General features: G+C 44.5%; 43 protein-coding genes, 2 pseudogenes and 1 CRISPR repeat array (1 of these 46 running past the window's edge). Of the genes and pseudogenes, 19 read left to right on the plus strand and 26 right to left on the minus strand.

All coding sequences use genetic code 11. The features are described 5' to 3' along the window. The 8 genes and pseudogenes from PN466_RS08860 to PN466_RS08895 form a co-directional block, all read right to left on the minus strand. The coding region (locus PN466_RS08860) for an nSTAND1 domain-containing NTPase (RefSeq protein WP_278003036.1) at nucleotides 1–3486 on the minus strand (3486 nt) is incomplete at its 3' end. Nucleotides 3487–3522: 36 nt separating this feature from the next. Beyond that, nucleotides 3523–3765 (minus strand): annotated as a pseudogene (locus PN466_RS26275) (four helix bundle protein); the annotation flags it as partial. A 173-nt stretch (nucleotides 3766–3938) separates the two neighbouring features. Beyond that, nucleotides 3939–4157, minus strand: coding sequence for a toxin-antitoxin system HicB family antitoxin (locus PN466_RS08870; RefSeq protein WP_271938816.1), 219 nt, complete (start codon nucleotides 4155–4157; stop codon nucleotides 3939–3941). Between the two features lie 7 nt (nucleotides 4158–4164). Next, nucleotides 4165–4587 (minus strand): putative toxin-antitoxin system toxin component, PIN family, encoded by a 423-nt coding sequence (locus PN466_RS08875; RefSeq protein WP_271938819.1) that lies wholly within the window; start codon nucleotides 4585–4587, stop codon nucleotides 4165–4167. Nucleotides 4588–4639: 52 nt separating this feature from the next. Then, complete coding sequence (locus tag PN466_RS08880; protein WP_271938822.1) at nucleotides 4640–6016, minus strand: ATP-binding protein; 1377 nt, start codon at nucleotides 6014–6016, stop codon at nucleotides 4640–4642. Between the two features lie 228 nt (nucleotides 6017–6244). After that, nucleotides 6245–6967 carry a hypothetical protein gene (locus PN466_RS08885; protein ID WP_271938826.1) on the minus strand — a complete coding sequence of 241 codons (723 nt, stop codon included), beginning with the start codon at nucleotides 6965–6967 and terminating at the stop codon, nucleotides 6245–6247. Between the two features lie 298 nt (nucleotides 6968–7265). Then, the gene (locus PN466_RS08890; RefSeq protein WP_271938828.1) at nucleotides 7266–8405 is read right to left on the minus strand and encodes a hypothetical protein; all 1140 of its coding nucleotides are present in this window, start codon (nucleotides 8403–8405) and stop codon (nucleotides 7266–7268) included. Between the two features lie 140 nt (nucleotides 8406–8545). Continuing rightward, the gene (locus PN466_RS08895) at nucleotides 8546–8962 is read right to left on the minus strand and encodes a hypothetical protein (RefSeq protein WP_271938831.1); all 417 of its coding nucleotides are present in this window, start codon (nucleotides 8960–8962) and stop codon (nucleotides 8546–8548) included. A 62-nt stretch (nucleotides 8963–9024) separates the two neighbouring features. Between PN466_RS08895 and PN466_RS08900 the strand changes: the two genes are divergently transcribed. Next, nucleotides 9025–10293, plus strand: coding sequence for a hypothetical protein (locus PN466_RS08900; protein ID WP_271938833.1), 1269 nt, complete (start codon nucleotides 9025–9027; stop codon nucleotides 10291–10293). 606 nt (nucleotides 10294–10899) lie between these two features. On the opposite strand, the gene PN466_RS08905 is transcribed toward PN466_RS08900, so the two are convergent. Next, complete coding sequence (locus tag PN466_RS08905) at nucleotides 10900–12144, minus strand: IS701 family transposase (RefSeq protein ID WP_271938836.1); 1245 nt, start codon at nucleotides 12142–12144, stop codon at nucleotides 10900–10902. A gap of 185 nt (nucleotides 12145–12329) precedes the next feature. On the opposite strand from PN466_RS08905, the gene PN466_RS08910 reads away from it, so the two are divergent. The 8 genes from PN466_RS08910 to PN466_RS08945 all read left to right on the plus strand — a co-directional run bounded on the left by PN466_RS08910 (nucleotide 12330) and on the right by PN466_RS08945 (nucleotide 24721). Continuing rightward, nucleotides 12330–13991 carry a DUF2079 domain-containing protein gene (locus PN466_RS08910; RefSeq protein ID WP_271938838.1) on the plus strand — a complete coding sequence of 554 codons (1662 nt, stop codon included), beginning with the start codon at nucleotides 12330–12332 and terminating at the stop codon, nucleotides 13989–13991. 22 nt (nucleotides 13992–14013) lie between these two features. Then, nucleotides 14014–15309 carry a methylglyoxal synthase gene (mgsA, locus tag PN466_RS08915; protein WP_271938840.1) on the plus strand — a complete coding sequence of 432 codons (1296 nt, stop codon included), beginning with the start codon at nucleotides 14014–14016 and terminating at the stop codon, nucleotides 15307–15309. A gap of 105 nt (nucleotides 15310–15414) precedes the next feature. Beyond that, entirely contained in the window at nucleotides 15415–17262 is a 1848-nt protein-coding gene (locus PN466_RS08920) for a response regulator (protein WP_271938842.1), read from the plus strand. Between the two features lie 64 nt (nucleotides 17263–17326). Beyond that, entirely contained in the window at nucleotides 17327–22705 is a 5379-nt protein-coding gene (locus PN466_RS08925) for a PAS domain S-box protein (protein ID WP_271938843.1), read from the plus strand. A 3-nt stretch (nucleotides 22706–22708) separates the two neighbouring features. Then, nucleotides 22709–23095 carry a response regulator gene (locus PN466_RS08930; RefSeq protein ID WP_271938845.1) on the plus strand — a complete coding sequence of 129 codons (387 nt, stop codon included), beginning with the start codon at nucleotides 22709–22711 and terminating at the stop codon, nucleotides 23093–23095. A 212-nt stretch (nucleotides 23096–23307) separates the two neighbouring features. Next, the gene (locus tag PN466_RS08935; protein ID WP_271938848.1) at nucleotides 23308–23706 is read left to right on the plus strand and encodes a hypothetical protein; all 399 of its coding nucleotides are present in this window, start codon (nucleotides 23308–23310) and stop codon (nucleotides 23704–23706) included. A 29-nt stretch (nucleotides 23707–23735) separates the two neighbouring features. Then, nucleotides 23736–24125: a response regulator gene (locus tag PN466_RS08940; RefSeq protein WP_271938850.1), complete on the plus strand. Its 390-nt coding sequence runs from the start codon at nucleotides 23736–23738 to the stop codon at nucleotides 24123–24125. Nucleotides 24126–24409: 284 nt separating this feature from the next. Then, on the plus strand, nucleotides 24410–24721 hold the full coding sequence (locus PN466_RS08945; RefSeq protein ID WP_271938851.1) for a DUF1830 domain-containing protein: 312 nt from the start codon (nucleotides 24410–24412) through the stop codon (nucleotides 24719–24721). Nucleotides 24722–24726: 5 nt separating this feature from the next. Here PN466_RS08945 and hpxO read toward each other — a convergent pair whose 3' ends face one another. From hpxO to PN466_RS08970, 5 genes are all read right to left on the minus strand, one after another. Continuing rightward, entirely contained in the window at nucleotides 24727–25890 is a 1164-nt protein-coding gene (gene hpxO, locus PN466_RS08950) for an FAD-dependent urate hydroxylase HpxO (protein WP_271938852.1), read from the minus strand. A 338-nt stretch (nucleotides 25891–26228) separates the two neighbouring features. Then, on the minus strand, nucleotides 26229–27446 hold the full coding sequence (locus PN466_RS08955) for a hypothetical protein (RefSeq protein ID WP_271938854.1): 1218 nt from the start codon (nucleotides 27444–27446) through the stop codon (nucleotides 26229–26231). Nucleotides 27447–27486: 40 nt separating this feature from the next. Continuing rightward, nucleotides 27487–28512: a hypothetical protein gene (locus PN466_RS08960; protein WP_271938855.1), complete on the minus strand. Its 1026-nt coding sequence runs from the start codon at nucleotides 28510–28512 to the stop codon at nucleotides 27487–27489. A 15-nt stretch (nucleotides 28513–28527) separates the two neighbouring features. Beyond that, nucleotides 28528–29175, minus strand: a complete 648-nt coding sequence (locus tag PN466_RS08965) for a hypothetical protein (protein WP_271938857.1) — start codon at nucleotides 29173–29175, stop codon at nucleotides 28528–28530. A gap of 44 nt (nucleotides 29176–29219) precedes the next feature. Further along, a complete protein-coding gene (locus tag PN466_RS08970; protein WP_271938859.1) occupies nucleotides 29220–30152 on the minus strand; it encodes a hypothetical protein in 933 nt (310 codons plus the stop codon). A gap of 135 nt (nucleotides 30153–30287) precedes the next feature. On the opposite strand from PN466_RS08970, the gene PN466_RS08975 reads away from it, so the two are divergent. Next, entirely contained in the window at nucleotides 30288–30479 is a 192-nt protein-coding gene (locus PN466_RS08975; protein ID WP_271938861.1) for a hypothetical protein, read from the plus strand. A gap of 29 nt (nucleotides 30480–30508) precedes the next feature. Here the strand turns inward: PN466_RS08975 and shc are convergent, their stop codons facing one another. After that, a complete protein-coding gene (shc, locus tag PN466_RS08980; RefSeq protein WP_271938863.1) occupies nucleotides 30509–32497 on the minus strand; it encodes a squalene--hopene cyclase in 1989 nt (662 codons plus the stop codon). Between the two features lie 187 nt (nucleotides 32498–32684). Between shc and PN466_RS08985 the strand changes: the two genes are divergently transcribed. Continuing rightward, entirely contained in the window at nucleotides 32685–33404 is a 720-nt protein-coding gene (locus PN466_RS08985; RefSeq protein WP_271938866.1) for an LmeA family phospholipid-binding protein, read from the plus strand. Nucleotides 33405–33506: 102 nt separating this feature from the next. On the opposite strand, the gene PN466_RS08990 is transcribed toward PN466_RS08985, so the two are convergent. Continuing rightward, nucleotides 33507–34421: a phosphatidate cytidylyltransferase gene (locus PN466_RS08990; RefSeq protein WP_271938867.1), complete on the minus strand. Its 915-nt coding sequence runs from the start codon at nucleotides 34419–34421 to the stop codon at nucleotides 33507–33509. 226 nt (nucleotides 34422–34647) lie between these two features. Between PN466_RS08990 and PN466_RS26280 the strand changes: the two are divergent. Continuing rightward, nucleotides 34648–34752: pseudogene (locus PN466_RS26280) on the plus strand (sensor histidine kinase); the annotation flags it as partial. Between the two features lie 172 nt (nucleotides 34753–34924). On the opposite strand, the gene PN466_RS08995 reads toward PN466_RS26280, so the two are convergent. After that, on the minus strand, nucleotides 34925–36901 hold the full coding sequence (locus PN466_RS08995) for a CHASE domain-containing protein (protein WP_271938869.1): 1977 nt from the start codon (nucleotides 36899–36901) through the stop codon (nucleotides 34925–34927). A gap of 377 nt (nucleotides 36902–37278) precedes the next feature. On the opposite strand from PN466_RS08995, the gene PN466_RS09000 reads away from it, so the two are divergent. Genes PN466_RS09000 through PN466_RS09010 form a run of 3 tightly spaced genes read left to right on the plus strand, consistent with a single transcriptional unit; the run spans nucleotide 37279 to nucleotide 44054 of the window. Next, nucleotides 37279–37500 carry a hypothetical protein gene (locus PN466_RS09000; RefSeq protein ID WP_271938871.1) on the plus strand — a complete coding sequence of 74 codons (222 nt, stop codon included), beginning with the start codon at nucleotides 37279–37281 and terminating at the stop codon, nucleotides 37498–37500. Nucleotides 37501–37548: 48 nt separating this feature from the next. After that, the gene (locus PN466_RS09005) at nucleotides 37549–38952 is read left to right on the plus strand and encodes a P-loop NTPase fold protein (protein ID WP_271938872.1); all 1404 of its coding nucleotides are present in this window, start codon (nucleotides 37549–37551) and stop codon (nucleotides 38950–38952) included. Continuing rightward, the gene (locus PN466_RS09010; RefSeq protein WP_271938873.1) at nucleotides 38910–44054 is read left to right on the plus strand and encodes an nSTAND1 domain-containing NTPase; all 5145 of its coding nucleotides are present in this window, start codon (nucleotides 38910–38912) and stop codon (nucleotides 44052–44054) included. Before PN466_RS09005 ends, PN466_RS09010 begins: the two co-directional genes overlap by 43 nt. Nucleotides 44055–44077: 23 nt before the next feature. Here the strand turns inward: PN466_RS09010 and PN466_RS09015 are convergent, their stop codons facing one another. Next, on the minus strand, nucleotides 44078–46681 hold the full coding sequence (locus PN466_RS09015) for a S8 family peptidase (RefSeq protein WP_271938874.1): 2604 nt from the start codon (nucleotides 46679–46681) through the stop codon (nucleotides 44078–44080). After that, entirely contained in the window at nucleotides 46674–47717 is a 1044-nt protein-coding gene (locus PN466_RS09020; RefSeq protein WP_278003038.1) for an ATP-binding protein, read from the minus strand. Before PN466_RS09020 ends, PN466_RS09015 begins: the two co-directional genes overlap by 8 nt. Nucleotides 47718–47965: 248 nt before the next feature. Between PN466_RS09020 and PN466_RS09025 the strand changes: the two genes are divergently transcribed. Continuing rightward, nucleotides 47966–48724 carry a Uma2 family endonuclease gene (locus PN466_RS09025; protein WP_271938877.1) on the plus strand — a complete coding sequence of 253 codons (759 nt, stop codon included), beginning with the start codon at nucleotides 47966–47968 and terminating at the stop codon, nucleotides 48722–48724. Nucleotides 48725–48736: 12 nt separating this feature from the next. On the opposite strand, the gene PN466_RS09030 is transcribed toward PN466_RS09025, so the two are convergent. Next, entirely contained in the window at nucleotides 48737–49681 is a 945-nt protein-coding gene (locus PN466_RS09030; RefSeq protein WP_271938879.1) for a nucleotidyl transferase AbiEii/AbiGii toxin family protein, read from the minus strand. Between the two features lie 25 nt (nucleotides 49682–49706). Continuing rightward, nucleotides 49707–50330: a hypothetical protein gene (locus PN466_RS09035; protein ID WP_271938880.1), complete on the minus strand. Its 624-nt coding sequence runs from the start codon at nucleotides 50328–50330 to the stop codon at nucleotides 49707–49709. A 220-nt stretch (nucleotides 50331–50550) separates the two neighbouring features. On the opposite strand from PN466_RS09035, the gene PN466_RS09040 reads away from it, so the two are divergent. Together PN466_RS09040 and PN466_RS09045 are read left to right on the plus strand one after the other, a co-directional pair. Next, the gene (locus tag PN466_RS09040; protein WP_271938882.1) at nucleotides 50551–50790 is read left to right on the plus strand and encodes a heavy-metal-associated domain-containing protein; all 240 of its coding nucleotides are present in this window, start codon (nucleotides 50551–50553) and stop codon (nucleotides 50788–50790) included. A gap of 145 nt (nucleotides 50791–50935) precedes the next feature. After that, on the plus strand, nucleotides 50936–51121 hold the full coding sequence (locus PN466_RS09045) for a hypothetical protein (RefSeq protein WP_271938884.1): 186 nt from the start codon (nucleotides 50936–50938) through the stop codon (nucleotides 51119–51121). A 26-nt stretch (nucleotides 51122–51147) separates the two neighbouring features. On the opposite strand, the gene PN466_RS09050 is transcribed toward PN466_RS09045, so the two are convergent. Both PN466_RS09050 and guaD read right to left on the minus strand, forming a co-directional pair. Then, on the minus strand, nucleotides 51148–51855 hold the full coding sequence (locus PN466_RS09050; protein WP_271938886.1) for a Uma2 family endonuclease: 708 nt from the start codon (nucleotides 51853–51855) through the stop codon (nucleotides 51148–51150). Between the two features lie 49 nt (nucleotides 51856–51904). Then, entirely contained in the window at nucleotides 51905–53245 is a 1341-nt protein-coding gene (gene guaD, locus PN466_RS09055) for a guanine deaminase (RefSeq protein WP_271938887.1), read from the minus strand. A 93-nt stretch (nucleotides 53246–53338) separates the two neighbouring features. Here guaD and PN466_RS09060 point away from each other — a divergent pair, with 93 nt between their 5' ends. Beyond that, nucleotides 53339–54280 (plus strand): aldo/keto reductase, encoded by a 942-nt coding sequence (locus tag PN466_RS09060; protein ID WP_271938898.1) that lies wholly within the window; start codon nucleotides 53339–53341, stop codon nucleotides 54278–54280. Between the two features lie 80 nt (nucleotides 54281–54360). On the opposite strand, the gene PN466_RS09065 is transcribed toward PN466_RS09060, so the two are convergent. From PN466_RS09065 to PN466_RS09075, 3 genes are all read right to left on the minus strand, one after another. After that, nucleotides 54361–55044, minus strand: a complete 684-nt coding sequence (locus PN466_RS09065; protein WP_271938888.1) for a phytanoyl-CoA dioxygenase family protein — start codon at nucleotides 55042–55044, stop codon at nucleotides 54361–54363. A 1-nt stretch (nucleotide 55045) separates the two neighbouring features. Then, complete coding sequence (locus PN466_RS09070) at nucleotides 55046–55549, minus strand: GNAT family N-acetyltransferase (RefSeq protein ID WP_271938889.1); 504 nt, start codon at nucleotides 55547–55549, stop codon at nucleotides 55046–55048. A gap of 47 nt (nucleotides 55550–55596) precedes the next feature. Then, a CRISPR array of direct repeats spans nucleotides 55597–56290; the repeat unit is 37 nt; unit sequence GTTTCAATCCCTAATAGGGATTTATGTTCATTTCAAC. A 268-nt stretch (nucleotides 56291–56558) separates the two neighbouring features. Then, nucleotides 56559–57671, minus strand: partial view of a glutamate-5-semialdehyde dehydrogenase gene (locus PN466_RS09075; protein WP_271938891.1) — the 3' portion only. It continues 132 nt past the right edge of the window; the window shows 1113 of its 1245 coding nt (coding positions 133–1245); the start codon falls outside the window, past its right edge; it ends in the stop codon at nucleotides 56559–56561.

The raw sequence follows: 57671 nt of genomic DNA on the forward strand, positions 1-57671 counted from the left end.
CTGGTGAATAATGGTGTGTAAAGTTCTTCCACTCTCGACTTCTGTGATTTTGGCTGTTTTGTCATCGCTGCCAGTAGCCAGGTAACGTCCGTCAAGGGAAAAGGCTGCTGCCCTGACCTTACTCTGGTGAATAATGGTGTGTAAAGTTCTTCCACTCTCGACTTCTGTGATTTTGGCTGTTTTGTCATCGCTGCTAGTAACCAGGTAACGTCCGTCAAGGGAAAAGGCTACTGCCCTGACCCTACTCTGGTGAATAATGGTGTGTAAAGTTCTTCCATTCTCGACTTCTGTGATTTTGGTTGTTTTGTCATCGCTGCTAGTAGCCAGGTAACGTCCGTCAGGGGAAAAGGCTACTGCCCTGACCTTACTCTGGTGAGGAATTTGATTCTGCGCCCTGATCGTTTGGGTAATTTGTTGCAATGCTGAAATTGGACTATAGGCGACATACTCAGTCACAGATTGATTAATCACTTGAGAGTACAACTCTTGAGTGATTTGTAGGGCAAAAACAAGAGTCTCTAACTGCTGACTGGGTACATTCTCAAATTGCCGTAGGACTTTAATACCCAACCGTTCCCATCGAATACTGTCTAGGGCGAGTTTGCGTTCTACCCTAGCTCGATACACCAACCCACCTGTACCAGCAATAATCAGCACTGAGGCCAGAGATGTGAACCTTAATTGCCAACGGCTCTGCCGTACCCTCTTCTCAATCTCAGCTAAACTGCGTTCCGCTTCTTCCCGTTTGGTTTGCTCCTGTTCCAGTTTCTCCTGCAACTGTCGTAGTTCCGGTGCTTGCTCGCGCACATAGCGCACCAAATAATCATGCACCAACTGATAGCACTGTTCCCCTCGCTCGTCTATCGACAGCACCAACCCCGAACCCACCAATATCTTCAGCACCAGGGGTAAGTCTGCCTCCTCTATCTTTTCCCGTAACTCCCGTTCCAGTTCCGGCTCTGTCTTCACCGGACGGCGCAAGTCTTCATCCGTCAACAAAAACAACAGCCAATAGGCCGATCGCTCATGTTCTGTGCCACAATCTTCAACAACCGTCTTGATATAACGCCGCACCAGCTCCGTTTTCGGCTCCAACACCCCCTCATACAGCCGCTCGTACTCCTCCAACCGCGTAATATAACTGTCTTCCAATTGACTGCCTACAATCTGTAACTCAATCGGAATCACCTCTTCCGTCTCTCCCGCCAAATCCTGCACCAGACGCTCCAAGAGTTCCTCTTCCGGATGAAAGCTCGTCTTCTCCGTCAACCGCCGAATAATCTGCACCGCCTCCTCCGGCTGAAAATAGGACAACGGATAAGCATTCTCCTGACGCAGCACATCCCCCACCCGTTGCAGTTCCCGTTCCTCAAACAAATAATGAATATAATCCTGGCGAATCGAAATCACCACTTGCAGCTTAGGACAGCGCTCCAACCCCTCCGAGAGCAACCCAAACAGCGCCCTCCGCTCCGGCTTTGTCCGAAACCGAAAGAAAAACTCCTCAAACTGGTCAAAAATCAACACAATGCGCTCATGGGAACGCTCTGCCTCTCGCCACACCCGCAACAAATCCCCCTCAGTCCACCCATTCCCGTGCCCTGAGCGGAGTCGAAGGGCTGTTCCCTGAGCAAACTCAAAGGACGTGCCCTGAGCGGAGTCGAAGGGCTGTTCCCTAAGCGGAGCCTGTTCCCTGAGCGAAGTCGAAGGGAGCGAAGTCTGTTCCCTGAGCGGAGTCGAAGGGAACAACCCAAAGCGCTCCAACTGCTCCCCAATCTGCCCTTGCCAATCCTCATATCGCCGCAACACAATAGGAACAATCCGGTCTTGATGCACCTTCTCCTCCAAAGCCGGAACCAACCCCGCTTGCAACAGCGAACTCTTCCCCACCCCCGAATACCCATAAATCACCGTCACCACATGAGACGTATCCAATATCCGCTCCACCAACTCCTGAACCGCTTCCTCTCTCCCAGCCGCCCGAATTTCCGTCGCCACCCCCCGTTGATGGGGTCTGGGTTTCAAGCGACTCGCCCCCACAAACCCGCGAAAATTATACTCAAACTCCGCCGTCCGTAACTCCCGCTTCACCTCATAGGCTTCCCAATAGTCCTGACGCTCAAACAACAACGCTCTCAACAACTCCAACGCTTCCACATGCAGCCTCGGCGCACGTTCTACCCCCAACTCCCGTACCTTCTGTACCCTCTGCAATTGCTCAATAGCTGCATCCCTCTCTCCCCGACGGCGATAAACTTTTGCCAAAATCAACCGCGACAGCACCATATAATATTGAGTCGAGTCTTCTGGAGCTTCCTGTAATACCTTCTCGCTCCACTGCTCTGCCTCCTCCCAATGCTCCTGCTCAAACGCCACCTCTGCTAACACCGAATAATCCCGCAATAGATAATACTTCGGCCATTTCTCCTCATCTTCATGGAACGGAATCACCTGACGCGCCAACTGTGCCAACAACTCCCAATGCTGCAAATAGCGCAAGATTCCCAACCAGCGATGAAACGTCCTCGCCACATTCTCCAACCTTCCCCCCTCTTCCCACAGTGCCAACGTTCGCTGCACATACCCATACGCCACCTGCCACTCAGAACCCTCTCGCCGTTGCTCCTCTACCAGTTCATTAAATAACTTCGGCGGCACAAACTGTACATTCTCCCTCGTCGGAAACGCTTTCCGAAAATAGGCATACGCCAACTGACTGCACACATAGCCTTGTTGCTCCAGATTTCCCTGCTCTTCCCACATCTCCAGCGCCCTTTGATAATGTCCAATAGCTTCCTCAATCTGGCGATTATCTCCATAAGGCACTCCAGCCAACCCCAACAACAGTTCTAGATGCGCTCTCCCTTCAGAACTCAGAGTTCCGGCTCCCTCCTCTTCGATATCCCGTTGGAGCGCTTCTAGTGCCATTGCTAGTTCTTTGGCTTCTTCCGGAGTACACATCACCCCATTCCTTTGAAAACGCTCCACCCGCTCGGCTAACCAGTCATTCAGTGCGGCTGAAGGAAGCCGAAATTGATAGTGACTTGCCCAACTTGCCAAATCCGGAGCCGATTTGAGCAACGTTTTCAAGACTCCCTGATTCACCCAAAACACCATTGGTACAGGAAACTCCCCCTTCAGAGACTCCCGCACCTGGTTCACGGATGCCAACAGTTTCTCCAGTTGCTCGACTCGCTCCCAACCCGTAAGAATTAGGGAATAGGGAATAGGATTTTCATTTCCCCCCGATGTTTCTTGATAAGATCCTTCTCGGTGCAGCGCATTTAATAAAGAAGTCTCCCCTTCCTGCAATTTCACTACCTTGATGTGTAAGGCTGACATCTTCACTAACTCATCGATTAACGCCTGCTGCAAATCACCATAATTACAACAAGCAATCATCAGCGCAAACTCACCGCGAGACACTTCAAGCATCCAGTTGAGGTTGTCTAGAATATCCAGATTTTCAGGACTGAGAGCAATCATGAGGTTAGGGAATAGGGAATGGGGAATAGGAGTTTTTTATGGATAACTTGATTTTAGTTTTTTGATGATAGTGGTTAGAATCTTGATGATGGTGGTTAACTCGTCTTGCATTGCAGTAAACTTTTTTTGAGAAACAAGTTGAGCATTAATCATAATTTTAATCCAGTATTGAGTTTCTGATGCTTCTTTAATGGCTATAGAATATTTAGAAATCAGATCGTTTCGAGATTGAGCATAAGTAGCTTCGGCACAGTTAGCTCCAATCGATGTATCACTTCTTAAAAACTGTTTAGCTCATACTTTTCCGGCATCATCATAATTCCTTTTACTCAATTCTACATAAGCGCTAATCACTCGCACCGCAAAATATTCCGTTCTCTCTTGTATAGCCATTTCCCCCATTCCCTATTCCCTATTCCCTCTATCCTCCTATCACAGCCCAAAGCACTGTATCATTGATTCAAAGCATCCAACCGCTCCAAAATCTCTAAACCCTGCGCCACATCACCCTGCATTGCCAAGGCTTGAAAGCGTGTCTGAGCATCAAACTCAGCCAGTGCCAGTGTTGAGAGTTCCTCCATTAGTTTATTCACACTCATGCCACGAGATTGAGCCAGTGCTTTCAGGCGAGAATGTTTATCATCGGGTAAACGAATAGTTAAGGTTGCCATATTATACTTACTCCATAATCAAGGCTTTAGGGGAAAGAATAGAAAGCTGGGGAAAGATGAGTTCAGCCCTCTGGAAATCTTTAACATTTTGGGTGATAATTGCCTCAGCATTTCCTGCGATCGCCAACTCAATCAAATGATTATCCCCTTCATCCCTCAAGTTTGGCCGCCATAAGTAATACACCTGAACCCATTGACTCACCGACATCAAAGCAGCCAGCAATGCTTCAACATCTACTCTCGGTAGCGGACAACGTGCCATGACTTCTGACCTCGACAGAATGGACTCATACTCCAAAAACAAAGCTATTCCCATCAGGGGTTGATACTTGCCTTGTAAGCAGGCACGAAGCACAGCACGACTGACACCATCGGCACTAATCAAGGCACTGACAAAAACATTGGTGTCAATCACAAGCTTGCTAGACATGAGCCAATGATAGCATATACGCCATCATTAGGGATGGGAATGGCGATCGCCCCTATGCCCTATTCCCCAATTGTTCCGCGCCTTCCAAAATGGGGTTGAGATCGAACCAAGAAACTCCATCTTCTTGATACTCAAATACTAAACGAGAATGAATTAATTTATCGTAATGTTCATCGCCGCTTACCTGCTGAGTCTGTTGTACCTGTCGCAACAATTCCCATTCAGATTCATCAATCTGCAACATCATATTACTGCGTCGCTGGCGGATGACAAATTCTAAACTTTCACGGATAAGTTTTCCCTTTTTACGGTCTTTAGGAATCCACTCAGTTAACAGTTGCAGTAATTCCCGGACATGACCGCCACTGGTACGACAGAGATGGTCTAAACTGGAGGAATGATCAAATATTTCTACAACTTTATTCAGTCGTTCTGCTTCAGTCAAATTGGGGAAAGCTCTGGCTAAAACCATTTGCCTCATTTTCTCCATTCCTTGAGGACAATCTTGGCGATCGCGATTCTTAAGCCGTACCATAGGCAAGAGTTTCGGTGAATCGGGATAGCGGGTTGTTAAACGGTTGTATTCATCACAAAATCGTAATGATAAGGGCATGGTATAGACTAGGTGGCATTGGAATTTTTGCAGGAATTCGGCTTGATCAATAAACAAGTATTCTTGTTGAGGACGATCCCAAGATTTTCGGGTGGCATCAATGCGGTCTAAGTTATCAACAATGACAACTAATCCTTGCTTGTTTTGTTGTTTTAAGCATTCAATGGCAGGCTGAATCAGTTCTTGGTTAATGGCTTTGATTAACTCGGTTTTCTGCGGCCCTAAAAATTGATTAAGCTTCTGTCTCAGTTGAGTATCTTCTTTCGCTTTGGCAGTAATTTTAGCAATTCCCATGCCTAATGAAAAGCCTTCTGAATTGGCTTTAACACCGATTTGAGGCAGTTTTTCAGTTTCAGGAATGCCAATTTCTGCTTCTGTGAGATTAAATTCCTTTTGTAATAAATCCGTGGTTCGGTTTAAGAATCCCCGTAGTCCTGTGGCTGGGGGAAGTTGTAGTTCTTCGAGTCCCTGGGAAATTCGACGGGCGATCGCCAATAATACATCTCCAATATCTACATCTGCTAATTCTAAGTCTTCGCTGGATTCAAAATAAATGGTATAAAATCCGGCTTCTTCCAATTCCGTTCTGAGCTTCAATAGTTCGGTTGATTTACCGCAGCCAATATGTCCAGTAAAGAGATTACAGGTGGGTTCATCGGGATAGATCTCAGTAATATGCTCAAATAACTCGGTAATAACGCGATCGCCTCTTACCTGAGTAAAATCAATATAGAGCTTTCTTTGTTCGCGATCGCTAACATCAATAGTATCGCTCGGTTTAGTCGCTTTAAGAAACCGAATAAAATCAAAGGGCATAGATTAACTACTCATGGTCTAATTCAACGAGTGGTATTGAGGGGTTTCCCTTCATCCCCCAGTAGGAGGTAAGAGAAATCCCTCTCCTGCAAGAGAGGGACTTTCAAGTTGACAAAAAAACGTGATATAAGCAGCGCAAAGGAGAGTTAGGAGAATTTTTATTGCCTATTCCCTATTGCCTCAAACAATACCATAATCCTCCTAAATACCTCATGCACTGCTATAGCACTATCCTCCAACTGAGCCAGCAGAGCCTTGAGCTGTGTAGTCGAAATTCAGGAACATAATCACAGATACAGTGGCAAAATAATAGCCAATTATCCCGATAGCTAAGTACAAGACTGCTAAGGCAGCAATCGTTAACCCAACCATACCGAGGAGACCACTAATAATACCTGCGGCAAAAGTCAAAAGTAGAATAGGGATGAAAACAGATAACCCTAAAAGTACGAATCGTCCAAATACAGCCCACCAACGACCTTTAACCAGACCTTGACTATAGCCCATGGCATCGAAACCACAATCACGTAATGCAATAGCATAGTAGGTAAAGCTGTACCGAATAGACAGCCAGATACCAGGAATGATCAATACGATGAAGCCCAGTGCAACAAGAATAGATACGACGATGCTGACAATAAACGCAATAAAAAACTTAGGGGCAGCATTTTCCAATACTGCCATCATCTCTACACTCTGACCTCGAATGGAGCGCTCAACCACATTGGGTACAGCTAGTCCAACTACGATCAACAGGACATTGCCAATGATAGCAAGCAGTATGGCTAGGCCACCAGAGAGCTGCTCTGAGAGTAAAAGGGGTAAATTAGTGATCAGCGTAAAAATGCAAAAGATTTGAATATTTTTAGTGAACTCTGACCAGCCTATACTAAGGTACTCTGGAACACCAAGTAGAGACTTTTGCAGAGAACGTTGCAGGTTTGATTCCATAATTGTAGACTTCCTTTCAATTTAATCATCAGTTGCCTGAGAGAACCTGAACCGAATAAATAGAGTATTTATAGCGCTTCACGCTAGGCAATAGGTACAAGGCAATCTAGCAATAGCTTGTATGGCTTAGAGTCTAAGGCTTCAATCTACACCTTATAGACGAAAAAAACGCTATAATCTCTGGTACACTCAGCGTATCACATCCCTTTTTGAACAAACTTTAAGATATAAATAGAAACACAGATTGGGAGGTTTAGAATCTTTTAATCATACTCTCCTCGTTAAGCAGGGGTTAAAATTATTCTAAAATGCGTAATTCTTTACGAATGTCTTCGAGTTTCTGAGTATATCCTAACGTTTGATATCCTTGTTGAGCTTCAGTTAACCAATCGAGGGCTTGGGAGCGATCGCCCATTACCTGATAAATTTGAGAGAGACCATGGGCGATCGCCGCTCGATCTTCTAAATTATCGGAAGCGATCTGATTCAAGCCTTGTTGATAATACGCTTGAGCTAGAGGAACCAGCCCCAAATTCAATAAATATAAATCCCCTAATTGTCGGTATATGCTGGCTCCCTCGATATCGTTACTCACTACTGATTCTAAATGTGCGATCGCCTCAGCGATTAAGTCAAAATTCAAATAGAGTCGCGCTAACGCTAAATGTTCAGCCGCAGGATCGAGAGACTGTTGCCGAACTTGGGCTTCTTTTAAAGAGAATTCGGCTTGTTTTTCTGGTTCTAGAATCTGGAAATGAATTCCTCCAGCCATGGGTTGTGCATCGAGAGAAGAAGCACCTTGATCTGTTTCAATTTGTAGGGTGTAGCTGATTCCCGCCTCCAGAGCGCGATCGCCAGAATATATTATTTCTGTGGGGATAGGTTCCAAACCTGCTTCTACAGAACCCACTTCTACTGTGGTGCGCCAAATCTCGACCCCATCCCCTTTCAAAATGACTGTATAGCTTTGGCTATTGGGAACTGAATGCCAACGAAAGCGAGGCGTTGAGGTTCTCAGATACGTGCGTCGAGGGCTAATAATATAGGGTACATCAGCGTGTAGTTGAAAATCCCTATCACCTCGATGAGGACAACCATAGGAACCCGGAGAACATTCAGGTTCATCTTCTGTCTTTTCAGCTTGACTGATGCAAGTATTCGGTTTTTGTTCTCCTGAAGCGATCGCCTGTAAACTTAAATTCAAACATTGGACTAACAGGGAGCCATCCGTAGCTAACAGGCGATCGCCTGCAAACACCGGCATTCCTAATCTAGCTCTTACTCTACGTCCATCTTGGCGCTCCAGTTCTCCCTTCCCTTCCACTTGCACAATCCAAGCATTGGGCAACTCATTACTCGCAGCAAAGGCGATCGGAGTAAAACTCAATACTCCAGCACTCAAGAGGGTAGTGAGTAGTAGGTCTCTCTTGATATTCATAGCTCTGTTTGGTGAGGATAGCTTTGTTACTTATCATACTGTAAAATCCTTTCGTCAACATTTAATCGACATGGCAAAAGAGTAATGGGTACACAGTTTTTCCCCATTCCCTATTCCCTATTCCCTATTCCCCAAGAAATCTATTGAGTTCCTGCATCAATACCTAACTCGATATTCGAGCGACACAATTGTTGGGTGGCTTCATCTGGAATCAAGACTAGCTCTTTTTCTTCAGGATATTCTCGTTTCAGAGCCGAAACTCTCACGGTTCTGGGTAGGGGAGTGATGCGAGCTGATTTCATCTGTTCCTCTTCCATTTCATCAAACGCAATCGGCCACTCTGCTGCACCTAAATCAGAAAAGAGATAACGAACAAACTCTGAAGGCTTGCCATTAGGATAAATGAGATAAAAGCAGGAACGAGAGAGCATTTTAGGAGTCGCCATTTGAGCCATTGCAGATGAGGCTTGTTTGATGTCCGGATTCGGGGGGGCCTCACATCCGGCCAACAGGAGAGCGCCGACTAAGGTTAGTCCTAAAGTGGTTCTAAAAATCATTTTGGTTTCTCCCTATCGGGCTTATCTATAATAGTGAACAGTTAGGGGCAATTAACGTTTATTTGAGTGAAGCAGAAATGATCAATGGCAATCAGGGATTTGAAACGACGATTAACAAGGTTGTCCGGATGCCTCAAGAGAGTGAACTGTGCGATCGCGCCCGCATCCTCGGACTGAATGTCGTTAACGTCATGTGGGAAGATACCGCCCGGACTGCGGGTTCTGTCTGGGGGCCCAATATTACTGATATGACACTACAAGTGCGCCATGGCAATAATTCCCAGAAGAAAGAACTCTTACCCGTTATTCGCTATCCTAACTTTACCGATAAAACGGGTGATGTGCCTCTAGAGTATGTCTACCTCAAAGTCGGAAATCAACAGGGAGAAGACCTAGAGGCAATCTCGTTGAAAGAATACCTGAATAATCTCTCTGAATATATTAGTTATCCAGAGAAATATGATCCTGAAAACAAATCCCTGGTAACGGATAAGGATACCCACGTTTTAGTTAGCGCTCAAGCCTGCTTTCTTCCCATTCCTCAACAAGGGAAATGCGAGTTTAACCCGGTTCTGTTTAATTATCAATCTCGTAAGGATAGTCCGGCCGTTCTGGCGATTCTAATCACGACAGAAGGCAGTAGTGCAACTGTACTCGATAATAATAGCGATCGCGCCCAATGGGGACAAAATGTCTATTTCAACAACAACGGTCAAAAGACTTGCCTCACGGGAGAGCGCCTAAGCGACTACAAAGACCACCAAGCCCAAGAACTTGCCACTCGTCAAGGCATTTCCCTAGAAGAAGCTCGTAGCCAAGTCACCGTTGCCGAAGATGTGAATAGGGTAATGATTGTGCAAGTTCCCTTAAAACAAAAACAAGATTCTCCCTTCCTGTCTATGGCTGCTGGTAGCTGTGATTTTATGCTAGAGGAGAAGTGCCGGGGGATAACCTTGGGAGAGAGCGATATGGAAGATGCCGTCATTAGTCATGGAGAGGATGAAGGCGAACATTTAGAACTTGGGGGTTACAAACTCGAACGAGACCCCAACTATCCCATCCGTATCACCGTACAGTTCTATAAAGCCACCAGCAACGGCATTATTGATGACGAAGATTTAGTCAATATCCATAACTGCATTGAAAAAGCCTATACCAGTGCCGATTATATCGGTTCTTTAGTCGTTGGAACCCTAGAAAAAGGCCACCTAGGAATGGGTGAAGCGCGTCCCACCCAACCTGCACCTTCTACCAAACCGGTTCTTGGGCCTCCGAAAGACTTTTTACAAGTGGTGAATCCTTTTGCTCCCCACGAGAAGCCAAAAACATGACTATAGCCCTTCGCGCTAGGGAATAGGCAATAGGCATTGGTAACAAGTTAAGGCTGTACACTAGTTGTCAAAAGAGATCGGGCTGGGTATTCTTGACGAGATTGGTAGGAAGAACAAGAACCGAATTAACCCAGTATGGTATTAGCGCAACAACATTTTCAACATTTGTGAATAGTCGATGCTTCGACTTGAGAAGCCTTGTTTCGGAAACTTACAGTGCTTCGCGCGGTAATAGGTAATAGGAAAACCATTTTTCACGCTATAATGTCCATTCTTCAAGCTTTTCATCGGAAAGCACTCTCAAGGAAAATTTCGATTACTGTACCTCATAACATCGAAAAATGCTGTAAGAGCTTAGAAACGACTCCCTTGGGTCAGTTAGGAGGCCGGATTTGTGCTGTGGTCGATTTAGACACTCGTTTACCAGTAGACACTTGGTGTTCTCAAAACCCCTACTAACATGAAACTTATTTTACGCAGTCTCTGTTAACCTGAGTTCGAGTTAAGCAGAATGTTGACAAAGCAGTTCACTGGGCTACGGTGACGGGAGTGTTCAATTTGAGAAATATTCTTCAGTTGGCCAATCACCGTAAAAAGTCGCCATAGCTATCTTTGAGCTGTCTGGTCACCCTGTAAAATTGGCTGAATCAGTAAACGAAGAGTATTCAAGACACTTTTCCACTCACCAGAGTGATGCGACTGTGAGGCTTCAGAATCATCCATTTGAGCTTTAGAGCTTTCTGCATTCTGCAATGCTAAACTCTTTAATGACAAAAAGGGTTGACTATTCAAGCTAATCATGAGGTAAGCACTCAGGATCATCTCCCACCATTTTTCAATTTGGACATATTGAGTTAATCGATAATCCGCCCAGCCCAATTCTTGTGTACATTTTCTAAACCCATATTCTGACCAGTTGGTCAAACTATAAAGGTTGCTAATGCTCTTTTTCATCTGATTCCTGGTCTCTTGAATATTGGTTATCATCCAAAACGTTGAATTTTCTGGCAGAGTAGAAATATCTGTAGTTAGTTGCCAATAGGTTTGCGCTCTTCGACGATCAAATATAATCTCTCTAACATACCGTTTTTCTGCTGTTGGATCGCCAAGAAATCTGGAAAATTTGTACCACTTATTCTCTCTAACTTTTTCATGACTGGGTATTAGGGCTGCCCGATCGCTCCTCATGAACAAAAGATAGCATAAGTTATAGTCCTCTAATTTGCTCACAAATGTCCCACCTTCTCTAGGACAAATATCCGCCAATACTAATTCAATATTCAAGCCATAATTCCTGAGTTCATCAATCATCTGTGAAGCAATTTCAAGCTTACTTCTATATATGTCTCCTTCCTTTAATGTCCCTTGAGGCTTAAAGACTTTACACAGGAGTGGAAAGGTAATATTTTTGTAGACTCCATAAGCATTGACGGCGACTATCCCTCGATCTATTTTTCCCACACTTCCTAAGTATTGCCTAGCCACATAATCGGTTTTCTTTCCTTTTTTTTTATCTCCTATTTCATCAATGATTACCGTGATTTTATCGTCTTTTAATGCTTCTCGAGTTTTTCTTAATCTGAGGTTTCTTAATTCTCCGACAGACCAAGGAGAATTGGCTATAAAATGGTGTAATGATTGAGGGGAATTGATGCCAACTGCTTTGGCGATTTCTGGAAAGGATTTTTTCTTAATGGGTGAGATAATTCCTATATGCAAGTATTTAAAATATTCATAACTTCTCACTTCACCAAAAATCTCTTTATAACTTTCACAATATTGATCTACTACAGCAGCTGTTTTTTCTGGCGATCGCGGCAAATGTTTTAAGATCTGTAACTCTACATCCATTGCGCTGTCTCCTTTCCAGCCATTGATACTCTACATTATTCTATCTTAATTCCCAAAGAGTGACAGAAGAGGGATAGAAGCAAAAGCGTACAACCGAATAGAGAAGGCTATTAATGTCCTAGGAGAGTACTATACAATGGGGTCTATTCTTATATCGTGTCAGGGAGTTCAACTCAAGTTCCCCCATGTCTGAAGTGCCCAAATCAAAGTCTTCTGGTCTGAGACTGGTTATTTTTGCGGCGATCGCCTTTTTCCTCTTTAGCCTCACCCTGACCTTGCACCGCCATTATACTTTTTATTCCACCTACAATCAGGGATTATTCAATCAGATGTTCTGGAATAGTCTCCATGGGCGTTTTTTTAATACTTCTCTGGGTTCCGTACTATCGGCGGAAATCATCTATGAAGGCGAGATTCCCACCGTCACTCACAATCACTTAGGACAGAACTTTACACCGGCAATGCTACTTGGGTTGCCTCTCTATGCTCTCTTCCCCCATGGCGTGATATTGATTGTCATTCAAGTTATCTTAGTTACGGCTGCGGGCTTGGTGCTGTATATCTTAGCCAGAGAGTATCTAAACCCCCCAGTTGCTGCCATGATTGCCTGTAGCTTTTATAGTGCCACGGCTGTACTTGGGCCAACTTTAGCGGATTTTCACACGATTAGTCAATTTCCTCTCTTAGTTTTTAGTGCCTTACTTGCCTTAGAAAAACGTTGGTGGTGGCTCTTTGCACCTCTCATTCTGTGGATATTAGGTGTGCGCGAAGATTCAGGATTTATTATTTTTGGTATCGGCGTGTATTTAATCCTTAGTAAACGCTATAGCCGGTTAGGAATTGGGTTATGTACATTGAGTTTTGCCTATATTTTAATCGTCACGAATACCCTTATGCCCCAATTTTCTGCCGATGTGGATCAGCGATTTCTGATGGATAAATTTGGGCAATATTTGAAAACAGATGAAGTCTCCGCAGTTCAAGTACTGTGGGAATTAATTAAACATCCAGGAAAACCCCTAACCTATTTAGTTCATCAGGTCTTACCTTTAGCATTTATTCCGATGGTTTCTCTGGCAGCTTGGTGTATTTCCGGTTTCCCTTTACTGCTCGTACTTCTAGGTCAGGGATTATCGAGGTTAGCGATTACTGCACCCTATGCCATGGTGGGAGTTCCTGGTTTGTTTTATGGGGTAATTCTCTGGTGGTCTGGCCAAGATTTTCATCATTTTACTCGCAATCCCCATACACTTTATTCTCGGCAGTTAACACCCCGATTTCAGAAGATTTGGTCAGGATTTATGATCCTCTCTATTTTGCTGACGATTATGGCAAATCCGAGTCACGCCTTTTATTTTCTGGTTCCTGAGTCGGTTAATCCCTGGATTTTTGTTTCTTTACCGGAACAATGGAAACATGCCGGTACAATTGAGTCCATCATTGATCAAATTCCACCAGATGGGAGTGTGTCGGCAACCCAAGAAATTATTCCCCATCTTTCTGGAAGACCGGAGATTATTCGCCTGCCGGGAATTGAGTTAAGAAATGAACAGGAAGATCGCTTGCAAGTGGAGTATTTAGTAGCTGATCTGTGGCGCTTGCAACGCTATCAATCCGCTTTTACCCAAGAGCGCCACTTGCTTTACTATAATGTAGTCCTGATTGATGCGCTATTGCAACAGCGCAGTTATGGGATTCTGGAGTTTGAGGATGGAGTTGTTTTCTTGCGCCAAAATGTAGCGAACGATCCAGAGGCGATCGCCGCTTGGTTAGCCTATCGACAAATGCTCAATCCCCTGATCCAAAATATCCACCAAGAACTCAATCCCACCTCCCCAGTGTCTTAAGCCTACCCATTACCCGTTACCCATGTCCCAAAAAATTGCCCTTATTGCCCACGATCGCAAAAAAGACGATATCGTTAACTTTGCCCAGAAACATACTAAGTTGCTCTCTTGCTATCCCCTGATTGCCACCGGGACTACCGGGGAGCGCATCGCCTCTGCCACCGGATTAACCGTAGAATGCATGTTATCTGGGCCTATGGGAGGGGATGCGCAAATTGCCGCCCAAGTCGCTACAGGTCAAGTGAGAGCGCTTATTTTCCTCATTGATCCCCTCTACGCCCAACCCCACGAACCTGATATTAATGCTCTGTTGCGGATTTGTGAAGTGCATGATGTGGCATTGGCGACGAACGTATCGACCGCAGAAGCGATCGTTACCAGTCTGCGGCGCACTCGTAGGGCACATTTAATCTTTAATCCCGTTTCCGGTCAAGGAAACTCCCACCAAGACCTATTATTGATTCGGCAGTTGTTGGAACCGTATTTCCAACTGACGGTATCCATGACTACACCGGATGAGGGGCCGGAAGTCCTCGCCAAAGCGGCGATCGCCCAAGAAGCCGATCTGATCCTCGCTTCTGGCGGTGATGGCACAGTATCCGCCGTTGCTGGAGCTTTAATTAGTACAGGAATTCCCCTAGGTGTGATTCCCAGAGGAACCGCTAACGCCTTTGCCAACGCCCTCGACATTATTTCTCTTTCCAGCTTAACCCCCATTCGCACCGCTTGTGATGTCATCATTACCGGAATGACTCGCGTCGTGGATGTGGGATTATGCAATGGTCAACCCATGATTCTCTTAGCCGGTATCGGTTATGAAGCTGGAGCCATTGAAAAAGCCGATCGCGAAGCCAAAACTCGTTGGGGTCCCCTAGCCTATATCATTGCAGGGTGGAAGCAAGTTCGAGAACACGAACTCTTCGAGGTGGAAATGGAAGTTGATGGCGTGCTGAAAACCTTTCAAGCAGGAGCCATTACCATTGCCAACGCGGCTCCCCCAACCTCTGTCATGGCTCAAGGTATGGGTCAAGTCCTGCCCAATGATGGCTTATTGGAAGTAGTCATTATTACGGCTGAGACCAAACTGGCCACCGTGGATGCCATGATTGATTTATTTGGTTCTGGACTGACCAAAACTCCCATTCAACGGGAAGATACCCTAGGAGTACGCACGCGCAAAGTTAAAGTCGCTACTCATCCTCCTCAAAAAGTCGTCTTAGATGGAGAAATTATTGGCACAACCCCTATTGAAGTCGAATGTATTCCTCAAAGCTTAACGGTACTTGCACCGCCACCCAATCAAAGAATCAATGATTAACCCATTGAAGACGTATGTTAACCGCTTCATAGCCACTCATCATTGCCAAGAAAGAGAACCCAAGTTACAACAGCCATAATAAGGCATCAGAGGGAAGAGCAGGCGATGAAGATTTTATTGGTCGAAGATGATGAAGCCCTAGCTGAATTGTTAAAAAATGAACTTACTGCTCACCATTACTTGGTGGATGTGGCTTTTGAAGGGAACTTAGGATGGCAGCTTGCTGAAGGCATTATCTACGATTTAATTTTACTGGATGTGGGATTGCCTCAGTTAAATGGTATTGAATTTTGCCAGAAACGACGCAAAAAAGGCGATCGCACCCCCATTCTATTAATGACTGCTCAAGACTCTAGCAACCAAAAGGTGACAGGTTTAGATGCAGGCGCTGATGATTACCTGACTAAACCGTTTGACTTACCGGAACTTCTGGCTCGAATTCGCGCTCTGTTGCGCCGGGGAAATAATACTCGACTCCCCATTCTCACCTGGGGTAAGTTACGTCTCGATCCCGGTAAATGCCAAGTGATGTATGGGCAAAATCAACTCAAACTGACAGCGAAGGAATATGAATTGCTGGAACTCTTTTTGCGTCATCCGGAACGTATTTTTAGTCAAAGTGCAATCCTCGATCATTTGTGGTGTTTTGATGACCCCCCGTCCGAAAATGCGGTACGCACCCATATCAAAAGTTTACGCCAAAAACTTAAAAAAGCGGGTACTGCGAACGATTTAATTGAGACGGTATATGGTTTAGGTTATCGCCTCAAGGCTAGAAATCAAGAGTCCTCTGCCACCCAAAACTCGGGCATTCCTCCCGCTTTTCTCCCTATTTGGGAGCGGTATCAGCATCAATATTGCGATCGCCTCAAAGTCATCCAAACAACCCTAGATCATATACCCACTGGTTTCCTCAATCCGGATTCCTTACATGATGCCATTCGAGAATCCCATACCCTGGCAGGTTCCTTGGGTAGCTTTGGTCTCACTCGGCTCTCCGAAGTAGCCCGGCAAATCGAGCATACCCTGAAAACCGCTCAAGATCGAACAATGCTCCGAGAAACCATAGCGCCTCAAATTGAGGAATTACATCAAGGTCTCACCCAGAATAGCCCAGAAAAACCGACCTCTCCCCCACCAGAGATTCCCTTACCCCATATTCTGACGATCGAACCCGATCCCATTTTTGCCCAAGCTCTTAAAGAACAAGCAATACGCGCTCACTTCAATCTGAAAATGGTGTCTACCCTATCAGAGGGGAAAGAGCAAATGCAGCAACAGCGACCGGATCTGATTTTACTGGAGTTATCCCTACCGCAAACTTCCCGCACTCAAGTTTTAGAATGGATTACGTCCCTTTCTAGCGCTCAACCTCCCATTCCGGTGGTGGTTGTGACCGAGCAAAATACCCTAAACGATCGCGTGGCGGTAGCTAGAGCAGGAGGTGAAGGGTTTCTACAAAAACCCATTCTGGCACAGGAGGCGATCGCTTCGGTGCGTCCCTTTTTAAAAGGAGATCAAACCCAATCGCCCCAACTGCTCATTGTCGATGATGACTGCCAACTGTTGGCTTATTTGGAAGAAATCCTCACACCTTGGGGTTTTGAGATTACTTCTCTTGACCATCCCCAAGCCTTTTGGCACATCCTACAACAGATCCAACCTGATTTAGTGCTGCTGGATATTGAAATGCCTGAAGTGACGGGAATTGAACTGTGTCAAGTGCTGCGGAATGACCCTCAATGGATGGCGCTTCCGGTGTTGTTTCTATCGAGTCATCAAGATTCCGAAACCATTCAACAGGTCTTTCTTGCAGGAGCGGATGATTATATCCAAAAACCGATTGTAGAACCCGAGTTAATTGCTCGCATTCTCAATCGGTTAGAGCGCCGAAAAGTAGGGTCGAAAGGCCGTTCACCTCTACAGGTTCAGCGATATTTGCACAGCAGCTAACCCACCCGTGAACAGAGATACAATAAAAAGATTCGGGTGTCTAGCCCTTATCAGGCGATCGGATATGGTGTTTCCCAATTATCGATGCAATTCCTTAGAAGGAGAGAACCGCACTCAAGCATCAGAGCGGTTTAGGACTCAACTGGCAACTGATGCCGAAATCCATCAGGCTTTGTCTGTCCTGCAACATCTGATGCTCATTATCGATCTGAATCACCATGAGATTAAAGTGATTCCCACTGATATACAGACGGATTGGGTGCAACTGACGGTACAAGAATTATCCAGAGAGGGCTATTTATGCGCTATGGAAAAGGCGATCGCCACTCAAACTCCCCAATTGTTTCAATATCAGTTAACCCACACCAATCAACTCACCCGCTCTTTTCAAGCTCAAATTTACCCTTACGCTGAAAATACCGTTCTTTGGGTTGCACAAACCCATACTTCCCTCTCTCCTCCTCCGAGTCTCCCTTCCCTCCTGGCCGAAATTACCCTCAAAATTCGTCAGTCTTTAGATGTAGAATCTATTTTAGAAATCACGACGACTGAAGTCTGCAAATTATTACAAACTGACCGAACCTTAATTTTACAACTCCAAAAAGATGGCTCTGCACTCGTGATTCAAGAATCGGTTGTCCCTGGATGGATGGCTTTATTAGGACAGAAAATTTATGACCCCTGTTTCCGAGCTTATGACTTCCACTATCTTCAAGGTCGAATTGGGCAATTAAATCAGATTTCAACGCTCAGTAAAAATTCTTGCTATCGAGATCTTTTAGACTATTTTCAAGTTCAATCCAATTTAGTTATTCCGATTATTAGTCAAGATCAACTCTGGGGATTTATTGCCCTTCATCAATGTGCCCATCCCCGGCACTGGCAATCCTGGGAAATTGATGGCATCAAGCAATTAGGTAATCAAGTTGGTATTGCTATTACCCAATATAAGATCCTTCAAGAACTGCGGCTTGTCGCCCAAAAACTGACTTTTCATTTTGAAAATTCTCCCCTAGCGGTGATTGAATGGAATCATGAATTCCGGGTCAGTCAATGGTCTCCCCAAGCCGAGCATATTTTAGGTTGGGATTTTGCTGAAGTACAGGGACAACATTGGTCTCAATTTCCGTTTATCTTTGATCCCGATTTAGAGGAGTTTAAGGAGTCTGTTTTTAGCCTCATTGATGGCAGTCAGGATCGCCAGATTTGTAGCTATCGGAATTTAACCAAAACAGGACAGGTCATTTATTGTCAATGGTATCATTCTGTTCTGCGCGATCGCGAAGGGAACGTGCTCTCGATTTTGTCTTTAGTCCAAGATGTGAGCGATCGCCACAAAGCTGAAACGGCTCTGCGCCAAAGTGAAGCCCATTTCCGCATCACCTTTGAACAGTCTCCCATTGGCATGAGCTTAAATAATTTAGATGGTACGGCTGTTCAACTCAATCAAGCCTATCTCAATTTATTAGGGTATAGCTTTGCCGAACTGAAGAAATTGCCCCTTCGCTACTTCATTCATCCCGACGATCTGCATATTGATCGGGCGCTCTATCAGCAACTTATTGATCGCACTATCGATCATTATACCATAGAAAAAAGATTAATCAACAAATCAAAAGAAATTGTCTATACTCTGTTCAAAGTTGCCTTGATTCATGACGATAATGGTGACCCCTTACATCTAATTTCGCAAGTTATTGATATTAGCGATCGCCAACAAGTTGAAGAATCCCTCAGACAGAGTGAAGAACGATGGCAACTGGCGATTCAAGGCAATCATGATGGCATTTGGGATTGGAATGTACAAACGAATCAAGTCTTTTTCTCGCCTCGCTGGAAAGAAATGTTAGGGTATTCGGACGGGGAAATTAGTAATGATCTAGAAGAATGGACAGATCGCGTCCATCCCGATGATTTTCCCTGGGCAGTGCGAGCGATTCGCAAGCATTTTAATCAGGAAACGCCCTTTTATATGCACGAGCATCGATTACAGTGTAAAGATGGCAGTTATAAATGGATTTTAGACCGGGGCAGAGCCTTGTGGGATGAAGCCGGAAATGTGCTGAGGATGGTGGGTTCTCACACAGATATTAGCGATCGCAAGCAGGCAGAACAAGAGCTACAGCAAACGCAAAATTTCTTACAGACCATTATTGACTATTTACCCGTTGCCGTATTTGTCAAAGAAGGCAGACCGGACAAATTTGGACAGTTTAAGTTATGGAATAAAACCTGCGAGCGAATTTTTGGCTTAACGGCAGAGCAAGCCGTAGGTAGCACAGATTATGATTGGTTTCCCTGGGAACAAGCCGATGGATTTGTCTGTAAAGATCGAGAAGTTTTAGCCCGAGGAGAACCAGAAGAAATCCTGGAAGAACGGGTTGATAGTTATCATCTCGGTCAGCGAATTTTGCATACCATAAAAGTGCCGATTTATGGAGAAGAGTATGAGCCAGAATATTTACTTTGTATTTCCGAAGACATTACCGATCGCAAACAAGCGGAGGCTGCCCTACGAGAAAGTGAGGCTCGCTACAGTTCCCTCACCAATGATGTGCTAGATAAATCCGCCGTCGGTATTTTTATCCTGGATGCCGACTTTAAGGTGGTTTGGGTGAACCAAACCCTAGAGAACTTTTTTGGCATCCATCGGGAAGAGATTATCGGCCGGGATAAACGAGAGCTAATTCGCGATCGCATTCAATACTTCTTTGCCGATCCTCAACAGTTCAAAGATACCGTCTTAGACACCTACGACCATAACACCTATACCAAGAACTTTGAATGCCATATTCTCCCAGATCCCGACCGTCAAGAACGATGGTTAGAACACTTGAGCCAACCCATTGAGTCCGGTCTATACGCGGGGGGGCGCATCGAACATTACACAGATATTAGCGATCGCAAACACAATGAAGCCGAACTCCATCGCCTTAACCGTGCCCTGCATACCCTCAGCAACTGTAACCAGGAGATCGTCCGTTCCACCTCTGAAACTGACTTGATCCATAACATCTGTCACATCCTCGTGAACCTGGGGGGATATCGTCTGGCTTGGATCGGGTATGTTCAACAAGATACCCAAAAAAGTATTACTCCCATGGCCAAAGCTGGGTATGAAGAGGGCTATCTTGACCAGCTCCACATCACTTGGGCTGATACTGAACGAGGCCGAGGCCCCACCGGAACCGCTGTCCGTACCGGCCAACCCTGTACTTTCCAAAACATTCTCACCAATCCCCACTATACCCCTTGGCGAACCCAAGCCAAGCAGCGGGGTTACCGCTCCTCCATTGCCCTTCCCCTGAAAACTGACCAAGGCGTATTTGCGGTCCTCAACCTTTACTCTAGCCAACCCGAAGCCTTTGATGCCTCTGAATTTCAGCTTCTGTGCGAATTGAGTGAAGATATCACCTATGGAATTATAGCCCTGAGAACCCATCACGCCCACGCTGAGAGTGAGGAAAAATTCCGCCAACTGGCTGAAAATACGAATGATGTGTTCTGGATGACCACGGCAAGCCTCGACCAAATGCTCTATGTGAGTCCCGCCTATGAAAGGATTTGGGGACGCACTCAACAGAGCCTCTATCAACGGCCCCAGTCCTTTATAGAAGCCATACATCCGAGCGATCGCCCCAGGATTAGCGCCATTCTCCAATCCTCCTATACTTTTGATCTCGAATATCGCATCAGGCAACCCAATGGCAACCTGCGCTGGATTTGGGATCGAGGCTTTCCCATTTTTGATGCCAACGGCAAGGTGTATCGGCGGGCCGGAATTGCCAAAGATATCACCACCCGCAAAGAAACGGAAGAATTGCTACGTAGTACGAATGAACATCTAGAAGTCCGAGTTGCCCAACGGACGGCTGAACTAGCCTCAGCCAATCACCGGTTGCGAGAGGAACTCGAACAAAGACAACGGACGGAAACTCAACTTCGTAACTCCCACAAACAATATCGCACCCTCGTGCAGAATTTTCCCCAAGGGGCGGTATTCCTGTTCGATCGACAGTTCCGCTATACCATTGCTGATGGAGTTGGATTAGCCGCCATGGGATTAGACGGCGATCGCCTAGAAGGTCAATTAATTAACCAAGTCCTGCCTGCTGACCTCCTGCAAAACACTGAATTTATCTATCATTCTGCCTTAGTGGGGCAAACCGTAGCCACAGAAATTACCTATCAAGAACGAACTTATCACTATCGCGCTAATCCCCTCAGAAATGAACAGGGCCAGATTTTTGCTGGCATGGTGGTGATGCAGGATATTACTGCCCAAAAACAAAGTAAGGCGATTCTGGAGGAAGCGGAACGCCGGTGGCGAACCCTACTGGAAAATGTACGCTTATTAGTTGTGGGACTCGATCGCCAGGGAAATATTGAATATGTTAATCCTTTTTTTGCCGAATTAACCGGCTATAAAGCCTCGGAAATCATCGGCAAAAATTGGTTTGACACTCTGATTCCAGCCCATGCTTGCTCCAAAGTACGCCGTGCTTTCCAAGCAATGCTGACCCCCGAAGGGAATCCCCATTATCAACATACTTTGCTGACCCAGTCTGGGGAAGAGAAAAAGATCGCCTGGAATAGCACCCAACTCCATAATGCCCAGGGAGAGGCGATCGGGACCATGAGTATTGGTGAAGATATTACCGAACGTTACGCTATTGAACGGATGAAAGATGAGTTTATTTCCGTGGTGAGCCATGAATTGCGTACCCCCTTAACCTCCATTCATGGAGGCTTAAATTTATTATCCACTGGCTTAGTCGATCCAAGTTCCTCCAAAGGAAAGCATGTGATCAATATTGCGGCTGAGAGTGCAGAGCGTTTAGTGAGATTGGTCAATGATATTCTGGAATTAGAGCGCCTAGAGTCCGGCAAGATTCGTTTACAAAAACAGGCGATCGCTGTCAACGAATTATTGCGGCTCGCTGTAGAGCAAATGCAGGTGATGGCCAGCCGCGCTCGAGTGACCCTTGTGGTCTCAGAAGAGACTTCAGGCGTAGAGTTTTATGCGGATTTAGACCGTATGTTACAAGTGCTAACCAATTTGTTAAGCAATGCAATTAAGTTTTCCGATCCAGGAAGTCAGGTTAGATTAACAGCCATCCTTGGCTCTCCTAGCGATCCTATCAGCGATCGCCAGCCTTATTGTAGCCTGCCGTATTCCCCCTGTTGGGACTCCCCCCACCTCATCTTTACCATCGAAGATTGGGGGCGAGGAATTCCAGAAGATAAATTGGAGTCCATTTTTGAGCGTTTCCATCAAGTCGATGCTTCTGATTCCCGTCGTAAAGGAGGCACGGGTCTAGGCCTAGCCATCTGCCGCAGTATTGTGGAGCAACATGGGGGACGGATTTGGGTAGAAAGCCAATTAAACCAAGGGAGTCGTTTTTCGCTTTGCCTATCCATCTATAGCCAAGGAGAGGGATAAATCATGACCAACAAACGGATTGTAGTCATTGATGATGATGATGGTGTAAGGGAAATTATTCAGATTTCCCTAGAAGCAGCAGCAGGATGGGACGTAATACCCGCTTCGTCAGGTCAAGAGGGGATAGAACAGGCCGCTTCTCAACAGCCGGATGCCATTCTTTTAGATATGATGATGCCCGGTATGGATGGTAAGGCAACCTATCAAGCCCTACAAGCCAATCCCTTGACCCAAAACATTCCCACCATTCTCCTCACAGCCAAGGCCAAAAATAGTGAAAAACAGCAGTTTATTGAAGATTTAGGGGTTACTGGCGTGATTACTAAACCCTTTGATGCCATGGGGTTAGTGCAACAAATTTGTTGGCTCCTCAATTGGTCAGAAATATAGCCCTACCCGCTGGGCTACAGATCGCAATCACTGTAGGGGCAATTCATGAATTGCCCCTACAGCACACAGAAAGTAGCAAACATTTAAGGATTTGATATTACCTAATGTGAAGAATTGTTAAGTTTTATTCCCTATACAAACACAATCACAAAATCCTCACATTTGTCTCTTAAAGTTTGGGGGCATGGATCAATTCAGAGGCCTAAACAGTGATGGGCTATACATCGAAAAGTCCTAAAACTGGAGAGAATCAAGTGGGTGGCACAGTGTGGCAAAGAGTGCCAGTCTCATCGTCTGTTTACGGAAAATGGACGGACATGGACTATATTGACCTGGCGATCGCCGTTCTCAAAAGCCAAGACCCCTATCTGATCCATTCCCTAACTGATTTCTTAATGGTTTTACCCACTCCAGGTCAAATCGAAGGAGTGCTTCAAGATGCCGTTAATCAACTCGCTCAGATTGATAGAAATACCCATCAGTGGATCTTAGAACATTCAGGTTATTTGATGCCTTATATTGATCTGCTCCAGGAGAAATCCGGCCAATCTTCTGTCTGTCCATCAGATTGGATTAATTCCAACTTGAACACCGCTGAATTCTTAGCGTAAACCAGCTTGTCAACCTTGCGAGGATAGTGATGCATCCTAAAATTCTACTCATTGAACAAACTGGAGAGCTTCGGAACTTACTAGATAATATTTCAGAATTAGAAGCGTTTAGCTTCATTTCTACCAGTGAGCCTTCCTTAGCTTTACCATTATGCAACTATCTCTCCCCTAATCTAATTCTGGTTGACTTTGAACTTCACCAATTCCATGGATATCAGTTTTCAAAGCAAGTAAATGGAGGTTTTGAACGCCCTAATATTCCCTTAATTGCTATTATTCATCCTGCTCAGATTCTGGAGAATAATCAATTCCTTTATACCGTAGATGACTATCTATTGAAGCCCATCAAGATAGCTCAATTAAGACAAAGTATCCAAACTTGTTTACCCGATCAATCTATGTTTTATTCCCTGCATTAATTGATCCTTGACTTACCCCAAAAGAGGAGGCATGATGTTAGAAATGAATTGTCCCTGTTGCTCCCATCCATTACTCAGACATATTCGATCTACAGGAATGTATTGGTATTGTAGTCACTGTCATCAAGAAATGCCGGCTAGTTTGAGGCAGCCGTTAGAGATTGATCGCCCGATCGCTTCTCCCTCTCTTGAGGAGTGGGCCAGGTATAAAAATCAAAAAACGTTGGCTGTCGGCGCGTAAATCCATTTATTCGTTCATTATTTTACTAAGGAGGCATTCATCAATGTTATACCCTCAAACATTTGACCAAAAAAACTGGATGTTGTGTTATTACAAAAACGACAGTCAATCCGTTCAAATCTTAAAAATCGATAACACAGAAGATTGGTACTTTGAAAAGCTAGTTGACCCAGAAGAGCGATTAGTGTTTGAGGCACCAGAAATGGCTCAATTACAGATTCACTATCAATCAGCCAGTGATTATGGTGTGGTAGAAATTCTCCCTTGTTATCAACTGCGAGTCCGATATGGGTTAGAGTCAGAACCCGTTGGCCGACCTAACTTAAAGGTGGTTTCAATTAACCGTAGTGCTTAAAATAATTAATTAAAAGGGCCTCCTAAAATTACTTTTGCTAAGGCATTAATCACATCAGTTGCCGATTCTTGACTCAAGGACTCATACCATTCTTGAGTCACCGCCCTATCCTTTCTATAAATTGTATCGGTGCGCTTTCTGGCCTTCAAAACTAATTCAGCCGTCCGGGTTTTGCGGGCGAATTCATAGCGTTTTAGGGCATCTGCAACACTCACATTTGTTGTGACTAAATAGCGACATAAAATGGCTGCATCCTCCATCGCTTGACACCCTCCTTGCCCTAAAGTGGGAGTGCTTGCATGTCCCGCATCTCCAAGTAGGGCAATGCGTCCTTTCACTAAAGCATTCAAGGGATTTAAGTCATGAATGTCTAAGCGATTGGTTTCTAAAGGATTGAGGGTTTCAATTAAAGTCTGCACTGGAGTTGCCCAACCCCTGAAAATTTCTGCTAATTCCTGTCGGCGATGTTGGGGTGCAACCGTTGTCCCTTTTTCCATGGGACAACCGAAGAAAAAATAAAAGCGATCGCCTCCTATGGGCATCAGCGAAGCTCGCTTACCCTCTCCCACATAAATCACCCAACATTCTGGATCGATCTCTTGCACCTTTGCATCAACGATACCATTCCAATTCACATATCCGGCATATCGAGGCTCACGGCTCTCTCCCGTCACCATCGGACGAATCATTGAGTGAATACCATCAGCAGCAATTAATACATTTCCTCGAGTCGTTCTGCCATCTTCAAACCTTGCAGTAACGCCATCTTCATCCTCAGCAACACCCACACATTTACAATTGAGCGTAACATTTTCTTCGGCAACGGTTTGCAATAATAAAGCTTGTAACTCTGTCCGCGAAACGGGATAAGGGCGCTGTCCAACTCGATCAATGAGGGGATGTAAGGCGATCGCATTTAACAGGCTATCCTGATGGCTGCGATACTCCATCCGATTCATTCTCCCACCAATTTTGGCAACCTCATCTCCCAGCCCTAATGAATTGAGAACCTTAATCCCATTTGACCATAACGAAATTCCTGCACCAGCCGGCCGAAATTCGCGCACCCTATCATAAATTTCAATTTTATATCCGGCTTGTTTCAGGGCAATTCCGGCAGTTAAACCACCGATTCCCCCACCGATAATGATTGCTTTGAGGTTATACATAATATCAATTAACCCTTAATAATTAACCATGCCCTTGCCCTCTCCCTAAATCCCTCTCCCGTGGGAGCTAATCCTGTAGGGGTTTCCCAGAAACCCCATCTAGTAAGGATCGTGCGATCGCCTTTTAGTTGGCTCATTGGCTGAAACTCATTCATATCAAGAGCCAGTTTTAAAACCCCTACAAGATGAGCGTGGGAGAGGGACTTCATAACAGCACACAGCGCTGTAAATAACCTGAGTTTGGGATAAGTTAAAACCCTGATTCTGTTCTAGGCTGAAAATCCTATTCTCTCGTGCGATTACCCCCAAAACGGTCTTAACCGGAGCTCAGGTTAAGCTTACTTTTCCTTTTTATCCTCTAAGAAGGAGTTGTTATGCAGATCTTCAAACATTTTTCTTACGTCAGAATCAGTATTTCTGCGTTTCTCCTGACTGATAGCAGATTTGCGCTCTGTATCAATGTTAGAACTTCGATCGCTGCCGTCTCCATTTGTGGCTTCAGATTCAGTAGATAAGTCGTCCACGAATTCCAACAAATCACCTAACACTTTTTTTACTAGCTTGAGCGCCCCGGAAGGGGATTTACTACCCTTAGCTTTCTTGCTCCGTTGATTCCTAGAATATTCCTGACTGTCTTCTCTGGATGCGTTATCAGTGCGACCCTCCCATCGAGTGTTTTGATAGTCTCCAGAGGTTTTTCCGTATTGACTCGCGGGATCTGAATATTTCTCTTTATTGAACTCAACTTCTTGTACAGTCGGCTGTTGACTGTACCTCTCTACATAGTAAGGTACTCCTTGCTCATCAAGCTCACTCGTCACGACACATTCAAATTTGGTGTGACCGAACAATTTGCTATCAACAAGCTCTCGAGGAAAGTTAATACAAAGAGATTGACATATTCCGGTTGAAAAAAACATGTTCCAAATAACTGGATCGCTTGCCTGGCGAGGAATCACCACTGTTCCTAGCTGACTATCTTTAGGAATTTCATAAAGTAAGGCTGATACTTTTCTCTGCCATTCTCCGACCTTCTGAGAAGCTGCCGAACCTTGACTAAGGTAATTTGTTTTAGGAGAATATTGCGTGCTTTCTACTCTCCGCCAGTTGCTTGAACTGTCCCACCACCGATGGCTGACATAGTTGTCATACAATTCACCATACAGAGCCGGGTCTCGTATTGGGATAACGGGATCTCCATGACTATGCTTGGCCAAACCAACGAAAACCTGTACAGAACGACCAGCAGCATCGTGTGTCATTGCAAAGCTTTGTGGCTTACCAAGCTTAAAAGTATTTGAAGGCTCAGGGGCTAACGCTCTCGATATATCATATGCAAAACAAGACACTCCAAAAATAATGTGTCGATCAAGTTTAAAGGCTGACCAGCGATATGCTCGATCGTGTAATAATTCAGGACTTTGTAAAGATGCATTGATATACTGCTGGGCTATTTTTCGATCTCGATTGCTAAAGTCTTCCGGGGCAAATAGTAATCGAAAGTCTTCGCTGTATGTTCTGCCGTATACGATCGCGGCAACGCTATGATTTTTCATTCTTACCTAATTGTACTTACTTTTCCGTCAAATTATCAGCTTAAACTTCCTCTCCGTCAAAGTAAATATAGTAAGGTCTGTGACCTGATTGATAGTCATTAAGCTGGTTAAATAGAAGTTGGAGCTTCTGTTTTGCCTCCTGCTGTTCGCGCATCATATTGTTAAGTCGATTCTCTCTATTTGTCACCTCTGCCCGAATTCTGGCTGTTTGGTCATCTCCACTCAAGCGAGACCATAATCTACGAACAATATTACGATTTTCGGCTGCTCTCAACCGGCTACTACTTTCGCCAAGGCTTTCTTGACCAGCGTCTATTTCTTCTTCCATAGAGTCAATTCCAGCCTTATAATACGTGAAGACTGTAAAAATCAGAGGAATATGAACCCCATTAGGGTCTATCGAGCCACTATTGCTGTCAGAGGCAAGTTCTGTCCCCAGAGTCGATGGAACAAGCATAACCCATCCCTGGTGCTTCTTGACGAACAAGACAGAAAAGTACTGTTCGATCGTTGACTTTATCTGTTCGCGAGGAAGGTGGGAACAGAGATCGGATTTTGTGATGAGGATGATAATCGTTGGAATTGGACGAGTCTTGAAACTGTCTTCGAGTAAGACATTTGTACGCTTCACAATTTGCGCCTTTCGTCTGTCAACACTTCCATCTTTCAGAAAAAAGTCGCCTGGAATGCAAATAATCACGCAGTCAGTTACTTCTAGTCGTTCTAGCAACCGTTTCGTATCGTCAGTGCTTGACCGATCTCGCAATGCCCCACCGCGATAATCGACCCAATCAAATTCAATCAGAGGAGTCGTCAGGCCATAATTAAAGGAAAAGTCATACCTAATGAAATCGCCAGCCCCAGTTGGGGGAGGCCATCTTTCCTCTGTTCCAGCCTGGTCTATGATATTGTTCCATTTTTCCGAAAGGTCTAGGTCAGTATCCGGATCGGTTGATAGGACAAATCCTTCAATACCGAAGCTCATCATTTCATACATTGCCAGAAGGAAGCAGGTTTTTCCAGACTGAGTATCTCCTAGCATAGTTATCTTGAATTCTTGAGTCATAGTTAAGCTCCATATCTAATAGATTTGAAAAATAGAGTTGAAGATTCTTGAAAAGAATTTCAAAACTTTATGAAGTAAACGACCTAACCTTTCAGAAAAAGTTAGCTTTGACAAGCGTATAGCATATGTACCAAGCGAACATCCTTGCTGTACTGATATTAACTTATTGGTGTACACCGATAGTGCGTTTGATGGCTCTCTTAGAGGTTTCAGAACTGAATATCGTTTCTCAATTATCTTTTCTGTTTCCTCTAACTTTGCTCGAGAGCGTTCTGCTTTAGTGCGGTATGGTTCTTCTTCTAAGATATGTTCCTTTACAAGGTCGCGTATGCCGCCAAAGATGCCAGAGGCTTTATTGCTGTTGCTCAAATATTCAGATCTTTGCTCTTTCTTCTTTTCTTTTAGTTGCTCGAGTTCCGCTTGCAAACTATCTATTCGAGATTGGATTGCGACTTGTAGTGAGAATAATGTCGGTGCTTCAACGTTTCGCAGTCTCCTTGGCGTACAAGCAATTGGAACGAGAACGCTTTTTACTAATTCGCTTTGGCTTGTCAGATTTATAATGTTCTCTATTGGAGTTAGACCATTACGTGTGTAGTTTTCGATCAAATCAGATTTTGTGAGTACGAGCGAGACAGGCATCTTTCCACGCACATCTTTCAAGGCTCCGCTCACCAGCGACGTAATACGTCTGACCTTAGCCCTTTCTACTCGCATAGATTCAAGCTTGTAAGAATCAAAAAATAGTAGAATCCCGTCAGCCGTTCTAATATCGTTGATAACTTCTGTTGCAACACCATCCCCCCCTTTTTGAGATTCGAGCAGTGCATTGCCTCTATAGTCAGACCAAACAAAGCTAACAACCGGATTGCCCAAGTAGCAGAGATTGAACCGGTACTCACCCCTGTACTCTGTTGGAGCAGGATACCTTCCACTTCTGACAAAATCAAATAGCTTGAGCAGTTGATTTTGTTATGGCAGACTTCAGACTCTAAGATGATTATTGGCTCAGATTTGAGCTGGCCAAATAAAGTTCTAATCGTACTACCTCCTCCAAAACGGCTACTGTCCCAAGAACGATCAAGTAACTCGATAGGGCGGTCGTCACAATCTAGCGGAAAATGGCGATCGAATACGCTTCTTATTCTTTGAGCAACATACATCTCAAAATTGAGGTATTGTTCGCCACTACTACCTCGGAAGCGATCGTAATCAATTTCTGGAGGTGCAAGAATCACTCGAATGGGAGTAGGCTTGCGATTTGGATATGCTTCAACGATATCTTCTGGAACCAGTTTTAGCGGCCAGTTATCAACACGCTTTTGATACCAAGATTGCCGACGTGCGTTTTCTCGCTGCTCTTGAACTATCAGAAGTTGCGTTTCTCGATTCACCTGCAACATCTGGAGTTCCAATGCACGCCTTTTCTCAAATAACTCGCGCTGTAGTTGATGGTCGCCTTCTTTTGAAGCTTTTTCTATGGCATGACGATTCTCGGCTAATTCTGCCTGTTTTTTTAGGCTCTTATTTGTATTTATATGGCTGACGGCCGCGTTAGCTGTTCCAGCGATCGCTATACCTAAACCACTCACAGCCCAACGCCCTAAACCCATTAAACCTGCAACGATCGGAAGTGGCATCTACTAAATCCCCCCAAACTGTACAAAGCAGAGATATGCTCCAGTTCCAAGTGCCCCACGACTTGTCCTAGGGGCACCAGGTATTGCATTCCCGTTTTTGTCATAGATTGTGCCTCGGCACTGCCATCTTCCGTAATGACTACTAGCTTAGAAGAACTCTTCTGTGATGTCGTTTGCGTAGCCTGCCCGACAGAGCTTAGACTTTTGTTAAATCTTTCAACCCGCTTGGGAGAAGCAACGGCTCCAGTCCGGTCTGAAAAATCGCAAACGGCCGCGCTCAAGAAGCCTCAACTTCATTTAGAGTGGGTTTTACCGCCTTCTGCTTAACCAGAACTCAGGTCAATGACCATTACCCATTACCCATTACCAGCACGTAGTGCATCATATCTACTTAGGGCAATCAAGGGGAAATATTGGGCGTAAAAGTGGTATTTGATATAGAAGTGGCAGGGGAAACCGGTTCCGGTAAATTCGGCTTCTTCCCATTGTCCATTAGGCAATTGGGACGAAAGTAAATAGTTCATTCCCCATTTTAAGGTATCCCAGGGGAAGACTCCCGTGGCTTCTCCGGCAGCTAGTAATCCAATTAACGCCCAAGCGGTTTGGGAGGGGGTGCTAGTACCGATTCCTTTTAAGCTGGGGTCATCATAACTGCGGCAAGTTTCGCCCCATCCCCCATTGGCATTTTGGCAAGAAATCAGCCAGTTGGCAGCTTTTTCGATTTGGGTTGTATGACTATCTGGAGCAATTAAGGCAAGGGCGGAGAGTACGCCACTGGTTCCATAAATGTAGTTTACGCCCCAACGGCCAAACCAACAGCCTTCGGGTTCTTGTTCTTGTTGGAGATAGGTTAAGGCTTTGCGGATTCGCTCACTTCCACATCGTTCACTTCGACTCCGCTCAGTGAACGATGTGGAAGTGAGCGTTGAGAGTTGCTCAGAATGGGGTTTTAATTCGCCGAGCATTTCTAGGACTCTGGCGGTAACATCGGCGGTGTTGGGGTCAATCATGGCTTTGAGGTCTGCATAGGGGAGACTATTTAACCAATCTTGGTCGTTATCGATGTCAAAGGCTGCCCATCCACCGGCCTGACATTGCATGGTCATAATCCAGTCTACACAACGGGCGATCGCGCCCCATTTTTTTTCTTCGTTGGGTAGCTCTAACCCGATTAAACTCATGACTGCTGCGGCCGCATCGTCGAGATCGGGGTAAAATTGGTTGTCAAACTCGAATGACCAACCGCCGGGTTTACCGACTTTGTTTTTAATCGCCCAATCTCCATAGGCTAACACCTGTTTATCGAGTAACCATTCTCCTCCTTTAACAAGCGCGGGATGGTTAGGGGCTAATCCCGATTCTACCAGGGCGCGTAATACCCAAATGGTATCCCAAACGGGGGAAACACAGGCTTGGGTGCTATAGGTGTCTTCGGTTTCCATACAAAATCGGTCTACGGCGGCTAATCCCCGTTGCACAAAGGGGTCGCGGACGCTGTACCCTAGACAGTGCAAGGCGAGCATGGAGTTGAGCATGGCGGGAATAATGCCACCCCAGTCTCCACTGGGTTCTTGGCGCTCTAATACCCAGCGCTCGGCGGCTTGGAGTCCTTCCTGACGAAAGGGAACCCAATCTAATTCTTCTGCAAGTTTAAATCCTTGGTCAAACCAGACAAAGATATCGGTCCAATCTTGGTTTTGGGGGAGTTCATAGCGGACGTTGTGGATACCTTCGCTGTAGAGTTCATTCAGGTTAAAGTCGGGGGTAATGCGATAGACGGGGCGGCGATCGCATACAATAATCAGAGGAACGGTGCTACTTCTAGCCCAACTGGATAATTCATGGATATTAAACCAAAATTCATCGGGTAATAGCATCACCCAGGGGGGAATAGACGGCACACCGCGCCAGTCATAACACCCCAATAGGGCCAGATGAATCTTGGTAAAAATGCGGCTTTTGCTGATGCCTCCCTTTTGCAGAATCAGGGTTTTGGCTTTTTGCAAAGCGGGGTCAGATGCAGGCACCCCCAGCAGTCTGAGCGCCATGTATGCTTCGACGGAGGTACTTAGGTCGCCCCCATCCCCATAATACAGTTCCCAGCCGCCATGGTCTCGTTGTTGCGATCGCAGATAAGCTTCCGTTTTATGCAGCGGCCGAGTTTTGTCCGTTCCCCAAATTTTATGCAACATCACCATCTCTGCGGTGATGGTAACATTCGATTCGAGTTCCGCCCACCAGTACCCTTGGGGATATTGTTGCGAGAGCAGATAGGTTTGACTGTTTCTAATTGCCTCTTCGAGAGAAACAGAAGGCTGGGAACTGATAGGGTTTTGGCTGGACATGGGCATTGAGTATGGCGATCGCAGAGTCATTCTACCGTAACTGCACGTCTGGAGTGAGCATACACGATAGAATACAATCCATTATTCCTGATTTTAGAAAGTATAAATACTCAAAACCAAGGAACAGAGTCATTCATGACCCCAACCCCATCAGGCGTAATTTTGAAATTTTTAAGGTTTAATGGATATGACTTCTCCAACCAGTAAACACGGTCTTATTAGTCGGGTACTTTCTCCTGCCTTACAACTGTGGCTCAGATCCCAAGCCGAAGATATCCAAGATTTACATCTGAGTATTGATGCCGGCGATCGCCAAATTCTATCGGGACTTATTCCCCACGTTGCCGTCCAAGCCAGTCAAGCCACCTACCAAGGACTCCATCTGAGTCAAATCGATCTCGAAGCTCAAACCATTCACACGAACTTACCCCAAGTTCTGCGGCGCAAACCTCTACGTCTGCTCGAACCCATCCTCGTCACGGGACAACTGCAAATTACAGCCCAAGAACTGCGGGACTCTCTGATCCCTGACGGTTTGCTCTGCCAAGGACTCACTGAATTGTTGCGAGAACTCCTCAAGGCAAGTGGAGCAGAAGGCGATCGCCTTCTAGCCACGTCTGTACCCCAGTGGCACAGCATCATCCTCGGCGATCGCCAACTGACTCTCAGTGCTACCTGGCCCCAACCCCACGATTTTCAAGCTAGTCTGAATATAGATAGCTCTCTAGAACGGGTTGAAGGCCATCTACTGCGCTTTCATCCCCTAACCATTCAAGCTCCAGATGGACTATTTCCTAATCCTTTAAATAGTCTAGAAATAGAGTTAGGGACTGAGGTTGCCCTTCAACAGCTCTACCTCAGTCCCGAAAAAGTTTTCTGTATGGGTCAAATTACCGTTCTGCCGTGATCGGGTAAGGTTCGGAAGTCCCCTTCCTCCCCTCCCCTAATATCAAATCCCCATGTCCCCGTGTCAATCATCTATAGCAAAGATCTAAGGACTTGATGTGAGCTAACTCCCTGGGGACAACAGGGGCAAAAGCAAAGTAACAAAATAATACACTAAAGGCGCAGTAAATACATAACTATCAGCCCGATCCAGAATGCCACCATGACCAGGCAATAACTCGCCAGAATTCTTAATCCCCGCATCCCGTTTCATCATCGACTCAGTTAAATCACCGATTAAGCTGGCAATCCCAATCATTAAACCCAAGGTTAACCCAGTGAATTCCCAATAGGGCCAATGGAGGAAATATGCCCCAGCCATAGCCACAATGATACTACCAATCACCCCACAAACGGCTCCTTCAACAGTCTTTTTAGGGCTAATTTGTGAGAGTCGAGTGCGTCCCCATAACTTCCCAAACGCATAAGCGCCAATATCGGCAGCCCAGATACAGACAAACGACAACAGGGTTAACTTAAAGCCCATGGGCACATCCTGCCAAGCGGGCCAATGACTGGGAAGGGCCAAACTCCATTGCAAACTAGAGGTTTCGCCCATGGAGCGCAACCTGACCCAGTAACTGGGCAAATAGCCACAATAGAATAAGCCTAAAATAGAAGAGGCAATATCGGCGATCGTCGCTAACTTCGGTTGAAAGAGTAGATAAAAACAAATCAACGTACCCGCAACCGGTACAACGGCATCAGCCAAAGAAGACGAAATCGTACAGATGACCAACAAAATCTGGGTAATGACCACAGTAGTCTTAGCGGCTGGGAGAATGCCCTTCGCCCGCACCATTTGAAAATATTCCCATTGACCGAGATAAACGATAATCCCAAATCCCAGGGTAAAATACCAGCCCCCCAAGAATGTGACCGATAGGGCAATGGGAATGGCCACTAAACCCGTGATTACACGAGTCCAAGGGAATGTAGAATTGGGGTGTTGAGGAGATAATGAAGAGTTTCCGGACATTAGCAAGGTTAAGAAGATTTAAGAAATCCTTTAGGACATTATAATCTATACGCCAGGATAGGGGATAGGGAGAATAATGACGAAACCCAAAAATTGGAAAAGATTGAGTCCCAGAGTCTGGAGAATCGACACATTAGTGGCTGGAATAAATTTTCTGATCGGGGAAGAGTCTTCCTTAAATATCCCCCTCTACTCTCCCCACTCCCTACCATTGAGGCTCCTCAAAGACAATGGTCAAGGGATTTGTTCAGAGACTTAACAGAAAATTTTTGATCCATTCTTTACCACAAAACCGATTAGTCAAAGGACGGGACTGGGATTATCGGTTAGTTCAGCACTTTGCGATGTTGTGGAGTACAATCTTGAATCTTTAAAGCCATGTAGCACAACCCTATTACCTAGCGCGAAGCGCCATATCAAATTATTCAGAAACATCAAGGAACAATACACATGAGTCCGAACTTGGAGGAGCAACAGTGATTGTACTCTCTTTAGAGAAATTTTTAAGAAGGTAAAAAAATCTGGGATAGGGGCAACTTTATGATAAATTCTGTCCCTTTCCCCACTATCGATGAAAACATCAAATGTCCGGCATGTTTCTCAGTAATAATTTTATAACTAATCGATAAGCCCAGTCCTGTTCCTTTACCAATGGGCTTGGTCGTAAAAAATGGATCGAATAGTCGAGAATGCAATTCCGCAGGAATCCCCGGGCCATTATCGATGATTTTGATGGCAATCCAGTCCCGATCTTCTTGAGATGTTTCAATGACAATAGTCGGTGATTGCTCTTCTTTTTTCTGTGAAATAAAGTGTTCCTCTAAAGCATCGATTCCATTACTCAAAATATTCATAAACACTTGATTAAGCTGACCGGCATAACATTGAATTGGAGGAATAGAACCATATTGTTTGACAATTTTAATCTCTGGTCGTTGACCTTGAGCTTTGATACGACTATTCAAAATCATTAATGTACTATCTATGCCAAGATGAATGTCTACGGCTTTGACCTCTGATTCGTCTAACCGGGAAAAATTCCGCAATGATAAAACAATTTTTTTCAACCGTTGGGTTCCGATTTGCATAGATTCCAGCAAACTGGGCAAATCTTCCGCAACAAAATCAAAATCGATATCTTCCATCATGGTTTTGATTTTTTCACTCGGTTCAGGACATTCCTGGCGATATTCACACACCAAATCAAAGATATCTTCAAAATAGGTTTTGGCATATTGTACATTCCCATAAATAAAGTTAACGGGATTATTGATCTCATGGGCAACTCCTGCCACTAATCGTCCTAAACTGGACATTTTCTCAGTTTGGACTAATTGCAGTTGAGCCTGTTGTAATTCTTGTAATAACTCTTCTAATTTCCTATTTTTAATATCAACATTTAATTGAGTCCATGTGGCGATTGATAAGTACATCACTAAAGAGCCAGTTCCCAATAAACCTAATGCCAGTACACTCGCTGCTCGCCAATTCAACAGGGAATGAGGGGAAGCGGGTAAGACGAGCAGGGAAAGTTCCTGTCGATCCATATTAATTGAACGAATACAAAATTGCCATTGAGATTGATAGGGACAGGGGTTAGACCCTCGCCATCTCCTCGATCCAGACTCTAGTTTGCTTAACTGTGCTACATCTGGAGATTGGGTGAGCGTTTCGTTGTCAGATTTATAGGCCATTAAAAATCCTTCACTGGCACTGACCATCGTTTTATTTAAAGCTGAATCTAACTGATCTTCGGGTACGCCATAGAGATAAAAATCGATGTTGTTTAGATTGAGGTGGTAAAGTGCTGCTTCTAGCCAGGTTTGCAATTCGTATAAGCCAAATACTGCTCCTTGAAATATTTCATTCTCATCGAAGACTGGATAGTAAATGAGAAAACCTGGCTGGCCATTTTCCAGGGTGACTAATGGAGTGGTTACGCTCAGTCCCAAATATTCTGCCCGATCTAAGGCCTGCAACCGTTTGAGATCGGCTGCTGAATCGGAGCCAAGATAGTCTTGCAGTTCATCGAAAGGCTCGATATATGTGGTTGGAAAATGAATGGCACGATCGCCGGCTGCAACTTGATCGCCGCGATCGCTTAATTCTACCATCTCGTAATATTGCTGCTCATAGCTCTGCCGTTGTTGAGCTTCGACTCTTTTCGCCCAGCCTAGCCCCAACAAGCCATCATAGTAAGGCAACAGGGTTTGAGAAAAATCTTGAAATTCTTTCTGATTTACTTCTGAACTGGCATTAAAAAAAGCACCCATAGAGCGAGTTAATTGGGTATAGCTATCTAACTTGCTTTGTAGCTCAGTGACTAAAATGGTAGATTGTTGCTCAAACTTCTCTAAACCTTTAGTCACTTCCCATCGGTACACCAGTGTGCTGGCTGTAATTGAAAGGGCAATCCCAATAAAACCGACAATACCGGTTGCTTTATAATGTTTGAAGAAGTACAACAAAGTGTTTAGCACTATTAAAAAATAATCTCAATAAAAGCAGTGACTTTCTCATTATAGTTCCCGAGTTGAGTTTTGTCCTTCAGAAAGTTAAGAAAAATGGAAGGAGCTTTTCACCTTGCCTCGAGTAGTCCATAAATAGTGTTATCTGATTACTTTCTATCTATATTTGTGACTTGACAAAATGTACATCATATGTATATGTCACCCTTGAGTAATGAGTAAGATGAACTTTTAGACTTGATTTATCGTCTTTTGAAAATATAGAGACAATACCTGAATTCTGTCTTCCTGAAGTCCAAGGGAATGGGATGAATAGTGAATTAGGTCTTCAGACCATACCTGAGTTTCTATAGAACTCCCCGCTCAATGGGGTGAAGGAGAAGGTTATCATGTTCAACAATCGTAAAATTGTACCGATCGCGATCGTATTCTGTTTAGGGATGAATCCTCTTTATAGCGATAGGTCCGATTATCCCCTTTCGTCCAAGCAATCCCTGGACTCTTTTTCGACTTCAGACCAGAGTCAGCCGAATCGAATCAAACCCTTGGTCAATCCAGAAGCCAGAGATCAACGGGGAGGACGAGGAGATTGTACCTGGTTAGGATGTTAGCCCGATTGCCTATTTTCTATTCTCTAGCGCGTCACCATACATAAATTTATGACTTTAGATTTAGGGCGATTTTACCAAGCCTGCAATCCATCTGCACCATTAGACTTGGGCGATCCCGACAATTCCCGTTATTATATTGACTTTTCTTCTGTGCGGGGGGGCAAAATTGTCAAAGCCTTGGGTCGTACCATTATCACCCTATCTCCCGATCGCCCCACGTGCCAACTGTTCACCGGCCATATTGGATGTGGGAAATCCACCGAATTATTGCGCTTAAAAGCCTTGCTAGAGGAACAAAACTTCGAGGTTGTCTACTTTGAATCCTCCGAAGACCTAGATATGGGCGATATTGACATTACCGATATTTTATTGGCGATCGCCCGTCAAGTCAGCGAACATTTACAGCAGCGCTCTATCGAACTGCAACCGCGCACGTTCAAAACCCTGCTCAAAGACGCGGTAGACTTTCTGCAAACCCCCATCGACTTAAGCGCCGAAGCCTCCATTCCCGGAGTCGGAGACATCAGCGCCAACAGTAGCGGTGAACTGGAATTCTCCCTTCCCCTCGGTATTGCCAAAATCACGGCCAAAACCAAAGAAAGTCAAAAACTGCGCCACCGTCTTCGTAACTATCTCGAACCGCGCACCGCCAGTATTTTAGAAGCCATCAACCAAGAACTCCTGCAAGTCGCCACTGCGCAACTCAAGCGTCAGGGGAAAAAAGGATTAGTCGTCATTATCGATAACCTCGACCGGGTACATAATCAAGCCGGGCCAACTGGACGACTCTTACCGGAATATCTATTTATTGACCGAGGCGCGCAACTGCGTCAACTCGACTGCCATCTCGTCTATACAATTCCCCTCTCCCTGATTTTTTCCAGTGAATGCGAAACCCTAAAAAATCGCCTTGGAGGGGGAATTACCCCCAAAGTTCTACCCATGGTTCCAGTGAAAACCCGCACTGGAGAACCCTTCCCCTTGGGGATGCAACTCTTGCACCATATGGTCTTAACCCGTGCATTTCCCGATCGCACCTTAGAAGAACAACAGGCCTGTATTTTAGAACTCTTTGACCACCCGGATACCTTAGATAGGCTCTGTGAAGTCAGCGGGGGTCACATGCGAAACCTCTTGGGAATGCTCTTTAGTTGTCTGCAACAAGAAGACCCGCCCTTTTCACGGGATATACTAGAGACAGTCATTCGAGACCGTCGGGATTATTTAACCACCTCGATTAACGATGAGATATGGGAACTCTTGTATCGAGTGGTCAATCAGCAAAGCGTACAAGGAGACCTAGAATACTTGACCTTATTACGCAGTATGTTTGTCTTTGAGTACCGAGATGCTGAAGGCTCTTGGTTTGCCCTCAATCCCGCCCTATACGAGCATCAAAAGTTCAAGCAATGGTTAGCACAGAACAACAGTGGGAAGATTGCGACTTCATAGAGAATGAACGGGCCCTCAAACAGTTGGCCCGAGCTATTTCTCTGTCTCAAGGGCAATTTTCCTTAATTTTGGTACGCTGTAACTATGTCCAATTGCGAGAAAAGGTATTAAAACAGCTATCGGAGGTATTGAAGGCGCGATCGCCAAAAATAACGGATGAAATTCCCCCATTTCGATGCTTGCAATTATCCCCAGACATTAACCATTTATATCACACGGTTAAAGCTGATTTTGCCCTAACTGAAGATCGACCCTCTGCATTATTGGTCTTAGGTCTAGAATCCGTCATTAACTTAGAAGATATCTTAATTTCCACCAATGTTATCCGGGATGAATTTCGCAAACAACTCAATTGTCCTCTCGTTTTATGGGTCAACGATCGCCTACTCCATCAATTTTTGCAACTTGCACCCGATTTTGCCAACTTTGCTGCTAATCCCATCTCCTTCGAGATGACCACCGAAGCGCTTTCTACCCTGATTATCCAGAAAGCACAAACCTTACTCGACAATCTCTTAAGTCGCGATAAGAAACAACTACTCGCCTTTCCCCTGTCTTTTATTTCTCCCAAACAGGGAGGATGTGGCCAACATCGCGCCGAATTAGAATTTGCCCTCTCTACCCTGGAGCGTCGAGAAACTGTATTTGATGCCAGTTTAGAAGCGAGAGTCGCGATTCTTTTAGGTCACGATCGATTGATGCAAGGGCAGATTGAAGGCGCGATCGATTCTTATCAAACTGCATTAAATTATGAACAACAGTTATCCCCTCAGCCCAATTTAGAGCATCAAGGCCTATTGCTCTTCTATCTAGGACTTTGTTCCTTTTATCCCGCCCAAGAAAACCCAGAAAATCAGCAATTATGGGAACAGGCGTGGCATTATTTCTATCAGGCTATACAGTGCTTTCAAGATGCTGACCGGCAGGATTTAATGGCGCAAATGACGGGACAAGTCAGTGATGTACTGCAACATTTACAAGCCTGGGAAACTCTCGTAGAGTTTACCCAAAAGTCTCTTGATTTGCATCAGCAGTATGGTTTACCCATTCAGTTAGCTCTCGATTATGGTTTTTTAGGCAAACTCGCCCTAGAACAGGGAAAGTGGGAAATAGCCCGCGAGCAATTAAAGCAGTGTTTAGCAATTTTAGACTCAGCAGCAACCCCACCTATTGACCAAGATTTTCCGCCTTTACCGCAAGGATTATATCCTCTCCTCTGGTCTCAGTTATTTCAATTACAATTAGTCCAATGTTTGCGTCATTTGAAGCACTATGAACAGGCTTATCAGACGTTAGCAGCAGCGAAACATAAACTAGAATATGCCATTACCCAAAGCAATGCTCGCCATGACCCACACCGATATTTACGCTTATTGAAAGGGCTGCGATCGCTCTATTTTGATGAACAATGTTATCGAGAAGCCTTTTTACTCAAACAAGAAAAGCGCTCAGTCCAGTCCCAGTATGGATTACGTCCCTTTGTGGGGGCAGGCCAATTAAGACCCGCTCAACAAGCCTTAAATCCCCTATTGGCTAATCGCATAGAAACGGATGCACAGGTTGGAGAAGTCGCTGAAGCTATCTCTACCTCTAACCGTCAAAAAGATGTGCAAAACCTCCTTTATCGGATTAGTCGTCCGGATTATAAAATAACCGTGATTCATGGCCCTTCTGGAGTGGGAAAAAGTTCGATTGTTAGCGCAGGATTAGTCCCTACTTTGCATCGAACTACCCTAGGAGATCAAATTCCAGTTCCGGTCGTTATCCGCGTATATTCCGATTGGGTTTTGAATTTTGGGAAAGCCTTCAATGAATCCTTAAAACACTTTCAATTCACTCCTAGAGAAATCTCAGATTATACCCCAGAAATTTATCTACAAGCCTTCGACCAAATTGCCGATCAAAGTGGCTTGACAGTACTCATTTTTGACCAGTTTGAAGAATTTTTCTTTGTCTGTACTGAGCTTGAAAAGCGACAAGCCTTTTATCAGTTTTTAGAACAGTGTATCAATCAAGCAGGGCTGAAAATTATTTTCTCAATTCGGGAAGATTATTTACATCATCTGTTGGAAATTGAACAAAATATATCCTTAGAGGCGATCGCCTGTAATTTACTCGATAAAAGTAATCGCTATGCTTTGGGCAATTTTTCCAAAGCACATACCTTTGAAGTGATTAAAAATTTGACTCAGAAGACTAAATTTGAACTGGATGATGATTTGATTGAGGCTTTAGTCAATGATTTATCGGTGGGAACCAATGAAGTCAGACCAATTGAATTACAAATTGTTGGCTCTCAACTTCAAGAGCTTAACATTACCACACTAGAGCAATATCTTCAAGTCGAATCGAAGCACAAATTGGTCGAGAAATTTTTAGAATCTGTAATTGCAGATTGTGGAGAAAAGAACGAGTATCATGCCCGAAAAGTAGTTTACACTTTTATCGATGAAGACGACAATCGGCCTTTAAAGACGAAATCCGAAATTTTAGCCCAAATGGGTTCCGATCTTGCTCCAGAAACCCTAGAGCTAATTTTAGATATTTTCTTTGGATCGGGCTTAATCTATCCGATTCCCGAACAACCCGAACCCCGGTATCAGTTGGTTCATGATTATCTGGTTGAGTTTATCCAAACCCAGAAACAACAGGCTATTCATCAGGAGCGATCGCAGCTTCAGGAAGAAAACGCCCAAAATCAAAAAGAAATTGAAGATTTACGGGATGAAAATCTTCTCATTTCTCAACTTGCTGAAGAGCGCTATAAGGCAGTACAACAGGATTTGGAAGATTATATCCCGAATTCCAATCATTCTGCTTCCGAGTCAGAATCTATAGACCAGGAGAAAAAACGCTTATCGAAAGGAAAACTCGTTCTGGAAAACTTGCGGCAAGAAAAAACATTATTAACCGCGTTAGCCCAAGCAAAAGCGAAACATAAAAAGAGTGAACGACAGCGCAAGTTAATTTTGAATTCTCTCTTAGTAGGTGCGGGCTTTTTTATCCTAGGATTAGGAGGATTTGCCTGGAATGGGGTGATTAATCAGATTAAAACATTAGGGACATCTTCTGAAGCTTTAGTAGGACTCAATAATGAAATTGAAGGTTTAACTACCGGACTGAAAGCGGGAGAACAGATTAAAAGTACGCCATTTTTGCCTAAATCAGTTTCCGATACAATTGAGAAAACCCTATCCTATGCAGTTTATAGAATTAGTGAAGAAAATCGCTTAGAAGCACATAAAGATGGGGTTTATGCCGCCACCTTTAGCCCCGATGGTAAACTGATTGCCACCGCAGGGGAAGACCGCACCATTCGCATCTGGGATGAGCAAGGCAAGCCTGGTTTTACGATTCCTGGTCATCAAGATATTATTACCAGTTTGGTGTTTCTGGAGGATGGAAAATGGTTAGCCTCTGGCAGTTGGGATCATAGTATTAAACTGTGGAATTTAGGCAAGTTTCCCGATTTAGGCAAGATAGCGAACTTAGATCGGATAGAATATGTGGAATTAAAGGGTCATACGGATCAAGTTATTGCTCTCGCTGCTCATCAAGACCCGAAGAATCCTTTGATTGCTTCAGCGAGTCGAGATCAAACTGTAAAAATCTGGCGTAAAGATGGCTCGGAAGTGGTAACTTTATCCCATGATTTTCCTGTATTAAGTGTGGTATTTTCTCCCGATGGTCAGTTGGTTGCTACAGCTAGTTTTGACGGCAAGATTCGCTTTTGGAGTTTGGATGGTTCGTTAGTCAAAACCTTTGTGGGCGAGCCAGAAGTGCAAGAAATATATAGCATGAGTTGGTCAGAAAGGGGACTTTTGGCGACTGCCGGTCAGGTCATTGATGAGGAAACGGGACAGAAAAAAGGGACGGTAAGTTTTTGGACTGAGGAGGGCTTTCTTACGCAAATTGAAGCCCATGAGGATACCGTTTTAGATGTGCGATTTAGTCCCAATGGGAAACAGTTTGTGACGGCAAGTAAAGATAAGACGATTAAAATTTGGGGGGGGTTGGATAATAACAGTTTGCAAAAAACCTTAATTGGTCATACCCATTGGGTTCCCAAGGTGGGGTTTAGTCCTGATGGGAGTCGCATTGTTTCGGCTAGTTTGGATAAGTCGGTGAAGGTGTGGCGCTTGAATAAGTCCCTGATGGAGGTCTGGGACGGGGGTGGGGCGCTGAATGGGGTGAGTGTGAGTGGCAGTAAAATTGCTACGATCGGGGATTATGGCATGATTACGTTATGGCAACCGGATGGGACGGTGCTAAAGTCCTGGAAAGGTCATGAGGGACAGGTTTGGGGAGTTGACTTTACACCAGATGGTCAGCAGTTGGTGACGGCAGGGGACGATCTCCAAGTCAAGGTTTGGAACCTAAAGGGTGAGCTGCTGCAAACGTTGGAGGGTCATCGAGATGTGGTTCTCAGTGTCAGCGTCAGTCCCGATGGAAAGTATATTGCTTCAGGAAGTAAGGATTATCGGGTGAAGTTATGGCGCACAGATGGGACGTTATTGAAAACTTTATTCACGGATAGCTCTGCCATTAATTGGGTCAGTTTTAGCCCTGATGGTCAACTCGTGGCTGCTGCAAGCGATGAGGGACGAGTAAAATTATGGCGTACGGATGGCACTCAGGTGGGAACTCTGCGACATCGAGCTGGGGTTTGGGGCGTAACTTTTTCTCCTGATGGTCAGGCGATCGCCACTGCCAGTTATGATAGCCGAGTCAAACTCTGGAACCGACAGGGACAACTATTGGGTGAACCCCTGGAACATGAGGGAAACACCGTAACCAGTGTTGCCTTTAGTCCTGACGGAGAGCAGTTAGCATCCGCCAGCCACAACACCATTCGCCTCTGGCGCAAAGACGGAACCTTACTGCATGTGCTGACTGCAAGTTCCCATCGTTCGATTAATGGACTTAGTTTCACTTCCGATGGCAAAACCCTGATTTCTGTCGGTGGAGATGGACAAGTCACCCTATGGCATCTAGATCAGTTGGAACTCGACCAGCTATTAGAAACGGGATGTCAATGGTTACAAGGGTATTTGGAGAACAATCCTACGGGTCAAAAAGAGAGACTGTCTGTGTGTGACTGAAGATCTTCACAATAGTATAACGATCAAACAGAGACTTGTACTTTCTGTTGTACCTGGAGAGATTGCTGAACCTGAACAAAAGCCTCATAAATCGCAACTTCTGATTGCACAGCTTCAAAGCTCACTACTAAACAATAAGGTACAGTCGCATCTTCATTCTTATTCCAACCTTGATGTCCAACTACAGCAATACAGAATCCCTCACGTAAGTCATAAGACTTCACTCTTGCCCAGTCTTTCTGAATCGTTCCATTACTTCTTGATATTTCCTTAACTATACCATCAATTCCTTTCGGTCTCTTCTTTCCCTGAGAATCAGGTTTGAATTGCTTTCTTCCTAGTGTCCACTGAAATCCATCTGTACCTTTTTCTGAATCCTCACTAGCTTTATATTCTTTAAGAATTTTTGCAAGAAACCCATCTGGATCTTCTCCTCGGTTACTACATCTCCAATCTAACCAAGTCGATAAATACTTGCGACGATGCCGACGAGTTCGACGAGGTTCAGCCACATAAGACAAAGTGATCTCAACCAGAAAATCAAAGTCTTCATCCGGTCTTAGAAACATCTCTGGAATCTGAACTTGATAAACTCTAACTCCTCCAGCGCTAATCCTCTCATTCCCTTGAGTGATTAATGTTATACGATTGGGAGTATTCTCTAGAGCGCGATCGAGATTAGGGATACCGTAACCCATTGTCCGAATGCCTTGATAGAGTTTTTCTTTTGATTCATTTGTCCAGTCCGGTAAACGTGCTGATTGAACAATTAACGCACGATAAAGTAAAGCACTCTCTTGAGGAAATTCTGCGGCGAGAGTAGCAGCAATGTGAGAGACTTTTGGCACTGCAAATGAAGTCCCCACAGCATCAGAACTGACAGGTCTTCCTCCATTACGAGTTGAGCGTACTAGCTCAGGACAAATATCTTCTGGTGTCGAAAAATTTGGTGAATTTTCTGAGTCAGTAACATAATCTCCACCGTATTCAACAACTTCAGGTTGAATCGTATCCCAAATTCCTAACCCAGTACAAGAGAAAGCAGAAGGATGATCTTTTTCTGCCATGGACTGCAAATTAGAATCTTTATAAGTTACATGAGAAACTGAACCAACAGTTAAAGCCTGTAAACTTTGAGCAGGATTAGCAATTCTTGCAGATTTTTCCAATAAATAATCTGGGTAATATTGTCCATTTTGAAGATGATAATCAATAGATGGTCGGGTTATAAAGTCTGTTTTAGAATTTAGGTTGCCTGCTGCTACTATAAATAGAATATCTCCTTGTTTCTCCCAAGTCAGTTTATCTATTGTTGCTGCCCAAGCAGACATAGATTGTGTTCTGCAAGGACGAATCGCGGCAATAGAGTGATTAAAAATTCTAGTGCTGAACCGATCGTAATAGTATGCAACAATTTCTTCTAAAACTTTCGGAGGAAATAGATCTCTAGGTAACTGGTTATCCCGATCGAGAATTCTGGCATTTTGAAGCCAGCATATGGCTTGTTGGTAATCCATTGTAGGTATTCCACGAGGATAAAGAATTGCACCAGCAACTCTCGTTCCATGTCCACCATATTGAACATAATCAACGGTTGTATCCAATTCTCTAGGAACCCATGACTTGGAATGATGGGAATTAATGGCAGCTTTTAGTAGAGGATGGCGTTCTTGAATACCACTATCAATCACACAGACTTTAGGTGCATTTTGATCGGGTGCTTCTAGAGTAAATACTTTTGGATCGGATTCAGAATTACTAGATATTACTGGAGGAAAACTCGGTTCATCATGTTCAGTAACATCAAAAATATAGGGGAAATTGAGTACAAGATCTTTTAATCCTTTTCCACTAATTCTTATTCGGCAGGAAAAACCGTCTGGAAATAATATTGTATCTAATCTCTCTCCATGGTAATGACTAATAAATGAATCAAGTTTTTCTCCGCGATCCCACTGTAAATCATCGAACAAGAGTTCAGATAAATGGTTCTTTTCTAGCCACTTTATTTCCCTTTTATTAAAGTCTTCATCACTTTCATCTTGTTTTCGATTTGGATACCTTAAATATTGCTCTTTAACATGGATACAAGAAATACCCACATCTACAACATACTCTTGATACTCCCTAATATTCTCCCACTCAGCTTGAAGACTATCAGAAAGAATATATTCTGGACGTTTAGTTCCCTCTAATATATCCCAAATTTCTGGAACTTTGCCGCCACCTCTCTTAGCGTCAAGAAAATTCTCGATCTTTTTCCTCAGTTCTGATAACTCTGTATCTGCTGATGCACCAATGATATATCCTTGCTCTAAGTCAGCAACTACTTCAATACCAAAGCTTTTGAGATCTTCAGCATTAAAACTATCAGGATCGACTTCTAAGATAAAGGAAACTGCGTCTGGTAGTTTGGGTTTGCCCTCTTGCTCACGTTTCTTCTGCTCTTCTTGCCAATGGGTTGTGATGAAATCAATCGAAGATTTTAGCTTTCTACCATGTCCTCCAGCATTACCTTTATTTCTCAACGTAATATCAGATTTTTTGCCTCCACCAGAAAGCTTCGCCTTTCCTTCTCGGACTAGACGTAGTGAAAGATGAGGATATTGCTTTGGTCGATCAGACATGAGAAACTAAAATCTCTTGAATTGACTCTTCTAGATGTTCTTGAATAACTAGCTCTTCTCGATCTAAGATGGCTCGTTTAGCTGCATTTTGTCCCACCTTCACAACTTGGGCAGCTGAAAAGTCGCTCATTTTTTGTACAACTGAACTCCAATTAATCGAACCTAGCGATACTGAGTAAAGCGTTTGTTTAAGGATGGCTTCAATTTCTAACTCCGTTGGTTTAGGAACTTCAATTACATCATCGAATCGCCGCCATACCGCTTCATCCAAAAATTTAGTTAGATTAGTTGCAGCGACCAGTAAGCCATTGGAGGCTTCATACTCATCAAGTAACTGAAGGAAGGTATTAACCACTCGCTTAATCTCCCCAACATCCTGGCTATCTTCACGAGATTTAGCCAGTGCATCGCACTCATCGATAAATAGCAAGCAAGGAGACGCAGCAGTAATTTCAAATACCTCACGTAAGCTAGTGGCTGTTTCTCCTAAGTAGGAAGAGACCATGGCATCAAAGCGTACTTTAACCAATGTTAACCCAGTGTTCCAAGCAATACGCTCGGCTCCCATAGTTTTACCACAGCCTGGCGAGCCATAAAGTAAAATTTTTTGACGATAGCGCAAACCATGATGAGCCAAACGCTCGCGAGCAGCATATTCCCTTTCAATTCGGCGAAACCGATTTTCTACAATCTCTGAAAGGATCATATGATGTCGCAGTGCTTCACGAGCTATTGTGACAATAAATGGATGGTTAAATCGGTGTTTACTCGATAATCGGGTCAGCGATCGCAGATTCTGTTGTTTCAAGGGCACATAGTCTGAGGTTGTAGGAATTTCCCGATGAACATCTGTCGATGAATTTTTGGGTTTAGAAGGAGGAGGGCCTTTTTGGATAATACTTTCTAACTGTTCAGCAAGTCTTGTGTGGCCTAGTTTTCGCTCTTCTTCAACGATAATCGACAGCATACTCTGTGTCGCCTGTGAATCTTCACTGGCAACAGCACGAAATAAACGTTTTAGCACTTCTCCCTTCATTGTGTGCTGGGTCACCCAAAACCGTTGGCTTCAGTCCTACAATACCGACGCTCTGCTCAAATGTTAAGAAAATTTCACAAAAAGAGAACTTTCTGGTTTAGTCTTAACGTAGTTCCGTCAGATGTCGTGGAATTGATTTTTTATTCAATTATAGCTTGATTTACGTGAGTTTGGGATAAGCTGAAACCCTAATACTGTTGTTATACGATAGGATTATCTCTTTCCTTCGTGTCCCCCATTCTTCTATCATGGTTTCAGTTCATCCCCAAATTGAGTATCCAGAAAGCGACGGGTTACCCTTGGCTGATAATACGATTCAGTTTCGCTACATTACCACCATTCAAGGCGGTCTAGATGCTCTGTATGCTAATGACCCCAATGTGTTTATTGCTGGAGATTTGTTCTGGTATCCCGTAGAAGGAGATAAGAAAATTCGCGTGGCTCCGGATGTGATGGTGGCATTCGGGAGACCCAAAGGCGATCGCGGTTCCTATCGACAATGGCAAGAAGATAACATTGCTCCTCAAGTGGTATTTGAAATAGCATTGCCGAGTAACACAATCAAAGAGTTAGAAGAGGAAAAGCTTGATTTTTATAACCGTTACGGAGTTAGAGAATATTATCTGTTTGACCGAGAGCGACGCAAGCTCAAAGGATGGATGCGTCAAGGACAGGGTACGTTGCTCCCCATTGCCAGTATGAAAAATTGGGTCAGTCCTCTATTAAACGTGCGATTTGTACTAACAGAAGGGGCAGAATTGGAACTGTATAGTCCTACGGGTGAGCAGTTTGCCACCTATGTGGAGGCGATCGCCCAAGTGCAACAAGAACGCGATCGCTCCCAGGAAATGTTCGAGCAACTGCAACGAGAACGGGGCAGAAGTCAACAATTAGAACAAGCCCAGCGTCAGGCGATCGCCCCATTAGCAGCAATGGGACTAGATGCAGAGGCGATCGCCAAAATCTTATCCTTATCGGTAGAGACTGTGCAGGATTATCTGCCATAAAAAACGCTAGATTCAAGCCATTTTCACATCGGAAAATGTGGGAGCTAACGCTTTAGAAAGTCTTGCCAGCCAATCGGTTCCTTCTCCTTCAATCCAAGGATATTCTAGGATAAAATTTTCCCAATCTAAATCGTAGCTTGATACGGATGGGAACACCCTCGCTTGCCAATCAATTGCTTCATACTGGGCAAAGTCTTGCCAGTCTGGACTTGATTGCAATACCTGATGCAGAAGATCGAAGGGTAATTCGATTCGTTCGGCTAATAAAACGGCATCATACAAGTCTTTACCTTGGGGATAGCGGTCAGTTTCTAACCACAGTAACTTCCAAGCTAAGGACAGTTCTGGACTTGCTGACCAAATTAAAGCATTATCGCCTTCAATCAAGGACATAGAGGTTTGGATCGGCTCATCTAAAAGCGTTTCCCGAAACGTCACATCGATTTGTACCACTCCCCCTGGCAAATTCTCGGCTTGCCAAGGAAACACAATTCGTCGTCCTTCTGCCCGTTCGTAAGTCCAAATTTCATCCCGACGAATTTGGTCAACTTGGATAGTTACCGATCCAACTTCAGGATTGTCTGAAACCATTTGAATTAAATCGTCAAATAAACCTTTGGCAACGGGATGATCGGGACTAATATTATCCGGTCTAAATACAAAATCCATATCTCCCGGTTCCCTGGCTTCATCTCCTAGCCGAGCTTTGAGCAAAAGACTACCGCGCAACACTAAATGTTGATTCCATGACGAACGACTGATCCAAACTAACAGATGATTCATTACTTCTCGACGTGCTTTGAACCACTGGTTTTTCAGGTGTGAATCTGCAAAAATGGGGTCACCTAAACGGAAAGCATTCATGAAGTGTGCTAATGCTGGCTCAAATACTTTGGCCTGTGTCAGGTTTGCATCGGTTTCTGTGTTTGTAGGATAGGTATTGGGGTAACCGTTCATAATATCTCCAAAGGAATTACAAAATTCAGTGAATCCAATCGCGATCGAGTTCAAAATTGCTATCGTAGACGACAAATTCCTGTTCAATGTCGATGATGGGGGTGTTGAGAGCGGCGATCGCCTGCAACAGGTGCTTCAGTTGTTTCTGTGCTTCCCGACGACCTACTCCTGAACACCGTTGAGTAACAAATCGCTCCTGAGACTCATCCTGACACGTCTTTAATGCATTGCGTGAAAGATGGGCACAATGGGGTTCAACTGTTTTTCTCAATGGACTCAGAGACGTTAGCGGTGGGACTAATACTTTAATGTGATGTTCAAAATAGCGATCAGCAGTATGATCCATTGCTTCATTTTTATCCTGGGGAATACCCGGATGATCGGCAGCCACCTCCGTTTTAATGCGAACAACAGAAAATCCCTCTGCTTGTAGCACCTGGCACAGCTCTTTTACCCGCTCCAGTTCATCCGTCAAACGTCCCTCACCCCATCGGGTTAACATGGGTTGGGATGGGGTAACTCCTCGATCTAAAAGGATGTGAAGACATTTGAGAGTGCGATCGGCACTCCATTGGCGAAGTTTTTCGACCTCATCTAAGTTCTTCACGCTAACGGTAATATGAGTTTCAAATGGCCCAGTAAACTGCATGAATAGTGAGTCGTCGATCGTTTTGTCAGTGAGAACTGAAAGTCTCGATCTTAATTGTAGTATAAAACCCAGGATTTACATTACATTTATAATACATTCTCGATCGCCCCAGAATTGCTCCCTAAAATGCTTCAGAAAATCTGTAGGTTCAGCCGAACCGATGCTCTGTTGCAAAAGTTGCAGTAAAATCAACTAGAAGTTATGCTCATGAATGACAAACATGAAATGGTTTTTTCAAAAACAGCCAGCTAACGACATTGCACTGAAGTGTGACGATCTCCATTGTCAGATGTGTGCTGATACGGTAAAACAGGCTTTGCAAAAGGTTAATGGTGTTGTAAGAGTAAAAGTAAATGTCGGCAAAAAGGAGATCGCTGTTTCCATTGATGAAAAAGCAAATATAACCAGTGATATGCTGATCAATGCTCTCAAACCCACTGGCTATATAGCAACGACCTAATACTCCTCACAAAATTTGCATCTTCATTCGATCTCTCATAACTCTAGCTACTTTATACGACTTTCTTTTGAAGGTATCGTATTTCTGCTCTGTGCGATCGCCAGATTATCTATCCCGTTTTTCAGAATATTAAGGAAGAAATTACATGGCAGAATTCTATTGGCAAAAACTGGACTGTAAGAATCAACCAACAGGGGGACTTGGTGCATGGCGTGCAAAAGTCCCTGGTGGTTGGATAATAGCTATTCGTTGTGGTGGTAGCGAAGGTGGCGGAGTCACTTTTTATCCCGATCCTAATCATCAATGGAATGGTGGAACCTTACCCTTTTGACATACTCTCCGACCTAACAGAGCGGCTCAACTCAAATCAATTGTTAACCGCTCTACAAACCTGGCATGTTCCTCCGAAGTGATACCCTGTTGCAAAACTTGCAATACCTCCATCATTTGATTATTTCTCAGGGCATCGACGGCTAACCATAACCCTGGGAACACTTTGGAGCGAATAATGTTTTGTTTATCGGCGACGAGGGGTTGATACTCTCCTGCGACTAAATGAAACCAGTCTAAACGCTGTTCAAAAGATTGCCAAACCAAATATTCTGCCACTCCATTGCGGCGATAGACTTGCTGTTTATTGCCTAAGTCGATCGCCGCACTACTAGCGGCAATTTCCACCACTAATTCCGGTACACCTTCTAAATAGCCATCTTCGGTTACTCTTACACCTCCCCCGACTTGGCGATCGCGCATGAGGACAATATCCGGTTGCACATCATTATCCAAGTCTAAGCGCACAGTGGGTTCAATGCCCGATAATGTCCCTGGAGTAAATGCCGCATAAGTTTCTAAACAAGTTGCTAAACGGCTATGAGGTTGAGCATGATATGGAAAGCGTAGAGGAGAAGCCACGTAAACAATTCCTTCAATGAGTTCTGCTTTGCGAATATGGGGAGCCGCAGCATAGCGGCGCTCGAATTCTGGGCGCGAGAGGCGATCGCCACTTTCGAGCCAAGGGATAGAAGTCTCAGGTTTAGGAGATTGGCGGAACAAATCAGTCGTCATCTGAGTGTCCTGAATTTTATTGTTTTAATTATAGTAGTAGCAGATCGGATTAGGGTTGTTCGAGACTTTGCCAGAGGTTACCGAGGATATAGGTGGCTTCAATCGTGCGATCGTCTCCTAAAATCATTAAAGTAAATAGTTGATCCACTAATTCAGATAGATTTTCGGGCGGAATTTGGTTCTGATTGCGTAATTTCATTAAGGGTGTTGGGGCAGGATTAATGATGATAAAATCCGCTTCTTTCCCCGGTTCAAAATTGCCGATTTTATCCTCTAAATGCAAGGCTTTCGCTGCACCTAATGTAGATAGGTAAAAGGCTTGGAAGGGGGAAAGAGCTTGTCCTTGCAGTTGCATCACTTTATAGGCATCTCCCATGGTTTTGAGCAGTGAAAAGCTGGTTCCTGCGCCGACATCGGTGGCTAACCCAACGGGAATGGGAGGGGATTGGATTTGGGTTTGGTTTAAATTAAATAATCCGCTACCGAGGAATAAGTTAGAAGTGGGACAAAAAGCGATCGCGCTCTGACGCTCACTTAAGCGTTGCAATTCAGAGTCACTCAGGTGGATACCATGAGCGAAAATCGATCGCTCTGTGACTAATCCGAATTCTTCATAAACATTGAGGTAATCGGATGCTTGTGGAAAAAGTTCCTTAATCCAGGCAATTTCTTTAATATTTTCAGATAAGTGGGTATGGATATAAAGGTCTGGATATTCACTAAAACTGCCGGCTAGCTCTAATTCTTCTGGGGTTGAAGTAGGAGCAAAGCGGGGTGTTACAGCATAAAGCAATCTATCCTGATGATGCCATTTTTGGATTAAAGTTTGGGTTTGTTCATAGGCAGTTTGTGGCGTATTAACTAAAAAGTCGGGTGCATTTCGGCTCATGAGCATTTGTCCGGCAATGATTCGCATCTGTCGCTCTTTCGCCGCCGTAAATAACGCATCAACAGACTGAGGAAAAATAGTAGTTAAAATGACGGCTGTCGTTGTGCCATTGCGCAGCAGTTCATCCAGGAAAAAATTAGAGAGTGTTTGAGCATAGTCTGGATCTTGAAACTTTTTCTCTACAGGGAATACATATTTTTCTAACCATTCTAATAACTGCTCTCCATAGGAAGCGATCATTTCCGTTTGCGGACAGTGGAGATGGAGGTCAATAAAGCCGGGTAAAATCAGTTTTCCGGAATAGTCTGTGATGTGGAGATGGGGATATTGAGAGCGCAGAGTTGGGTAATCGCCAACCGCTTTAATCTGACCTTGTTCTAAAATTAATAGACCATCAGGAAAATAGCGCACGCTTTCTGATTCCCGATAATGGAAAGGGTTATGGATAAAATCAGCGATCGCACCCCGGAAGGCTGAGTAAGTAGCAGAATTAGCAGACATGGAGCAGATGATTTGCGGTAATTTTTCGGAGGTCTGTTGACTTGGGTCAGATTATTCTAGTATATACAAGTATTGAGTCATAAAAATTTAGCCATGGAAACGGTGCAACTGGGTCAAACGGATATTCGGGTCACGCCCTTGGGAATTGGTACATGGGCTTGGGGTGATAAACTGTTTTGGGATTATGGCAATACCTATGGCGAAGCGGAAATTAAAAAGGCATTTGACGCAACCCTAGATGGGGGAATCAGTTTTTTCGACACGGCGGAAGTGTATGGTTTGGGAGAGTCGGAATCTTTAATTGGTCGGTTAATGAAAGAAACTGGGCGATCGCCCCAAATAGCGACGAAATACTTCCCCGTGCCTTGGCGACTTAAAGCGGAAACCGTATCCGAGGCAATTACTAATAGTTTGAATCGGCTACAAGTGGACTCTATTGAACTCTATCAAATCCATCAACCGGTCAGCTTCTTGATGAGCCAAGAAACTCTGCTCAATGCTTTAGCGAATGAAGTGACGCGGGGCAGAATTCAAACCATAGGAGTGAGCAACTATTCCGCCAAACAAATGCGGGAAGCTCATGATATTTTAGCTCAAAAAGGGATTCCCTTAGCTGTCAATCAGGTGAAGTATTCCTTACTGAGTCGGAAAATAGAGAGCAATGGAATTCTAGATACTGCCCGCGAGTTAGGCATTACAATTTTGGCTTATAGTCCCCTTGCCCAAGGGTTATTGACCGGTAAATATACATCGGTCAATACACCTGTGGGAGCGAGAAAACTTAGTCCAGAATTTGGTCGGGAAGGATTACGCAAAATTGCTCCTGTGATTTCGCGCTTAAAACGAATTGCCGATCAATATAAGAAAACGCCTTCTCAAGTGGCATTGAATTGGCTGATTTGCCAAGAGGTAATTCCGATTCCAGGGGCGAAAAGTGCCAAGCAAGCCCAAGATAATGCAGGTGCTCTAGGATGGAGCTTGAAACCAGAAGATGTGCAAGATTTAGAAGAAGTTACCCGTCCCTGGTTAAGTTAGGTTTACTATAGGGATTCTCTGTTGTACAGAGTACAGTTTGAAACCTTAGACCCTATTCCCTATTCCCTATTCCCTATTCCCTAGCGGGAAGCGCTATAACCCACCCAATGCATCCCTTCAGGAAGTCGATAGCTGCTATATTCAACTTGAATCACTCGGCGATGGGTGGGATGGGTGGCTTTACTTGAAGCATGAAGAATTAGGGGTTTCATCGCCATCACCGATCCAGGTTGCACAGTACAATTAACCGATGGTTGGGTTTGCACAATTTCTTGGATTTGAGCTGCGGATAAAATTCCCTGTAAATGGCTTCCTGGTATCACGCGCAAGCAGCCATTTTTAGGTTCAGCAGCATCAAGATGAATGCGAAACGTGACCATTTGATGGAGGACATTTGCTGGTGGGTGAACATGGGGTATAGTGTCCTTAATGCTCCATGGCCCCCAACCTGGAATTTCCTGTTTATGAGAAACCGCGATCGCCCTATCCTGATGCCAAGGAACCAGCCAGTTATTGCTGGGAGTTTTATCGAAGAACAGGACGCGCACCACCGAGGGAGAATCCCCCAAATAGTCTTGAGCTTTTCGCAGCAACTTGGGGGAATAAACCAGATCCAAAACCGTTCTCAGGTGGTGGTGGAGATTGCGTAGTCCCCCTTGAGTGGGTTTGAGGTGCAGAGTATTTAGCTGTTGCACAATTGGAGCGAGCGTCTGCTGTCCAATCAAGGATTCTAAAATTTCATAGCCTTGACACGAAAAAGTCATGTTAACTGAGTTTTTTCACCATCCAAGTTGACAGCGCTTGGAAGCCTAACTTATCGTACAAGGCGATCGCTGGTGTATTCTGACAAAAGACTTGCAGACTAATTTGCTGCTCTCCTCGCTCTTTAGCGTAAGCTTCCGCTTGCTCCATCAATGCCGATCCCAGTCCCTGGCGGCGATGTTCCGGTAAGATATAGAGGAGAAAAATATGGGTATGGTGCTGTCCATTCACTTGATCCACCGCTTTCCCCATCCATAAACAGCCAATGGGTTGAGAGCGGGGAGTCGAAGAGAGGAAATCGGAAATTTGCGGATCTTCGACTTTCTCCACCCACCAGAGGGGAGTCGTCTGAGCAAAGTGTAACTCGATCGCCTGATTTAAATGAGAAAAATCCTGCCCTGGAAATAACTCCTCATAGGTTTTGTGCATAAAGCTAATCAGCACGTCGCGCTCCATCACCCATCCAGCGCGAATCCGATAGCCTGGAACCAATTCATTTTGTGCCATTTACAAAAGAGAAACAGATAGTCACACTCTATCGTAGGGTAAAACGGGTTTTAATCCCTAATAGGGATTTATGCTTGTTTCAACACTCAAAGCTTGCAGACTGATTTAGATTTCTATCTTCGTTTCAATCCCTAATAGGGATTTATGTTCATTTCAACCTGAGCAGAAATAATGGCATGAGTGAATTTAATATGATGTTTCAATCCCTAATAGGGATTTATGTTCATTTCAACTTTGTACAGTATTAATAGTTGTCAGTACTTTTCATGTTTCAATCCCTAATAGGGATTTATGTTCATTTCAACCGGTAGGCTTCAAACCTACATCAACGAATCTCAAGGTTTCAATCCCTAATAGGGATTTATGTTCATTTCAACTCTATCAACCATGTCCTTCCCCTATTTTCCTCCTGCAGTTTCAATCCCTAATAGGGATTTATGTTCATTTCAACAGTTACTCCTTAGCCAATCTGGGAGGAAAATATACGTTTCAATCCCTAATAGGGATTTATGTTCATTTCAACTATAACATTCTTCATCGGAAATACCTGGCTCATAGATAGTTTCAATCCCTAATAGGGATTTATGTTCATTTCAACAGTCATCATCTTGCTCAAAAGAATAGGCAATGTAAGTTTCAATCCCTAATAGGGATTTATGTTCATTTCAACTGTACTTTTTCTCGATGCCAGTCCAAATCCTCCAGTTTCAATCCCTAATAGGGATTTATGTTCATTTCAACCGCTTGCTTTCCAGACCCTTACTGTATTTAGTTTCCAAGGTACATTTCCGACGCTCGCCTCCTATGATAGCTCTCTGGCACTCAAAAAGCAAGCCCAAATCGCTGAAACCCTTGTCCTATCTGGGCCGACGCGACCTCGAAACTCAAAGTTGCTATAAGGCAGACGGGGTAGATGATACAGCCATTTGAGACTCAGGGGTAATTTTTACCTCTCCCTACCGTCGGATTTTAGTCGAATTGGAGACTAGGGGAATAGGCAAAGAAGATATTAGGTATTCCCTTGAATAATGTACTTAACTGTGGTGAGAGCCTCTAAATTAATCAAACCTCGGCGTACCCCTTTTTGATTAGACATGCCTAAAAATACGGTATTGCCTCTGGTACGATAGCGATAAAATCGGGGACTGGCATTGATATAGAGTGAAGCACTGTTAATTCCTAGGGCAAATTTACGACTTTCGTTATAGGATTGGGTAACTAAACAGTTTGCATGGCCGCTGCTGTGGGTGTTCATCCAGGCGATTGCCCCATCCAAATCTTCGACCAACTTAAACGTCACCACTTTTTCTAAGTATGCCTGGTTCCATTCCTCTGGTTCTGCCGGTTTCAGCTCCTCATATTGAGCCGCTAATTCTGGATCGCCTCGCAACTCAAACCCTTTTTCCTTCAAAGATTTCCATAAAGAAGCGATGGCTGAGGAACTTTGACCTTGTTCAATTAATACTTTCTCAATCGCATTCACTGGATCGGGTTCGCTGGCGTGGGAATCAATAATTACATGACGAACCGTTTCTAAGCTACCGGAATTTCCCCAATATAAATAACAATTCCCCATAGCCGATCGCAAGACGGGTACAGTTGCCTGTCGCACCACCTGTTCCACCAATGACGGCCGACCATAGGGGATAATCAGATTAATATATCGATCTTGGCGAATCACATCTCGAATGGGAGCGCCCTGTTCTGAGGATAACAAGATTAATGAATGTTTCGGTAAACCCACCTCTTCTAGGGCGACTTGTAAGGCTTCAGCGATCGCATAGTTCGTTTGGAACGATTCACTTCCCCCGCGTAAAATCAAGCTATTCCCCGTTTTCAAGCCTAACCCAGCGGCGATCGCCCCTAACTCTGGAAACGCTTCATACACCAAAGCCAACACCCCCAAAGGCATTCGCTGGCAATAGGTTTGTACCTCTTCCACTTGATAGGAGGCATTCATGACCTCTTGTAATGGGTCGGGAAAATCGGATAATCCTTGTAAAATTTGAACGACATTTTGAATGCGTTCTGGAGTTAACTTGAGCCATTCTAAAATCAGATCTGGAACCGCCATCTCGCGAGAGGTTTCTAAATCTAAAGTATTCGCCTCTAACACTCGATC

The sequence above is a fragment of the Roseofilum reptotaenium CS-1145 genome (assembly GCF_028330985.1).
Taxonomy (GTDB): Bacteria; Cyanobacteriota; Cyanobacteriia; order Cyanobacteriales; family Desertifilaceae; genus Roseofilum; species Roseofilum reptotaenium.

What these genes read in the sequence shown, in the direction of transcription:
- PN466_RS09070 (WP_271938889.1), bottom strand. Translation starts at nt 55,549, where the DNA reads ATGGCACAAAATGAATTGGTTCCAGGCTATCGGATTCGCGCTGGATGG.
- PN466_RS08940 (WP_271938850.1), top strand. Translation starts at nt 23,736, where the DNA reads ATGCATCCTAAAATTCTACTCATTGAACAAACTGGAGAGCTTCGGAAC.
- PN466_RS08985 (WP_271938866.1), top strand. Translation starts at nt 32,685, where the DNA reads ATGACTTCTCCAACCAGTAAACACGGTCTTATTAGTCGGGTACTTTCT.
- PN466_RS09020 (WP_278003038.1), bottom strand. Translation starts at nt 47,717, where the DNA reads ATGAAGGGAGAAGTGCTAAAACGTTTATTTCGTGCTGTTGCCAGTGAA.
- PN466_RS09005 (WP_271938872.1), top strand. Translation starts at nt 37,549, where the DNA reads ATGACTTTAGATTTAGGGCGATTTTACCAAGCCTGCAATCCATCTGCA.
- PN466_RS08955 (WP_271938854.1), bottom strand. Translation starts at nt 27,446, where the DNA reads ATGAAAAATCATAGCGTTGCCGCGATCGTATACGGCAGAACATACAGC.
- PN466_RS08945 (WP_271938851.1), top strand. Translation starts at nt 24,410, where the DNA reads ATGTTATACCCTCAAACATTTGACCAAAAAAACTGGATGTTGTGTTAT.
- guaD (WP_271938887.1), bottom strand. Translation starts at nt 53,245, where the DNA reads ATGTCTGCTAATTCTGCTACTTACTCAGCCTTCCGGGGTGCGATCGCT.
- PN466_RS09025 (WP_271938877.1), top strand. Translation starts at nt 47,966, where the DNA reads ATGGTTTCAGTTCATCCCCAAATTGAGTATCCAGAAAGCGACGGGTTA.
- PN466_RS08895 (WP_271938831.1), bottom strand. Translation starts at nt 8,962, where the DNA reads ATGATTTTTAGAACCACTTTAGGACTAACCTTAGTCGGCGCTCTCCTG.
- PN466_RS09065 (WP_271938888.1), bottom strand. Translation starts at nt 55,044, where the DNA reads ATGACTTTTTCGTGTCAAGGCTATGAAATTTTAGAATCCTTGATTGGA.
- PN466_RS09060 (WP_271938898.1), top strand. Translation starts at nt 53,339, where the DNA reads ATGGAAACGGTGCAACTGGGTCAAACGGATATTCGGGTCACGCCCTTG.
- PN466_RS08935 (WP_271938848.1), top strand. Translation starts at nt 23,308, where the DNA reads ATGGGCTATACATCGAAAAGTCCTAAAACTGGAGAGAATCAAGTGGGT.
- PN466_RS08885 (WP_271938826.1), bottom strand. Translation starts at nt 6,967, where the DNA reads ATGGAATCAAACCTGCAACGTTCTCTGCAAAAGTCTCTACTTGGTGTT.
- PN466_RS08880 (WP_271938822.1), bottom strand. Translation starts at nt 6,016, where the DNA reads ATGCCCTTTGATTTTATTCGGTTTCTTAAAGCGACTAAACCGAGCGAT.
- PN466_RS09045 (WP_271938884.1), top strand. Translation starts at nt 50,936, where the DNA reads ATGGCAGAATTCTATTGGCAAAAACTGGACTGTAAGAATCAACCAACA.
- PN466_RS09030 (WP_271938879.1), bottom strand. Translation starts at nt 49,681, where the DNA reads ATGAACGGTTACCCCAATACCTATCCTACAAACACAGAAACCGATGCA.
- PN466_RS09035 (WP_271938880.1), bottom strand. Translation starts at nt 50,330, where the DNA reads ATGCAGTTTACTGGGCCATTTGAAACTCATATTACCGTTAGCGTGAAG.
- PN466_RS08930 (WP_271938845.1), top strand. Translation starts at nt 22,709, where the DNA reads ATGACCAACAAACGGATTGTAGTCATTGATGATGATGATGGTGTAAGG.
- PN466_RS08890 (WP_271938828.1), bottom strand. Translation starts at nt 8,405, where the DNA reads ATGAATATCAAGAGAGACCTACTACTCACTACCCTCTTGAGTGCTGGA.
- shc (WP_271938863.1), bottom strand. Translation starts at nt 32,497, where the DNA reads ATGTCCAGCCAAAACCCTATCAGTTCCCAGCCTTCTGTTTCTCTCGAA.
- PN466_RS08905 (WP_271938836.1), bottom strand. Translation starts at nt 12,144, where the DNA reads ATGGATGTAGAGTTACAGATCTTAAAACATTTGCCGCGATCGCCAGAA.
- PN466_RS08960 (WP_271938855.1), bottom strand. Translation starts at nt 28,512, where the DNA reads ATGACTCAAGAATTCAAGATAACTATGCTAGGAGATACTCAGTCTGGA.
- PN466_RS08910 (WP_271938838.1), top strand. Translation starts at nt 12,330, where the DNA reads ATGTCTGAAGTGCCCAAATCAAAGTCTTCTGGTCTGAGACTGGTTATT.
- PN466_RS08920 (WP_271938842.1), top strand. Translation starts at nt 15,415, where the DNA reads ATGAAGATTTTATTGGTCGAAGATGATGAAGCCCTAGCTGAATTGTTA.
- PN466_RS09000 (WP_271938871.1), top strand. Translation starts at nt 37,279, where the DNA reads ATGTTCAACAATCGTAAAATTGTACCGATCGCGATCGTATTCTGTTTA.
- PN466_RS09050 (WP_271938886.1), bottom strand. Translation starts at nt 51,855, where the DNA reads ATGACGACTGATTTGTTCCGCCAATCTCCTAAACCTGAGACTTCTATC.
- PN466_RS08875 (WP_271938819.1), bottom strand. Translation starts at nt 4,587, where the DNA reads ATGTCTAGCAAGCTTGTGATTGACACCAATGTTTTTGTCAGTGCCTTG.
- PN466_RS08975 (WP_271938861.1), top strand. Translation starts at nt 30,288, where the DNA reads ATGACTACTAGCTTAGAAGAACTCTTCTGTGATGTCGTTTGCGTAGCC.
- mgsA (WP_271938840.1), top strand. Translation starts at nt 14,014, where the DNA reads ATGTCCCAAAAAATTGCCCTTATTGCCCACGATCGCAAAAAAGACGAT.
- PN466_RS08925 (WP_271938843.1), top strand. Translation starts at nt 17,327, where the DNA reads ATGGTGTTTCCCAATTATCGATGCAATTCCTTAGAAGGAGAGAACCGC.
- PN466_RS09015 (WP_271938874.1), bottom strand. Translation starts at nt 46,681, where the DNA reads ATGTCTGATCGACCAAAGCAATATCCTCATCTTTCACTACGTCTAGTC.
- PN466_RS09040 (WP_271938882.1), top strand. Translation starts at nt 50,551, where the DNA reads ATGAAATGGTTTTTTCAAAAACAGCCAGCTAACGACATTGCACTGAAG.
- PN466_RS09010 (WP_271938873.1), top strand. Translation starts at nt 38,910, where the DNA reads ATGGTTAGCACAGAACAACAGTGGGAAGATTGCGACTTCATAGAGAAT.
- PN466_RS08970 (WP_271938859.1), bottom strand. Translation starts at nt 30,152, where the DNA reads ATGCCACTTCCGATCGTTGCAGGTTTAATGGGTTTAGGGCGTTGGGCT.
- PN466_RS08870 (WP_271938816.1), bottom strand. Translation starts at nt 4,157, where the DNA reads ATGGCAACCTTAACTATTCGTTTACCCGATGATAAACATTCTCGCCTG.
- hpxO (WP_271938852.1), bottom strand. Translation starts at nt 25,890, where the DNA reads ATGTATAACCTCAAAGCAATCATTATCGGTGGGGGAATCGGTGGTTTA.
- PN466_RS08990 (WP_271938867.1), bottom strand. Translation starts at nt 34,421, where the DNA reads ATGTCCGGAAACTCTTCATTATCTCCTCAACACCCCAATTCTACATTC.